The organism is Solimonas terrae (genome assembly GCF_011067135.1).
In the GTDB taxonomy this organism is placed as follows: Bacteria; Pseudomonadota; Gammaproteobacteria; order Nevskiales; family Nevskiaceae; genus Solimonas; species Solimonas terrae.
The window spans coordinates 1-57,671 of the sequence record NZ_JAAMOW010000002.1 but is presented as its reverse complement, the minus strand read 5'-3'; the positions used below and the strand labels follow the sequence as shown (position 1 = coordinate 57,671).

The following is a 57,671-nucleotide window of genomic DNA, read 5'->3' as shown; positions in this document are numbered from 1 at the left end:
CGCCGCTGATCCGGACCAGCTTGCGCTTGAACGAATGTCCGGAGACCAGCAGGAAATAGCTCAGCGCCAGTACCACGACCGCTTCGCCCAGCCCCTTCAGGGTTGCGCCGGTGGCCGACCACAGATGATCCTTGAGGCTCGGCACGGCGCTGCTCGAAGGCACATCGTGCGCCGGCGCGGAACTCGCCGCCCGCTGCAGCGCATCGGCGGCGCTGGTCAGCTTGCGGATCGCACCCGTCTTGTCGAGCGCGGTGCTGTGCAGCAGCCGCCCGAGCCGCTGGGTCGCAGTCGGAATCGTGTCGAGAATCGCCGAAACCCGCGGCTGCAGTTCGACGGCGCCAAAACCGATGATCGAGACCACCAGCACCAGAGCCAGTCCGGCACCGAGCGCTTCCGGAATCCGCAGGCGCCGCCTGAGCGTCGACACCAGCGGCATCAACACATAGCTCAGCGACATCGAGAGCGTGATCGGCACGAGCACGTCGGCAGCCAGTTTCAGTGCCGCCACACAGGCCAGCACCGCAAGCACCGCGAGGGCGGCACTGCGCAGATCGAGCGTGCCGCGCAGGGACGTCGCGGCCGTGGTGGTGACGGGCCCTGCGTTCTCGCCTGCACTGTCGAACACGTCGCTTCCCTGCGTCGCCGACCTCCTTGTCGGCCCGTGTCACAGGAAACGCCAGCACGGCTGTCGCGGGCCTGAACCGGCCCGTCGCAGCCGCCCTAGCCTGCGGTGCGTTGCGGCAGACGCAATTCGGTGACGATCACGCTGATCACGATCAGCAGGCCACCGGCAAAACCGCTGACACCGAGCTGATCGCCGACGAACACACCGACCAGCGCCGCCCACACCGGCTCCAGCGCATAGATCACCGTCGCGCGCGTCGCCGGCACCGTGCGCTGCGCCCAGGTCAGGGCCAGCTGGATGAAGGCGCTGATCAGCGCCATCGCGCCCAGGCAAGCCAGGTATGTACTGCTGAAGACCGGTGCCGGTTCACGGCACAGCAGCGCGGCCAGCGACGACAGCACGGCAACCGTGGCCAACTGCAGCAGCGCCAGACGCCGAAGGTTGCCGCGATTGGCATAGCGGCTGATCAGCAGGATCTCGAACGCCATCGCCAGTGCGCCGACCATCGTCACGATCGCGCCATGCCCGACGATCAGGCTCGCACCGTCCGGCTTCGAGAGCAGCAGCATGCCGACGCAGGCCAGCACGATGCCGATCCAGGCGAGCAGGCGCGGCAGCGTGCGGAACAGCACGATCTGCAGCAGCGGCACCATCGGCACGTACATCGCGGTGTAGAACGCCGACGCGCTGCTGGAGATTTCACGCAGGCCGACGGTCTGCAAGCCATAGCCGAAGAACACGGCCGTGCCGATCAGGATGCCGCCGCGGATTTCGCTGGCGGTGAAGCCGCGCAAGGCGCGCCAGCTGACCAGACCCAGCAGCACTGCCGCCAGTCCGAAACGCAGCGCAACGAACGTGAACGGTCCGCTCCACTGCAGCGCGGTCTTGACGACGATGAAGGTGCCGCCCCAGACCGCGGTGACCGCAATCAGCAGCAGGTCCGGCGTCAGGCTGCGCGGCGAATTCGATGGAATCACTTCAGCATGCATGCGCGCAGGTCCAGCACGGAAAACCGCAGCCCGGAAACACGATAGCCGCCCGGAGGCGGCTATCGGTCGAATCAGGTGGCTCCGCGAGTTGGACTCGAACCAACGACCCAGTGATTAACAGTCACTTGCTCTACCGACTGAGCTATCGCGGAACGGCAGGGGTGCGAATTCTAGTCAGGCGGTCGCAGCGATGCAATGTTTTTGGCCGCTGCGGTGCAAATGGAAAGGCCTCCGGGCTTGCGGAGGCCTTTTCACCACGGCGGAGACTCAGGCGAGCAGCGCCTTGATCCGCTCGACGCTGCCTTGCAGGACCTTGTCGCTGGTCGCGAACGACAGGCGGATATGACCCGGCGCGCCGAAGGCCGAACCCGGCACGACCGCAACCAGCGCCTTCTGCAGCAGGATTTCCGACAGCTCCAGATCATCCCTGGCGCCGAGCTTCGTCATCAGACCGTCGACATTCGGGAACGCGTAGAACGTGCCGTCCACCGGCAGACACTTCACGCCGGGAATCGTGTTGAGGTCGGCGACCAGCTGATCGTGACGACGCTTGAACGCCGTCACCATCTCCGTGACGCAGCCCTGATCGCCGAGCAGCGCCGCTTCGGCCGCGACCTGCGCGATCGAGTTCGGGTTCGAGGTCTGCTGCGACTGGATGTCCGCCATCGCAGTGATCAGCCTGGCCGGACCCGCCGCCCAGCCCAGACGCCAGCCGGTCATCGAATAGGTTTTCGACACGGCATGGATGATCACCGTGCGGTCATACAGATCCGGACAGGCATTGATGATGTTGCTGTACGGCTCCGCGGTCCACAGGATCTTCTCGTACATGTCGTCGGTGGCGATGACGATCTGCGGATGCTTGCGCAGCACCTCGCCGAGTGCGGTCAACTCGGCCTTCGAATAGGCCATGCCCGACGGGTTCGACGGCGAGTTCAGCCACAGCATGCGGGTGCGCGGCGTGATCGCCCGTTCCAGCTGCTCGGGCGTGATCTTGAAGCGGGTCGCGTCGGTCGTGTACATGAACACCGGCGTGGCGTCGGCGAGCAGCACCATGTCCGGATATGAGACCCAGAACGGCGCCGGAATCAGGACTTCGTCGGTCGCGTTCAGCAGCGCCTGGCAAAGGTTGTAGCAGACCTGCTTGCCGCCGGTGCCGGCGACGATCTGGTTCGGCTTGTAGTCCAGCGCGTTGTCGCGCTGCATCTTGGTGATGATCGCCTTCTTCAGAGCCGGCGTGCCGCCGACCGCCGTGTACTTGGTCACGCCACGCTTGATCGCATCGATGGCCGCATCCTTGATGTGCTGCGGCGTATCGAAATCCGGCTCGCCCGCGGAGAGCGAGTAGACATCCTTGCCCTGCGCCTTGAGTTCGGCGGCCTTGGCGGTGACGGCGAGCGTCGGCGACGGCTTGATGCGGCCGACACGCTGCGCAAGTGACAGTTCCACGGTGATCATGCTCCGGTCTTGAGTGCCGCTGAAACGGCTGAAAACGCGGCGCAGGATGATACTGGAAACCCCCAGCCGCGCCCACCGAAACCGCGATGCATCACGCAAAATCGCTAGAATCGCGGCCCGTTTTCACGGCTTTCCCGCATGACGCTCCTCGCGCTCAAGAACATCAGCCTGCGTTTCGGCGGTCCGCCGCTGCTCGACGGCGTCAATTTCGCGATCGAGCGCGGCGAACGCGTCTGTCTGCTGGGTCGCAACGGCGAAGGCAAATCGACGCTGATGCGGATTGTCACCGGCCAGCAGCAGGCCGACGACGGCGACGTCATGCGCAGCCAGGGGCTGCGCATCGCGGAAATGCCGCAGGACGTGCCCAAGGGCCTGTCCGGCACGGTGCGCGAGGTGATCGCCAGCGGCGGCGGCAAGGTCGGCGCGGCGCTCGCCGAGTACCACCACCTGTTGCACGAGAATCCGGACGACCTCGACCGGCTCGGCAGCCTGCAGCAGATTCTCGACACGCAGAACGGCTGGGCGCTCGACGCCCGCATCGATGCACTGGTCGCCAAGCTGGATCTGCCCGCCGATACCGATTTCAACGCCCTGTCCGGCGGCCTCAAGCGCCGCGCCCTGCTCGGCCGCGCGCTGGCGCTGGAACCGGAACTGTTGCTGCTCGACGAGCCGACCAATCACCTCGATCTGGATTCGATCGCATGGATCGAGAACTTTCTCGCCGACTGGGACGGCGCGTTGCTGTTCATCACGCATGACCGCTCGTTCCTGCGGCGCCTGGCAACGCGCATCGCAGAACTCGATCGCGGCCAGCTGACGAGCTGGCCCGGTGACTACGACAACTACCTGCGCCGTCGCGAGGAACGCCTGCACGCTGAGGCGCAGGAAGTCGCACTGTTCGACAAGAAGCTCGCGCAGGAAGAAGCCTGGATTCGCAAGGGCATCGAGGCGCGCCGCACGCGCGACATGGGCCGCGTCAAGCGCCTCTACGAAATGCGCGAGCAGTACGCGCAGCGCCGCAATCTGCAGGGAACGGCGCAGTTCACAGTGCAGGACGCGGAACGCTCCGGCAAGCTGGTCGCTGAGGCGAAGAACCTGAGTTATGCAGCCGGCGGCAAGACCATCGCGCGGAATTTTTCGACCACGGTGCTGCGCGGCGACAAGATCGGCATCATCGGTCCGAACGGCGTCGGCAAGACCACGTTGCTGCGTCTGCTGCTCGGCCAGTTGCACGCGGACAGCGGCGAGGTGCGCACCGGCAGCAATCTCGAAATCGCCTGGTTCGATCAGCTGCGCTCGACGCTCGACGAAAGGAAGACCGTCTGGGAAAACATTGCCGGCGGCAAGGAATACGTGGAGCTCGGCGGCGCGCGCAAGCACGTCATGAGCTACCTGCAGGAATTCCTGTTCACACCGGACCGCGCGCGCAGCCCCACGCATGTGCTGTCCGGCGGGGAGCGCTCGCGCCTGCTGCTCGCGCAGCTGTTCTCGCAGCCGGCGAATCTACTGGTGCTCGACGAACCGACCAACGATCTGGATGTCGAGACGCTCGATCTGCTCGAAGAACTGATCGTCGATTTTGCCGGCACCGTGCTGGTGGTGTCGCACGATCGTGCATTCCTCAACAACGTCGTCATGCGCACACTGGCCTTCGAGGGCGACGGCCGCATCGGCGAATACATCGGTGGCTACGACGACTGGCTGCGCCAGCGCCCCGTGGCCACGGCCAGACCGGCAGCGGGCACCAAGCCGAAACCGGCGGCCGTGCCCGTCGTCGCCACGGCACCGGCGTCGAAGTCGCCGCTCGACAGCAAGCAGAAGCGCGAGCTGGCCGAGCTGCCCGGCAAGATCGAGAAGCTGGAAGCCGAGCAGGAAGCGCTGGGACTGAAGCTGGCCACGCTGTATGCGAGCGATCCGGGCAAGGCGGTCGAAACGCAGAAAGCCCTCAGCGCGATCGAGCAGACCCTGGCCACCGCCTACGCGCGCTGGGAGTCGCTGGAAAGCCTGCGCGACGCCTGATCGCCACGTTCAGGGCGCGGCTTTCGGCAGCGCCGCTGCCGGCGATGGCAGGCCGGCGCCGATGATGGCCGTGCCGCCGTCTGCGGTCGCTGCGACCACGCCGTTTTCCGGTACGGCAACGCCCTGCGCGGCGGCATCGCCCGCGTCGTCCGTTTCCTTGCCGTCGGTGTCGCGATTCATGACCACGATGCTGATGCGGCGGTTGGTCGGATCGTCCGGGTGCGCCTTGTCGAACAGCACCGTCGAAGCCAGGCCGACGATGCGATCGATCTTGTCTTCGGACATGCCGCCGGCGATCAGCGCACGTCGCGCCGCATTGGCACGATCGGTCGACAGCTCCCAGTTCGTGTAGCCGGCGGCGTTGCCGTATTGCGTGACATCGGTGTGCCCGGAAATGCTGATGTGGTTCGGCACCGTGTCGATGAACTTGGCCAGCTCGGCGAGGATCACCGTCGTGTAGGGCTTGAGCGTGGCGCCGCCGAGATCGAACATCGGCCGATTCTGCTGGTCGACGATCTGGATGCGCAGACCTTCCTTCGTCAGATCGAGCAGCAGCTGGTCCTTGAACGGCTGCAGCGTCTGGCTGTTGCGGATCGCCTCCAGCAGATCCTGGCGCAGGGCTTCGAGGCGTTGGCGGTCGATCGCGCGCGCGGCCTTCTCGATGTCCTTCGGCATCGCCGGCGTGCGCGGTTCGCGCGCCTCGTCCGGTTTCGGCCGATTCATCGTGCCGTTGAGGTCGATCACCGAATCGGCGGAGCCGCCCGGCCCGTTCGCGCCCGGCGCCGGTTTCTGCGCCTCGCCGACCGTCGCACTGGGATTGTTGAAGTAGTCCGAGATCGCCGCGCGTTGCTGCTTGTCGCTGATGCCGACGATCCACATGACCATGAAAAACGCCATCATCGCCGTCACGAAATCGGCATACGCCACCTTCCAGGCGCCGCCGTGATGGCCGGCGGCGGCGACCTTCTTGATGCGGCGGATGATGATTTCGGCGCTGTCACCGGCCACGGCGGATCACCGGCTGCCTTTCAAGTGACTCTCGAGTTCGGCAAACGGCGGCCGCATGCGCGCGTTCAGCGACTTGCGTGCGAACTCGATCGCGACGATCGGGTTGTAGCCGCGCAGGCTGGCCAGCAGTCCCGCCTTCACGCATTCGAACGCGCGGCTGTCTTCGATCACCCGCCCCTCGATCGCTGCCGCCAGCGGCCCGATGAAGCCGTATGCCAGCAGGATGCCGAGAAAGGTGCCGACCAGCGCCGCCGCCACATGGTGACCGATCTCGTTGACCGGACCGTCGAGCGAGCCCATGGTGATGACGATGCCGAGAACCGCGGCGACGATGCCGAAGCCCGGCAGGCCGTCGGCGGCCTTCTGCAAGGCGTGCGCCGGCGCCAGCGCCTCGTGATGATGGGTTTCCAGTTCGAGTTCCAGCAGCGGCTCGAGCTCGTGCGGGTTGATGTTGCCGCCGATCATCAGGCGCAGGCAGTCGGTCATGAACTCCAGCAGGTGATGGTCGGCCAGCATTTCCGGGTATTTCGCGAACAGTTCGCTGCCTGACGGATTATCGACGTCGTCCTCAAGCGACATCACGCCGGACTTGCGGATCTTGCTGAGCACGTCGTAGAGCAGCGACAGGATCGCCAGATACTGCGGCTTGCCGTATTTGGGGCCCTTGAGGATCGAGAGACAGCTCCTGAAGGTTTCCTTGACGACGCCCATCGAATTCGACGCGAGGTAGGCGCCGAGCGCCGACCCGCCGATGATGAGCAGTTCGAACGGCTGCCACAGTGCGCCGAGATGGCCCTTCGAGGCCATGAAGCCGCCGATCACGCTGAGCAGGACGAGTAGGGAGCCGATGATCGGCAGCATGTCGAAATCCGTCTGGAAGGCACTGCGACGCCAGGCGGCCGCATCTCCCCTTTATTGGCCGACGAGCGAAAAACTTGACCCCTCCGACCCCGACAGGGGTGACGTTCGTCGGCCGACAGCGATGATCCCGACCCTGCAGTACTCTATGCCGCCCCCTTTGATACCGGACCCACCGGCCCCAGATTCTTGCCATGCAGGAAGCCCCCCGCGACGCGCTGAAAGACCGCCGGCTCAAGGAGCGCGACGCCGGTCTGTTCCAGATGAAGGCCGAATGGTCGCCGGCCGGTGATCAGCCGACGGCGATCGCCACGCTCGCCGAAAACCTGCGCGACGGCCTTGCCCACCAGACGCTGCTCGGCGTCACCGGCTCCGGCAAGACCTTCACGATCGCCAACGTCATCCAGCAGCTGCAGCGGCCGGCGCTGATCATGGCGCCGAACAAGACGCTGGCGGCGCAGCTGTACGGCGAGTTCCGCGAGTTCTTTCCGAACAATGCGGTCGAGTACTTCGTCTCGTACTACGACTACTACCAGCCGGAAGCCTATGTGCCGAGCACGGACACCTTCATCGAGAAGGACAGCTCGATCAACGAGCACATCGAGCAGATGCGCCTGTCGGCAACCAAGGCGCTGATGACGCGTCGCGACGCGATCATCGTCGCGTCGGTGTCGGCGATCTACGGCCTCGGCGATCCGGAGCAGTACTTCCAGATGGTGCTGCATCTGATCAAGGGCGAGCGCCTGCCGCAACGCGAGCTGATCCGCCAGCTGACGTCGATGCAGTACGTGCGCAACGAGGTCACGCTCGAACGCGGCACCTACCGCGTGCGCGGTGATGTCATCGATATCCATCCGGCGGAGAACGACGCGGCGGCCATCCGTGTCGAACTGTTCGACGACGAGATCGATTCGATTTCCGAGTTCGATCCGCTGACCGGCGAGCTCAAGCGCAAGCTGCCGCGCGTGACGATCTTCCCGAAGTCGCACTACGTCACGCCGCGCGAGAAGATCGTCGGCATGTTCGACGCGATCCGCGACGAACTGCACGAGCGCATCAAGCTGCTGCGCCTGCAGAACAAGCTGCTGGAAGCACAGCGCATCGAACAGCGCACGCAGTTCGATCTGGAGATGATTCGCGAGATCGGCTACTGCAACGGCATCGAGAACTACTCGCGCTATCTTTCGGGCCGCAATCCGGGCGAGCCGCCACCGTGTCTGTTCGATTACCTGCCGCCGGACGCGATCGTCGTGCTCGACGAATCGCACGTCACCGTTCCGCAGATCGGCGCGATGTACAAGGGCGACCGCTCACGCAAGGAAACGCTCGTCGAATACGGTTTCCGACTGCCGAGTGCGCTCGACAACCGGCCGCTGCGCTTCGACGAGTTCGAGCGCATCTGCCCGCAGACGATCTACGTCTCGGCCACGCCGGGACCGTACGAGCTTGATCATTCGAGCGGCGCGATCGCCGAACAGGTGGTGCGGCCAACCGGCCTGATCGACCCACCGACCGAGATCCGCCCGGCGTCGAGTCAGGTCGACGACCTGCTCGGCGAGATCCGCCTGCGTGCCGAGCAGAAGGAGCGCGTGCTGGTGACCGTGCTGACCAAGCGCATGGCCGAGGACCTGACCGATTATCTGCACGAGAACGGCGCCAGGGTCCGTTACATGCACTCGGACGTCGATACCGTCGAACGTGCCGAGATCATCCGCGACCTGCGCCTCGGTCTGTTCGACGTGCTGATCGGCATCAATCTGCTGCGCGAGGGCCTCGACATTCCGGAGGTTTCGCTGGTCGCGATCCTCGATGCCGACAAAGAGGGCTTCCTGCGCTCCGAACGCTCGTTGATCCAGACCATCGGTCGCGCGGCGCGCAATCTCAACGGCAAGGCGATTCTCTACGCCGATCGCGAGACCGACTCGATGAAGCGCGCACTCGGCGAAACCGATCGCCGACGCAGCAAGCAGATCGCGTACAACGCCGCACACGGCATCACGCCGAAGGGCGTGCAGAAGCGCATCGCCGACGTCATGCGCTACGGCTACGAGGATTATCAGGTCGGCGCCGCGCTGAAGGCCGCCGAGGTGAAAGCCCGCTACGACGTACTGTCACCGGCGGAGATGCAGAAGAAGATCAACAAGCTCGAAAAAGACATGAAGCAGCACGCGATGAACCTGGAGTTCGAGGCCGCCGCGAAGCTGCGCGACCAGATTCGCAAGCTGCGCGAGCAGGCGCTCGTCAGCGCCAGCTGAGTCGTCGCACCTACGGGTCGAACGCCGCGGCGACGGTACCCGGCGTCAGCAGCTGCGGCAGCACATGTGCGTCGCCCGTCGGCGGAAAGACCAGATACAGCGGTACGCCGGTGCGGCCAAAGCGCTGCAGCAGCGCGGTGATCGCCGGGTCGGCGCTGGTCCAGTCACCGCGCAGCAGCGCAACGTCGTGCGCGGCATAGGCCTGCCGCGCGGCCGCGCTGTCGAGCGCGACGCGCTCGTTGAGCTTGCAGGTGATGCACCAGTCGGCCGTGAGATCGACAAAGACGGTGCGGCCCTGCTGGCGCAGCGCGTCAAGGTGCGCGGCGCTGTAAGGCTGCCACTGCGCCGCCGCGGACGCAGCATCCGCCGGCATCGCCGGCACCGCCGCCGGCTGTGCCGGCCACGCGATCAGGCCGATCGAAGCGGCCAGCGCCGCCGGCGCGCCGACGCGCCGCAACCATCGCGCACGCGGCAGGCACCAGACACAGAACGCGAGCAGCACCAGGCCCGACAGCGCGGCGACGACCGCCGCCATGCCGGCCTGCCGGCCGAGCACCCACAGCAGCCAGACCACCGTGAAATACAGCGGGAACGCCATCGCCTGCTTGAACGTGTCCATCCAGGCGCCGGGCCGCGGCAGCAGGCGCGCGGCGCGCGGCGACCACGCCAGCAGCAGGAACGGCGAGGCAAGGCCGAGACCGAGCATCGCGAACACGCTCAGCGCCAGCGGCCACGACTGGGTCATCGCGTAGCCCAGCGCCGTGCCCATGAACGGCGCCGTGCAGGGGCTGGCGACGATGACGGCGAGCACACCGGTGAAGAAGGTGCCGACCTCGCCGTCGCGTGCGGCGAGATTCTGTCCGACGCCCATCAGACCGCCGCCGATGTGCAGCGCGCCGCTCAGCGACAGCGCCATCACGAACATCAGATAGGCGAGCAGGCCGACGAAGAATGGCGACTGCAGCTGAAAGCCCCAGCCCAGCGCCTGGCCGCCGGCACGCACCAGCAGCAGCGCGGTCGCGACCGCGACCGCGACGCAGGAGAGCACGACGCCGGCGGTATAGACCAGCGCCTGGCGATGCTGGCGCGCCGGATCGGCGGCGCCCTGCAGCAGCGAGACCGCCTTGATCGACAGCACCGGAAACACGCAGGGCATGAGATTGAGAACCAGGCCGCCACCGAACGCCAGCAGCAAGGCCAGCCAGTAGTGCGTGCCCGTCTCCGACGACGGCACGGCAACCGGCGCCGGGGCGGCATGCACCGCGATGCCGGTGGCGCCGGAAACAACCAGCACGCCATCCAGCATGCCGCCGACCGCCTCGACATCCGGGCGCACGGCCTGCGTCAGCACCAGCGCGTCGCCGTCCCAGTGCGGCTGCGGCGCCTGGCTGCCATCGAGCCACTGCCCTTCGCGGGTGAACAGCCGCAGCTGCGCCTCACGCCAGGCAGCCGGCGCCGGATCGACGCGCAGACGCAGCTGGCCGTCGCCGATCCGGTACTGCATCTGCGCCGTCGTCGCCCGCGGCAGCTGCGCGCGCGCCTGGTCGAAAGCGGCATGCTGCTGCGGATCGAGGACGGCCTCGTTCGCCACCGGACGCTGCAGCGCCAGCGTTGCGTGCTCCGGGATGCAGGCATCGGCGCAGGCGAGCCAGTGCGCTTCGACCTGCAGGTTCGCGTCGCGGCCGGCTGCCGTGGCCGGTACGTCGATGGTTACCAGATGCAGGGTCGGGTGCTCGTAGCCGATGTTGGCAATGTCGCCGCTGACGATCGCCTGCGGCACCGGCCACTCGATCGGTCCGGCAACGAAGCCGGCAGGCAGCCGCCAGTCCAGCGTCGTCGGCTGGCCGGCGTCGCCCGGGTTCTGCCAGTAGGTGTGCCAGCCGGGCATGGGGCTGAGGCGCACCGCAAAATGATTCGGACCCGGCGCCAGCGTCGATGCTTCCGACAGCAACTCCGCCTGCACCCTCGGGCTTTCGGCTGCCGCCGCCACGCGGGCGAAACCGAAGGTCGCGATCAGCAGGCAGAGAACGGCGAGAAAGAAGGGAAAGGGCCGACGGATTTCAGTGCGCATCGCGATAGATCCAGTGTTCAACACCCAACTCCTGAAGATAGGCCTCGGCGCCCGCCCCTTTCAGCAGGGCGATGGTCGAGTGCCCGCCGGCTTCGCTGCAGCTCGCTGCGACGACAGTGACGCTGCGCGCGGCGCCGTCTACCGGGCGGCCACTGCGCGGATCGAGCACATGGCCGTAACGTCTGCCGTCCCTGAGCACGTAGCGATGCGCATCGCCGCTGGTCGCGACCGCGCCGCGAAACAGCTGCAGTGACGGCGTGGCAATGCCATCGAAGCCGGTCGTGACGCCGACCCGCCAGGGCTGGCCGTTCGCCGGCGGCGCGCTCGCGGCGAGATCGCCGCCGCCATTGACGAGCACCGGACAGGCGCTGTCGGCAGCGGCCAGCGCAAGCGCGCGATCGACTGCGTATTCCTTGCCGATGCCGCCGAAGTCGATTTCCATGCCCGCCGGCAGGCGCAGGGTCTCGCCGTTCCAGTCGATCTTGTCCCAGCCCACGAGTGGCAGCAGCGCGGCGATGGTCGCGTCGCTCGGCACCCGATCGGAGCCGTCGAACACCCAGGCGCGGCGCAAGGCTCCGGTCGTGATATCGAACATGCCGTCGCTCGCGTCCCACAGCGCCTGCGCATAGTCGAGCAGGCGCGCGGTCTCGTCGTCGATCGCGATCGCCTTGCCGGCAGCGTGGTTGATGGCGTGCACCAGACCGTCGTCGCGATAGCGGCTGTACTTGTGTTCGATGCGGTGCACCTCGGCGGCGACCTGTACCGTGATGCGGTGCGTCTCGCGTGCACTGGCACCGGCGACATGCACTTCCCAGGGACTCGCCATCGCGCGGAACTGGCCTCGGGGGCAGCCCTCCGCGTCGATGGCGAGTTTAGGAACATCGTTGCTCACAGGGAGAAACGATATCCGACGGTGGCCATCACGGCCTTGGTGTCCGGTACCAGCTTGCCGAATTTCGAAAGGCCGTCGGCCGCGGCGGCCGGCACACCCTTGCCATCCGGCGTCTCCACGTAGTACGAAAGTCGCAGCGTCAGATCCGAGCCGCCCTGGAAGGTGTGCCCGAACTGCAGGCCGCCGGTCCAGGTGTCCATGCCACCGAGCCGGTAGTCGGCCGACGCATCCTGCACCTGCGTCTCCTGCCCGTCGTACAGTGCGACGTGGTAGAAGTCGGCCGCCGTCTGCCGGTAGTAGCGCACTTGCGGTTCGAGATAGTTGGCGGCGCTGAAGCGCCAGCGATAGTCCAGCTCGACCGTATGGCTGTCGATCCCCCAGTCGTCGGTCTGGAAGCGATAGCTGGCCCGCAGCGTGTCGGTACCCAGCGCGCGCATGTATTCGGCATAGACGCCGGTCTTGGTACGCGTGCCCGGGCGCTTTTCGTAGACGTAGCGCAAGGGCTCGCCGTCGCTGCCGACCACCGACAGAATCTTGTAAGGATCGGTCAGGTAGCCGCTCGCATGGCTGTAGATCAGATTGACGCGCAGCAGGCTTTTCGGGTCGAGCACCTGGGTGACGCCAGCGAGCAGATCGAAGGTGCTCTTGCTCTTGCTCGATCCGCCGTGACCGTCGTCATCGCCACCGGAGTTCGACTTCACGCTGAGCGGATCGGGGGCGCCGCCGACCGGGTCGACGGTGTCGGCCGCAAACGAGCCACCGAGAGCCAGCGTCGTGTTGTGCTCGAAGAAGTCGCGCTGCACGCGCAGCGAGCCGCCCAGCGAGCGGTAGTCGTATTCCGTGGAGACATTGAGCCCGTAGGCTGCCTTCCAGTCGTCGAACAGCGGCGCCGAATAGTCGAGCGCCAGTGCGACCCGCGTGTCCTTGAAGGTATCGTCGAGCGGAATCTTGCCCGGCTGCGTCGTGTAGCTGGTGCTGCCGGACGGTCCGGTGACAGTGCGCGGCGTCGAGGATGGTGTCGCGCCGTTGGGCGTCGGCCCCGTCAGGGTATCGAGCGTCAGCTTGGCGCCGAGACTGCGTTCATCCCAGTTGCGATTCGCGGACACCACCGGTTCGAACAGCGAGACGCGGCCGGATTCCGCGTAATACAGCGCAGCCGTATCGATATCCCACTTCGCATCGGCAGCCGTGGCAATGGCCGGCGCACCGAGCAGCGCACAGGCAGCGGCGCCGAGCGCCTTGGTCTTGTTCATTGTCGAATCCTTGCCCATCAGTTGCAGCCGCAGCCGCCACCGCCGAAGCCGCGTCCACCGCTGGCGGCTTCCTTGCTGAAGTAGATGTGATCATCGAGCGCGGCCTGCAGCGGCTGACGATCCGGGCTCATGTCCGGCCGGCTCAGCACCTCGCGCTGCCAGGGTCTCGCTCCCATCTGCGCGCAACCGGCGAGCAGGGCAACGGCAAGCAGCAAAATCATGTTTCTCACGGTGTGGTTCCCCTGGGAGACAGTGCGTCCTGGATGGCGTGTTCGTATTCGTCGGTCTGGCCGGCGCGAAAACCGCTGTGCCGACTGAGGACGTGGCCGTCGGCGTCCAGCAGCACCGCGTACGGCATGCCTTCGATCGCGTACTGCTCGGCCAGCGCGCCGTCCGGATCGCGCACGATCGGAAACTGCGGGGCGTGCGCCCTCAGAAAGCGGTCGGCACTGGCCGACTGCGTATCGACGCCGACACCGACGACGTGCAAACCGCGTGCGCCGTACTTCGCCTGCATGGCATTGAGCCACGGAAACGACTCCGCGCAGGGGCCGCACCAGGACGCCCAGAAGTCGACATAGGTGACGTGGCCGCGGTAGGCATCCAGTGACGGTGCCGTTCCGGCCGCACGTGCCAGGCCACCACAACCGCATAACAGCAACGCGACGAACAGTCGCAATCCGATACGCCCAGCTCGCATACGCTCGACCTTGTTCCGGTAATGAGGGGAGTCCGTCGAACGCTCGGCATCGGGTGCACGACAGACCTTGCGTCTGGTCTTGCAGTCGCAGTGCCAGCGCCACGCGTTTACGGGCCGGCCGTGCAAGAAGATGAAATGAATCGGATTTCTGTCAGCGAATGCGGATCGGGCCCGGCACGGACGGCCTGCAGCTTCCTGCAGTTGCGCAAAATGTTTCTGCAATTCCTTGCGGGCCGCCGCGTCGCAAGCCGCGGATGCACGATCACCACTGGGGTTGCTGCACATCCGCGCGAGGCGCACGCGCAAAGCGCTTGCCCAGCCCCGCCAAACAGGTTATCTTCCGCGCCCTTCGTGAGACCCACAGGCGCGTAGCTCAGCTGGTTAGAGCACTACCTTGACATGGTAGGGGTCGTTGGTTCGAGTCCAATCGCGCCTACCAATTCTCCGTCCGAGGACGGTCAGAACGGTACAGATAACCGCGCTCATGCGCGGTTTTTTGTTGGTTTTGTGTTTTTCGGTGTCCCCTGCCGTCCACCGGCAGCTCTTGCTTGACCGCGATAAGAATCGCACTAACTTACGTGTCGGCCTTCCGACGTCCCCCACGGCTGTCGTAGCCCACAATAAGACCCGCTGCTCAGAATCCGGGCCCTTCTTGCGGCACAATCCCGGCCAAGGGAAATCAAGAGGGGCAATGAACCACCAATCTCTATCCGCCTTCATCTGGTCGGTGGCCGACCTGCTGCGCGGTGATTACAAGCAATCCGAATACGGCCGGGTGATCCTGCCGTTCACGGTGCTGCGGCGCCTGGACTGCGTGCTGGAACCCAGCAAAGCCGCGGTGCTGCTGGAGTTCGAGGCCAAGACCAAGGCCGGCCTGAACCCCGAGCCGTTCCTGGAACGCAAGAGCGGCCAGCGCGGGCTGTACAACACCTCGCCGCTGGACATGAAGACCCTGATGGGCGACCAGGACCACATCCGCGAGAACCTGTACAGCTATCTCCAGGCGTTCTCGCCGGCGGTGCGCGACATCTTCGAGCGCTTCGAATTCCACGCGCAGATCGACCGGCTCGCCAAGGCCAAGCTGTTGTATCAGGTCACCGAGAAGTTCGCCGGCATCGACCTGCATCCCGAGGCCGTCGACAACCACCAGATGGGTCTCGTCTTCGAGGAGCTGATTCGCAAGTTCGCGGAAATCTCGAATGAGACCGCTGGTGAGCACTTCACCCCGCGCGAGGTCATCCGCCTGATGGTGAATCTGATCTTCGTCGAGGACGACGACGTGCTGTCCAAGCCCGGCGTCGTGCGTACGATCTATGACCCGACGGCCGGGACCGGCGGCATGCTCAGCATCGCCGGCGAATACCTCGCCGAGCACAACCCGCAAGCGCGGCTCACCGTCTTCGGCCAGGAGCTGAACCCGGAGTCCTACGCCATCTGCAAGGCGGACATGCTGATCAAGGGTCAGGACATCGCCAGTATCGCCTTCGGCAACACGCTTTCCGAGGACGGCCACCACGGCCAGCATTTCGACTACATGCTGTCCAACCCGCCGTTCGGCGTGGAATGGAAGAAGGTCGAAAAGGATGTCCGCAAGGAACACGAGCAGCAAGGCTACAACGGTCGCTTCGGTCCCGGCCTGCCGCGGGTGTCCGATGGCTCGATGCTGTTCCTGCTGCATCTCATTTCGAAGATGCGCCCGACGAAGGACGGCGGCAGCCGCTTCGGCATCGTTCTCAACGGCTCACCGCTGTTTACCGGCGGTGCCGGCAGCGGCGAAAGCGAGATCCGCCGCTACGTGCTGGAGAACGATCTGCTGGAAGCGATCATCGGCCTGCCGACCGACATGTTCTACAACACCGGCATCGCCACTTATGTGTGGATCGTCTCCAACCGCAAGCCGGCCGCGCGCAAGGGCAAGGTCCAGCTCATCGACGCCTCCGGCTACTGGCAGAAGATGCGCAAGAGCCTCGGCAGCAAGCGCAAGGAGCTCAGCGACGCGCATATCGAGCGCGTCACGCGTCTGTTCGGCGAGTTCGCGGAGGCAAGCGAAGACGGCAGGCCGATCAGCCGCATTTTCAAGAACGAAGACTTCGGCTACCGCACCATCACCGTCGAGCGCCCGCTGAAGGACGAGCACGGCAAGCCGGTGATCGGCAGCAAGGGCAAGCAAAAGGGCAAACCGCAACCGGACAGCAGCCTGCGCGACACCGAGAATGTGCCGCTGTCCGAAGATGTGGACACGTACTTCAAACGCGAAGTGCTGCCGCACGCACCGGACTCGTGGATCGACCACGACAAGACCAAGGTCGGTTATGAAATCCCGTTCAACCGGCACTTCTACGTGTTCAAACCACCGCGACCGCTCGCGGAGATCGATGCCGAGCTGAAGGCCTGCACCGATCGGATCAAGCAGATGATCGAGGGGCTGTCGGCGTGACGAACTTGTCTGGAACAAGTTCGAACAGCCGCGCAGCGGCTGGCCCGAAGGGCGAGGGCATGGATCGCCCGAGTAGCTTTCCGCGATATCCAGAGTACAAGCCATGCGGAGTGGATTGGTTAGGGGAAGTACCGGCGACTTGGGAAGTGAAACGCTTGCGCTTCGCTGCACAGATCAACCCGACCAAGAGCGAAATCGCGCACGAGCCGCGAGATGCCGAGGTTTCATTTCTGCCGATGGAAGCCGTTGGCGATGATGGCTCGTTGAACCTCGAGCGCACACGTCCGATCGGCGAAGTCGAAACCGGTTACACGTACTTCCGCGAAGGTGATGTAACGGTCGCCAAGATCACGCCGTGTTTTGAGAACGGCAAAGGTGCCGTGATGCGAGGTCTCGTCGGCGGATTTGGCTTCGGCACCACCGAACTCACAGTTGCACGACCGCGTGTCGGGCTGACCTCTTCAGAGTATCTTCATTGGCTGTTCAGCTCCTCACCATTTCGCTCGCTTGGCGAGGCATCGATGTATGGTGCCGGGGGGCAGAAGCGCGTACCTGAGGATTTCTTCCGTGACTTTGCAATCGGGCTTCCCGCTCTCGCAGAACAAACCGCCATCGCCGCCTTCCTCGACCGCGAGACCGCCAAGATCGATGCGCTGGTGGCGGAGCAAGAAAAGTTGATCGCGTTGCTCAAGGAAAAGCGTCAGGCCGTCATCTCCCACGCCGTCACCAAGGGCCTCAACCCAGACGCCCCGATGAAACCCTCCGGCATCGAGTGGCTGGGGGCTGTGCCGGCGCATTGGGCGATCATGCGTCTCAAGCGTGACTTGGCGTTCATCACAAGCGGTTCGCGTGGTTGGGCTGAGTACTACGCTGACGACGGCGAGTTGTTCATCAGAATTGGCAACCTGACGCGAGAAACGCTCGAACTTGATCGGTCAGATATTCAAAGAGTCTCCGCACCAGCAGGAGCCGAAGGCGAACGCACCGTCGTGGCACCTGGGGACTTGCTGTTCTCAATTACGGCCTATCTCGGGTCGGTTGCTGTCGCCCCAGAGGGTATGGAGAAGGCTTACGTTAGCCAGCACGTAGCACTTGCCCGTCTGACTGGGGCGAAGCTGCTCCCTCGATGGGTTGGATACATAGTGCTGTCGGCGGTTGGAAAAACGTACCTTGACGAGCAGGCTTACGGCGGAACAAAGATCCAGCTCGGCCTCGACGACGTTGCGAATATGACATGCATCGTCCCGCCGCTTGAAGAGCAGAAACAAATTGCGACTGCCCTGGACAAACTTACGTCAGAAGTGGACTCGCTTTTGGCCGAAGCCGAGTGCGCCATCACCCTCCTCAAGGAACGCCGCGCCGCCCTGATCTCCGCCGCCGTCACCGGCCAGATCGACGTGAGAGGGATCGCGACGTGATCTGCGCCGCCGTCTCCGGCCCGCCGCGCTGCATCGAGGCGGGCGCTGGCCGGCCCATCGCGATCACGACTCGAAATCCGGACGCGCCTGGGCAGATCGACATACGTCATGCAGCAGTATCCGAAACGGAAAGCCATCCATGCAGCCCCTGAATGCCCTTACCGACACCGACCTGGAACGACTTGACGACTTTCTTGCCTCGGACGACATGCCGGAATCGGCCATGGACGTGGCCACGCTGGAAGGCTGGCTGACGGCGCTGGCCATCGGCCCGCGTCTGGTGATGCCCTCGGCCTGGCTGCCCTGGGTCTGGGACTTCGAGGATGGCCGGGAAGAAGCCGTTTTCGCCGATTCGACGCAGGCCAACGAGATGCTGGCTATCATCATGGGCCTGTCCAATCGCATCGCCGAGACCTTCCGGCGGAATCCGCGAGCCTTCGAGCCGGTCTTCTACCGCCGGGCCGAATGGGGCGCTGCGGAGTGGTGTGAAGGCTTTCTCAAAGCCACGCTGACGTTTGACGCCGACGCATGGTCAGCGCTCTGGACCATGGATGCGTTCCAGGACCCGGGCAATACGAACCGCTCCGGTCTGATCACTCCTTTCCTGCGCCTGGGTGACGCCGAGGGTCTGGAGATCACGAAGAAGGAAGGCGACGCCCGGCGCTGGGTCGATGCCATCGTGCCGTCATTGCTGGCCATCGACGCGCATTGGGCCCAGCAGCGTGCGGAGCCGGCGGCCGCACAGGCGCCCGCGCCCATGCGGCGTGCAACGCCCAAGGTGGGCCGCAACGACGCCTGCCCGTGCGGCTCGGGCAGGAAGTTCAAGAAGTGCTGCGGACAATCCCCGACGCTTCACTGAGTACGAACGCCGCATGAACACGCATCCGCAAACGATCCAGATCTTCCTGCCGTCCGGCGATCCGCAGGGCATCCGCATCGCCAGTATCACCACACGCATCGTGCAGGTGATCGAGGTGCCGCGCAGCTTGCTGCCGCACTTCCTGAGGATGCCGGAGGCGGCGCAAGTGGGCTTGTACTTTCTGATCGGCGAGAGCGAGAGCGGTGATCGGCCGCAGGTCTATATCGGCCAGACCGGTACGCTGGCGGAGCGGCTCGCGGCGCACAACCAGAAGAAGGAATTCTGGAATCGCGCATTGGTGGCAATCTCGCTGACCCACAATCTCACCGGCACGCATGCGGGCTTTCTGGAGTGGCTGTCGATCGCGCAGGCCGACAAGGCTGGGCGCTATGCGATGGAGAACGGCAACGCCGGCAGCCGCCCGCATACGCCGGCGCCGCTGCAAGCCGAGTGCACGGAACTGCACGACACGATTCGCGTGCTGCTGGCGACGCTCGGCCATCCGCTGTTCGAACCGCTGGCGCGCATCAGCGCCAAGGCGGATGACGCCGGTCTGTTCTACTGCCGCGCCTCGGAAGCCGACGCGCGCGGCCTGTTCACGGAAGAAGGCTTTGTCGTGCTCAAGGGATCGAGCGGTCGCATGGAAACGGTGCCCTCGTTTCAGGCGCACGGCTATCAACGTGTACGCGATCGCCTGCTCGAGCAGGGCGTGCTGGTCCAGCGGGACGGACGCGTGCACTTCGAGCGCGACCATCTGTTCGCCTCCCCCAGCGCCGCAGCCGCCTGCGTCACCGGCCGCACCGCCAACGGGCTGATCGAGTGGAAGGATGCGCAGGGGCGGACGCTGAGCGAGGTCCGCGGCACACCACCAAGCACCGGCGAAGCTAGCTGACCGAAGTGGTCGGATACCAGAGTTCAATGCGACCAGGTGCCGCAGAATTCTTCTCCGCCTCGTCGGCAGCCGCCCGATAAACCTTGGCAATGTAAGGCGGCCGGTGCCGCCCCACAAAGCTCAGGATGCGCGGCGCGGTGGCGACGAAGGCCTGCGCCAGTTGCGGATACGGCGCGGCGCCGATGACGACGAGCAGTGCGACGCGATGATGCATGACCGCCGCAAGTTCATTGGGCTTGTAGCGAATGCGACCATCGTGTGTGACGGCGATCCAGCCTTTCTTGCCGATGTCTTTCAGCCAGTCCTCGTCCGGGCAATCGTGCGCGAAATGTTCGGCGTGGCGCTCCACCGTGAGGCCGGCTGCGCGCAGGATGTCGGGAAATTTCTTGCCGAGGTTGCGGTCGGTGAAGAAAACCGGACTCACGCTGCGTCTCAGGCAGCACGCTCGTACAGTACGGCTTCCTCGATTTCATCAGCGCTCAGATCGTAGTCTTCGGCGAGGTCGACCATGCTCTCACCCGCATCGATGCGTTCTGCGATCGCGGCCGTGGTGATGCCGCCGCGCGCGAGCACAGGGCGGCCGAAGGCGATATTGGCCGCAATGGCGACGGGGCGCCTGTCGGCAATGGCGACACCGCTCGAAATGTACGGATACAGCCGCACCGGGAATTTCCATCCGTCCCATTCGACGCGCGCCAGATGCTCGTTGAACGTGCGACGCATGGCGATCTGTCCGGAAGCGGAAAGTTCGATCAGTTCGCCATAGTGAGCAAGCAATAGCTTGCCGGCATCAGTGCGAAGCTCCGGACTGAGCAGCAGATGATCGTTGCCGAGTTTCTTCTGGGCGTATTCGATGGCGCGGCGCAGGGCGTCCATCGAAACGCCATGATCGGTGCGCAACGAGCGCAGCACGTGAGCCTCGATCAAGTTCCAGAACGACAGCGTGGGTGGCGGCGTCTTGGCAGGCTTAATCAATGGCCGGAAATGGCCTTGGCCGTTGCCGACCGGATACGAGCGACCGACAAACCACGCGCGCAGCGTCGCCGGCGCCACCTTGAGGTAGCGTGCGGCTTCGGCCAGGGTGTAGGCCGGCTGGCTGCGGATATCGGACTTTGCCATGTCGAAGGCGGGCTCCGGTGAAATTGGCGGCATTGTAATGGAACAGGGCTGTTCCGCCGCCGTGGCACACGGGGATGAAGCAGCGCTTTTTGATCAGCCAGCGGTACAGGCCGGTGCCCTTTTCCGCATTCTCAAAGACAAGAGCTTTGCAATCAGCGGGTTATGATCTGGTACTGATTGTCAGTTTATTTGATGGCGATTGATCAGAGCGACGCAGCCAGCGCAGACGGGGGGAATACGTGAGCCTGCACAAGGAAATCGAGTTCGAGAACGATGTCTGCGCACATCTCGCAGCACACGGCTGGTTCTACGCCGAAGGCGATGCCGCCGGCTACGACCGCGCCCGTGCGCTGTTTCCGGCCGATGTCGTCGCCTGGGTGCAGTCCTCGCAGCCGAAAGCCTGGGAGGCCTTGAGCAAGACGCACGGCGGCACTGCGCAGTCCGTATTGCTCGATCGCATCCGCAAGCAAATGGACGATCGCGGCGCGCTGGACGTATTGCGCCACGGTGTCGAGATCATCGGTTTGAAGCAGCCGCTGACATTGGCGCAGTTCAAGCCGGCGCTGGGCATGAACCCGGAGATCATGGCCCGCTATGAAGCCAACCGGTTGCGGGTGGTGCGGCAGGTGAAGTATTCGCTGCACAACGAGAACTGCATCGACCTCGTGCTGTTTCTGAATGGCGTTCCGGTGGCCACGGTCGAGCTGAAGACGGACTTCACGCAGAGCGTCGAAGATGCCGTCGATCAGTATCGCTTCGACCGGCAACCCCGCCAGAAGGGTCAGACGGCAGCCGAACCGCTGCTGGAGTTTCCACGCGGTGCGCTGGTGCATTTCGCCGTCAGCAACAGTGAAGTGCGGATGTGCACCAAGCTCGCTGGGCCGATCACAACCTTCCTGCCATTCAATAAGGGCGATCATGGCGGTGCCGGCAACCCGGTGAACCCGAACGGCCATCGCACGGCTTATCTGTGGGAGCAGGTCTGGGCGCGCGAGAGCTGGCTGGAGATTCTAGGCCGCTATCTCGTCACCCCGCGCGACGACAAGAAGAAGATCGAGGCCATCATCTTTCCGCGCTACCACCAGCTCGATGCCACGCGAAAGTTAGTTGAGGCGGTGCGCGCAGAAGGCCCTGGCCAGAAGTACCTGATCCAGCATTCGGCCGGCTCCGGCAAGACCAATTCCATTGCCTGGACGGCGCATTTTCTCGCCGACCTTCACGACGGCGGGCACCAAAAGCTGTTCGATACCGTGCTGGTGGTGAGTGATCGCACGGTACTGGACTCGCAGCTTCAGGAAGCGATCTTCGACTTCCAGCGCACCACCGGCGTGGTCGCGACGATCACGAACGAGCACGGTTCCAAGAGCGCACAGCTCGCGGAAGCGCTGTCTGGCAACAAGAAGATCGTGGTCTGCACGATCCAGACGTTTCCGTTCGCACTGGCCGCCGTGCAGGAGCTGGCGGCCACGCAGGGCAAGCGCTTCGCGGTCATCGCCGATGAGGCGCACAGCTCGCAAACTGGCGAGGCGGCGTCCAAGCTGAAGCAGGTGCTGTCGGCCGAGGAACTGAAAGAGCTGGCCGACGGCGGCGAGATCAGTAACGAGGACATTCTCGCTGCGCAGATGTCGGCGCGCGCAGCCGAGAGCGGCATCACGTACGTGGCCTTCACAGCCACACCCAAGGCCAAGACGCTGGAGCTGTTCGGGCGTCGTCCCCTGCCGGACCAGCCAGCCAGCGCCACCAACCTGCCGGCGCCGTTTCACGTGTACTCGATGCGCCAGGCCATCGAGGAGGGTTTCATCCTCGACGTTCTCAAGAACTACACGCCGTACAAGCTTGCCTTCAAGCTGGCGACCGGCGAGCAGGAACTGGACGACAAAGCCATTGAGCGCAGTCAGGCGATGAAAGGCTTGATGCGCTGGGTCAAGCTGCACCCCTACAACATCGCGCAGAAGGTGCAGGTCGTCATCGAGCACTTCCGCGAAAACGTCGCGCCGCTGCTCGACGGCTACGCGAAGGCGATGGTGGTTGTGGGTAGCCGCCAGGAAGCGGTGCGCTGGAAGCTCGCGATCGATCGCTACATTGCATCACAGAAGTATCGACTGGGAACGCTCGTCGCATTTTCAGGAGAAGTGACAGACCCGGATTCCGGACCCGATCCGTTCACTGAGAACTCGGCCACGCTCAATCCGAATCTGAAGGGCCGCGACATCCGTCAGGCCTTCGCCAGTGACGAGTACCAGATTCTGCTGGTCGCCAACAAATTCCAGACCGGGTTCGATCAGCCGCTGCTGTGCGGCATGTACGTCGACAAGCGACTGGCAGGCATTCAGGCGGTGCAGACACTCTCACGCCTCAATCGCGCCTATCCGCGCAAGGACACAACGTACATTCTCGACTTCGTCAACGATCCGCTCGAGATTCTCGCCGCGTTCAAGACCTATCACGAGACGGCCGAGCTGGAGAACGTGACTGATCCGAATCTCGTCTACGATCTGCGCGCCAAGCTCGACGCGCAGGGGTACTACGATGATCAGGAGGTCGAGCGCGTCGTCACCGCCGAGTTGAATGCGCGATCGCAGGCCGAGCTTTCCGCTGCCATCGAACCAGTCGCCGACCGGTTACTCAAGCGGCACAAGGCGGCCCGGGAAGCGCTCGCAGCGGCCCAGACCGCAAAGAACGCCGACGCCGAACAATCGGCACGTAACGAGATCGAGGCGCTGGAGCTGTTCCGGCGCGATATTGGCGGCTTCGGCCGCGTCTACGCCTTCCTGTCGCAGATCTTCGACTACGGCAACACGGCATTAGAGAAGCGCGCGATCTTCTTCAAACGCCTGTTGCCATTGCTGGAGTTCGGCCGGGAACGCAGCGGAGTCGATCTGTCGAAAGTCGTGCTGACCCACCATAAGCTCAAATCGCAAGGCGCACAGACACTGAGCCTGTACAAGGGCGAGACGGAAAAGCTGGGGCCGATGACCGACACGGGTGGCGGCGAGGTACGCGAGCCGGAGAAGGTATTTCTCAGCCAGATCATCGCCAAGCTCAACGACCTGTTCGAGGGCGAGCTGACGGATGAAGACAAGCTCGTTTATGTGAACAATGTCATCAAGGGAAAGCTGCTCGAATCGGGACTGCTCGTCGCGCAGGCCAAGGGCAACACCAAGGAGCAATTCGCGAACTCTCCGGACCTCAATGCCGAGCTGATGAACGCGATCATGGACGCGCTGTCCGCACACACTGCCATGAGCAAGCAGGCACTCGATTCGGAGAAAGTGCGGCAGGGGCTCAAGGACATCTTGCTCGGGCCGGCTCGACTATACGAAGCGCTGCGGGAACGAGCCGAGACGGCGCGGGCCGCACAAGGCTAGCCCCTTGTCCTGCACCCTGACCGCGCAAAAGCCGACAGCATCCTGCGCACACAGCGACCGTTCGTCGGACAAATCGGGAAAGAATACTCAGGTGCCCAGCACCAGCAATGCTTGGCTTTTCTGAAAATGGCTGGATACTCTGCACCGAACGCACAACTATCGCACCAACTCTCAATTCGGCGCGACGATATTATCTTTTAATTCAAATACATTACCGGTACTTCAGGTAGCAATCGCGCCTACCAACACCGGAAGAACCCTCGGCCATTCGCCGAGGTTTTTTGCGTTGTGGCGGCCTCGAACCCACGACACGGTTGTGGTGCCATTCATGGCGTGGCTCGTTTCCCGATTTACCCGGCCCGGCCCTCCGTGGCCGGGCGTTCACGGTGCGCTCTGGACGCTACCAACCCATGCGTCGCAGCAACGGTTCCCGGTCGACGAACTGGTGCTTCAGCGCGCCGGCGACGTGCAAGCCAACGGCGGCGTAGAGCAGATAGCCGAATACGGTATGCCATTGCCCGAACAGTGTGTGCAAAGAGTCCTTGAGCGTCGGCTCAAGCGCCGTGATGATGCCGATGCGCGGCCAGGGCACGATGCCGAACAGGCGCATCGGATGTGTAGCGGCGGCGTTCCACGCCGAATCGTGCGCCCAGCCGGATAGCGGCAGTACAAAGATCAGTGTGTAAAGCAAACCGTGCACGAACATCGACAGGCGCCGCTCCCATGTCCGGTAGCGTGCCGGGTACTGCGGCGGCGTGTGTGCGAAGCGCCACAACAGGCGCAGCATGCCAAGCCCCAGCACGGTAATGCCGACCGATTTGTGCGTGTCGATCGTCAGCCGGACCCATTTGTCCGGCAGGCACTGCGCCAGGAGACCGAGGCTGACGTTGACGACCATCAAGGCCGCGATCAGCCAATGCAGTACGACAGCCGTGCGGGTGTAACGCAATGGCGGCACCGATGAAGATTTGGACATGAAAGCACGCCGAATGAATCTGGATGCAACACTAGCGCGTAACTGAGATCATTGCCGCGGCGGCATGTCCATTGCACTTGATTGGAAACCTGCTATCCAGATCTGTCATGGACACCCTCACACTCGCGCTGATGGAATCCTCGCCGCGCCTGCGGCCGCCCGCCACGCCGCTGCGCAGTCTGTTGATCCACGGTTGCGTGCTCATGCTGTGGCTGCTGCTGATTCTGGCCGCTTTCAGGCTCGGCGGCGTGTTTGCCTGGTCCGTCGGCATTGCCTACATCGTCTATGACACGGTGCTGCTGATGTTCGTCAGCTGGCAGCTGCGACACCTTGCCCGCACCTCAGCGCAGTCACCGGCGCAGGCAGCAGATACGCTGCCAGTGAGCCTCGGCGTCATCGTCGCAGCCTACAACGAGGCGGCGGCGCTGCCGCTGACGATTGCTGCACTGCTGCAGCAGGTCGATGCGCCGGATCGGATTGTCATCGCGGACGACGGTTCGACCGATGGCACTGCCGAGCTGCTCATCCAGCGCTACGGTCTCGAAATGCCGGCAGCGAATGCCCTGAGCGAGCCGGCGGCGGCGCATCCATCGCTGCGTTGGCTACGCGTTGCGCACGGCGGCAAGGCGCGCGCGCTGAACGCGGCGGCGCTGCATCTGGACACCGACGTCGTACTCACGGTGGACGCCGACACGCTGCTGGACGCGGACGCGGTCGCCGCTTTTCGTCACGCATTCAGCACCGAACCCGAACTCGTCGCCGCCACCGGCGTGCTGACGCCCATCTGCGGCCGTTCGTTCGGCGCGTCGATCCTGCAGTGGTTCCAGACCTACGAATACATTCGCAACTTCCTTTCGCGCTATGCCTGGATGCGCGCCGAGAGTCTGCTGCTGATCTCCGGAGCCTTCGCCGGGTTCCGCCGCAGGGAAATGCTGGCCGTCGGCGGCTTCGACCCCGATTGCCTGGTCGAGGACTACGAACTCGTGCATCGCTTGCGTCGTCACGCCGGCGTACACGCCACGGATTGGCGATTCCGGGTGCTCGGCGACGCACAGGCCCGCACCGACGCGCCGAACAACGTGCCTGCTTTTCTGCGCCAGCGCCAACGCTGGTTCGGCGGTTTCCTGCAGACGCAGTACTGGTATCGCGCGATGGTCGGCAGCAACACTTACGGCAAGCTCGGCACGCTGATGCTGCCCATCAAGGCTGTCGATACGCTGCAGCCGTTCTATGGCCTGAGCGCTTTCGTGCTGCTGCTTGCCTATCTTGTTGGCGGCCAGTTCAAGATCCTGCTGCCGGTATCCGCCGTGATCGGCACGAAGATCGCCATCGATCTGGCCTTTCACATGGCGTCGGTGCGCTGGTACCGCTTGTGGGTACAAGACACCCGGCGCATCGGCCTGGGCGCTGCGCTGCTCGCTGCGCTCGCCGAGCCGTTCTCGTTTCAGCTGCTGCGTCACAGCGGCGCGGTGATGGGTTGGTGGTCGTTCCTGAGCGGACGTCGCCAATGGGCACGGCAGAACCGTGAGGGCGTGCTCGCCAACACTGCCGCGCACGACGGATAAGCCAGGCGGCACCTGCCAAGCACCATCATCGGAATCGGCCCTTGCACGAACATGAAATTTTCCCTGCTCTCCGACATCCACGGCAATCTGCCGGTTCTCATTGCGGCGCCGGACGACTTCGAGCCGATGGCGCGGCTGGCTGAACAAAACGGCCGCGGCGACCGGGCGATGGCGCTGCGAACCGGCACGCTCGGGAATGCCGCATGCCCTCGGTGATCGACGGCATCCATCACGTCGCGCTGATCGTCGGCGACTACGCGCGCGCGAAACGTTTCTATGTCGACGTGCTGGGCCTGCACATCATCGCCGAACACTATCGCGACGCACGGCGCTCCTGGAAGCTCGATCTGCGCGGCCCCGGCGGCTTGCAACTGGAACTGTTCACGTTTCCCGACGCGCCACCGCGGCCGTCACGGCCCGAGGCGATCGGCCTGCGTCATCTGGCATTGCGCGTCGCCGACCTCGACGTGGCGCTCGCGCAGCTTCGTGAACACGGCGTCGCACATGAAGACATCCGCGTCGACGAATACACCGGCCGGCGCTTCTGCTTCTTCGCCGATCCCGATGGACTGCCGCTGGAATTCTATGAAGATGCCTGAGCGATCAGCATGCGCACCACTGTCGGCAGTTCGCCTGCCGCGAAGCATTCGAAATCCGGCGCCGCGGCACGAATCTCGTCGGGTTCGCCGTAACCCCAGCGTGCGCTGCAGGTGCGCACGCCATTGGCGCGCGCGCCGAGGATGTCGTGCTTGCGATCGCCGACCATCAGGCAGTGCTCCGGATCGAGCCGTTCGGTTTCAAGCAGATGCCCGATCAGTTCGGTCTTGTCGGCACGCGTGCCGTCGAATTCGGCGCCGTGGAGTCCCGCAAAGTGTGCCGTCAGGCCATAGTGCGCGACGATGCGACGCGCATAAACGATCGGTTTCGAGGTCGCGAGAAACAGCGTGCAGTCGAGCATCCGCAGCGCTTCGAGCATTTCCGCCACGCCCGGGTACAGCCGGTTCTCGAACAGTCCGACGCGCGCATAGCGCTCGCGGTACAGTCGGACGGCTTCGTCGATCGAGCCCATGTCGTCAGTGCCGAGCAACCGCCGGAATGTCTCATGCGTCGGCGGACCGATCAGGCGGCGCAGCGCAGCGTCGTCCGGCACCGGCCTCTGCATTGTCAGCAGCGCATGGCGCATGCTGCGCACGATGCCTTCTTCGGAATCGGTCAGCGTGCCGTCGAGATCGAGCAGCACGTGGCGCACGGCCCGGCTCATCGCGGCGCGGTGACGCCGGCGGTCTCGAGAATGATCTGCGCGAGATGATCGTAGTTGCCGTCGAAGTGATGGCCACCGGGCAGTTTCACGAGCCGGATCTTTGCCGGGTCGAGTGAGGGACACAGCGAGTCGTCCTCCTCGGTGCCGTAAACGCACAGCGGGTGGCCGCCGGCCAGTGCGTGCACTTCCGGTGCGATCGGCAGGCCGCCACTGCTGCCGACCCAGTTCGTCACATGGAACTCGAAGTCGGCGCGCGCCTCCAGGCCCATCATCGCGGTGACGGCGATCATGTCGCGTGTTGCCTGCGGCAGCCGGTTGTACGCGAACGGCAGCACGTTGGCGCCCTGCGAGTAGCCGATCAACAGGACGCGGCCGCGGTGCCAGTGCGCGGCGTAATAGCGAATGATGCGATCGACATCCCTGGCCAGCACGTCGGGGCTGCGCTTGCCCCAGAAGTAGCGCAGCGAATCGACGCCGACCACCGGAATGCCGTGCGCCTTCAGCGCCTCGCCGACATCCTTGTCGAGTCCGGCCCAGCCACCGTCGCCGGACAACAGCACGGCGAAGCTGTCCCCCGGCGCATTGTCGGGAATCTCGATCAGCGGCAGATCGGCGAGCGAAGCCGGCGGTGCCGAGATCAGATGCTGCAGCGAGGCTGCGAGCGCGTCGTACTGTTTCAGATAGAGACGGTCGCGATTGCTGGCGGCCGACACGATGCGGCGCGCCTGCTTGAGATTCGGGAAGCCGGCATCGATCGCGACCCCGCAGGCCGGCGCACCGGCGTCGATCCAGGTCCACGGCGCCGACAGCGTCGACGACGGCGCAAGAATCCCGGGTGTCGAGGGCAGGATCAGGTGCTGATCGGGCTTCGGCGGCTGTACCGGTCCGCCGACATAGCGCAGGCCATCGGCCGCACAAAACGGGCGGCGCAGGCCGCTCTGCGGGCAGAAGCCCAGCGAGATCGCGCCGGTGAAAGTACCGACCGGCCCCTGGGCGTCGAGCATGTACGCGAGCGTGGCGCCGCGCCCTTCGCCAACCAGGATCGGCGGCAGGTAGCCGGGCACGTTTTCATAGGCCTCGATGAAACGACCGAGATTCTCGAAGTCGCCGTCCAGGAACAGGCAGTCGTCGTCGGCCGCTTCCAGCGCCGCGTACAGCCGCTTCGTGTCGATGCCGGCAACCAGCGCGCCGCGCGCACTGAGTTGCTGTGCGATTTCGATTTCCCGCGCCTGCCAGCCGTCGGCACCGGACAGCACGAACGCGAAGCTGGCGAGTTTGCCTTGCGGCGGATAGATCGCCACACCGTCGAAGCGGCCGTGCGAGATCATTTCGCGCGCGCCGGGTGCCAGCGGAACCGGCGGTGGCGGCCGCGGCTCGCCGACGTGCCGGGCATGCGAAGACCGCTGCCTGTGGGACGACGGATGTGCGGCTGCCGACACCGCGAACGCAGCGAGCGCCAGGGCGCAGACCAGACGACGCATCATTTGCCGATCACACCCTTGAAGCCGCCGGCGACCAGCGCGGCGATATCAGTCAGCGCAAAGAACGGCCCGAGGCCTCCGGGCGCCACCAGATAGCGCGGCTCCCACTCCGGCGCGAACTTTTCCTTGAACGCGCGCAGACCCTGGAAGTTGTAGAACTGCTCGCCGTGCGCGAACAGCAGGCGGCCGAAACGATGCCAGCGCGACGCCAGCGGGTGATCGATCATGCCGGACATCGGCGCCATGCCGAGGCCGAAACTCTGATAGCCGAGCGACTGCAGTTTCGCGAGCGTCTGCGCGAACAGATAGTCCATCGTGCCTTTCGGCGCGTCCGGAACGTAGCGCATCAGATCGACGACCGAGTCGATGCGTTGATCGGTGATCTGGATGCTGACGAACGCGACGATGCGCTCGCCGTGCCGGGCCACGCCGACGCCGCCGCTGCACAGGTAGCGGTCGTCGAAGCGGCCCAGCGAAAAGCTCTTCTCGCGCGCTTCGTGCTCTTTCATCCAGGCACCGGAAACCTCGCGCAGCGCCGGCAGCCATTCGGCCACAGCCTCGCCTTCCCGCCATTCGAAGCTCAGACCTTCGCGTTCGCCACGGCTGGCGCCATGCCGCAGGTTGGCACGCGCGCTGCCCTTGAGCGTGAACTCCGGCACCGACACCGCGGCGTATTCACCCAGTTTCAGCGCGTGCAGGCCGGCGTCGAGGTAGACCGGCAGTGATTGCGGACGGACCTGATAGAACGCGGCACGGCCGCCATGCGCCGACGCCATTTCGATGAAGCGCCAGATCAGCTCGGGCCATTCCTTGCTCGGCCCGACCGGGTCGAACAGCGAGACCCAGGAACGACCGTGCTTGCCGTACATCAGGAAGGCATTGCCGGAGGCCGAGAACAGCAGCCCCTTGTCGGCGGTCATCGCCAGCAAGGCCTCGGCGCGCGGCTGACGGCGGATGATGGCCTGTGCCCGGGCCAGCTCCTCGGCGTTCGGACGCAGCATGCTGCCGGAGGTCGGCCGCAGCAATTGCCAGAAGGCGTAGCTGAGCATGACCACCGCAATGCCGGTGATCGCCCGCAACGAGCGCGGCGCATGTGCGTCGAACGCGAACTGCCACCACAGCTCACTGCCGTAGGGCACGTCGCGATAGGCGAAGAACAGTACCCAGAACACGCCCGCCACGAGACAGCCGACGGCGATGAACCAGGCCAGCGAAAAACTTTGCGAGAGCAGCGACGCGCGCCGGTAGAACTCGCGGCGCGACGCCGACAGGGTGATGAACAGGAATGCCAGCAGCACCATCTCGCCGATCGCGATGCCCTTCGGCAGGGCCAGCACGAAACTGACGATGGTCAGCACCAGCGCCGCCCACCAGGCCGCATCGAGCCGGTGCAGCATGCCGCGCGCGAGAAACAGGTAGGCGACGCCGGTAATGCTGCCGATGAAGTGCGAGGCTTCGACCAGCGGCAGCGGCACTTTCAAGGCCAGCAGATCGGAGGCTGCGTCGCTGGCAGGCGTGACGCCGGACACCAGCAGCATGCAGCCGATCACCAGCGAGAACGCCGACAGGAACATCGGCGACAGGCGCGCCGCGGCGCGCGTCACCGGCGCGGCGACGCCGACGCGCATTTCGAAGATCGCCAGCGTCGCCACCGCCACCAGCAGCGGCAGCAGATAGTAGATGCCGCGATAAAGGACCAGTGCACCGGCGAGACGGTCGATCGGCAGATCGCCGCGATACGCAAGCAGCATGGTCGCTTCGAACACCCCCAGACCGCCGGGAACGTGGCTGATGATGCCGAGCGTGATGGCGATCGCGTAGAACGCGAGAAAGCCGGGGAAGCCGATCGCCGCATGTGGCAGCAGGAACCACAGCGCCGCCGCCGAGAACACCAGTTCGACCACCGAGATCGCCAGCTGCTGCAGCGCCAGCTTCGCCGCCGGCAGACGCAGCGTCATTTTCGGACCGAGCGGCAATTCCGGCCTTGCCGCGCACAGAGTGAGGAAGGCGGCCACTGCCATCAGCAGCAGCACGGCGACACTGCGCAACAGGTTCGGCGACAGGCCGGCGATGCCGGCGACCTGCTTGCCACCCCACAACAGGCCCAGTGCACCCAGCGTCGAGATGCCGACACCGAACGCGAGCGCGTTGAAGGCGATCGCGCGACCAACCTGGGGCGCTTCGACCCCGGCGGCGTTGTACATGCGCATGCGCACCGCGCCGCCGGTCAGCACGCCGAGGCCGACGGTGTTGCCGAGCGCGTAGGCAATGAACGACGTCAGCACCACGACGCGCGGCTTCACCGCGGCGCCGATATAGCGCAGGCTCGAAAAATCGTAGCCGCTGAGGGTCAGGAAGCTGGCCGCGGTCGCGGCAATCGCCAGCAGGATGCGCGTCGCCGAGGTGCGGTGGATCGCCGCCAGCAGATCGCTGTAGCGGATTTCCTTCGTGAGGTGCTGCAGCGCGTAGAGGATCAGCGCCGTCAACACGACGGCGGCGACGATCGTCATGCCGGTGCGGAGCCGGGTCCAGCTCAACTCACGCGGGACTTCCGGCGGCAGCGGCTGCCGTACTCCGGTACTGAGAGAAGACGAATCCGACATCGCGAAACGACGACCCCGGCAACGGACTTGAAACAGTGGTTGAGCGCCGGCGTCACGACGACGACGGCGGGAAAATTCTAGCGGAGTGCCAGCCGGTTCTGGTGCCGATCAGAAGATCGCCGGCACCGGCGGGCGCGAGCAGGCCGGCGTCGTCTCAGCCCTGGCGCGGCTGGCCGTTGAAAACCGAGCCGGGCGGTGCGTCAAGCCGCTGTTCGAGCGCGTCCGGCGGCAGATAGCCGTTGACGATGCTGCCGTCGTCGAGCACCAGCAGCGGCGTGCCGCGCAGGCCGAAGTCGTTGCCGAGGTCCCATTCGCGATGGACGATGTCCGCGCACTTCTCGCCGCCGCTGACCGGCGCGCCGAGCTTGGCCTCGGTCAATGCCGTCTTGCGATCGGCCGAGCACCACACCGCCTCGGCCTTGCGGAAAGACTCCGAATCCGGCCCGGTGCGCGGGTACGAGACATAGCGAATCTCGATGCCTTCGGCGTTGTACTGTGCCATCTGGCTATGCAGGCGACGGCAGTATCCGCAATCGACGTCGGTGAACACGGTGACCACGTGCTTGGTCTGCCCTTCCGGCGCGAAGACGATCATGTTGTCCTCGCCAAGCTCGGCAAGCTTGGTCAGACGGTCGGTCTTGCGACGGTTCTCGGTCAGGCTCTCGCCGGTCTTCAGGTTCAGCAGATCGCCTTCGATCATGTACTTGCCGTCGGCGGTCACGTACCCGAAGTTGGAGCCGTCCTGCACTTCGTAAAGACCGGGCACGCTGGACGGACGCACGGCATCGGCCTTCAGGCCCGGCAGGACTTCCTGAAGGCTCGCCCGCACCGTATCGATCTGGGAACCCTGCTTCGGCGCGCAGGCGGTCAGGGCCGCGAGCGCGGCAAAGGCAATCGAGGTACGCAACGAGGGTTTCATCGACGGGTCCGAAAAGAAGGCGGCAGACAGGCCGGCATTATGACAGCAGCGCCCGCCTGCAGTTCAGCGCCGCCAGTGGGGGAATCAGGCCCGAGGATGGTGGCGGGCGTGCAGTTCCAGCAGGCGCGCACGGGCGATATGGGTGTAGATCTGCGTGGTCGACAGGTCGGCGTGGCCGAGCAGCGCCTGCACCGATCGCAGGTCGGCGCCATGTTCGAGCAGATGCGTGGCGAAGGCGTGACGCAGGGTATGCGGTGACAGGGCGCTGCGGATACCGGCGTTGAGGGCGTGGCGCTTGATGCGCATCCAGAAATTCTGGCGTGTCATCGCCTCGCCCCGCGCCGTCAGGAACAGGGCGTCGACGCCGGCACCGGCGTGCTCGCCGCGGGCCTCGGCCACGTAGCGCTGGACCCAGTGCATGGCCTCCTCGCCGGTCGGCACCAGGCGCTCCTTGCCGCCCTTGCCGACGATCTGCACAACGCCCTGGCGCAGATCGATGCCGGCACGCTTGAGCGTCACCAGCTCGCTGACGCGCAGGCCACTGGCGTACATCAGCTCGAGCATGGCGCGATCACGCATGCCCAGCGGATCGTCCGTGACCGGCGCATCCAGCAATCGCTGCACGTCCAGTTCGCTCAGGGTCCTGGGCAGGCGCAGACCGAGTTTCGGCGACTCCAGGCGGGCACTCGGATCGTCCTCGCGCTGTCGATCGGCGTTGAGGTAGCGGTAGAACTGGCGCAGCGCCGACAGCAGTCGCGCCTGCGTGCGCGGGCTGCGGCGGGCGGCGGCGAAGTAGTCGCGCAGATCCGCTTCGACGGCAGCCGTCAACGGCGTGCCGCGCAGCACGAGCCAGCGAGCCAACAGCGACAGGTCGGAGCGATAGCTGGCCTGGGTATTGCGCGACAGGCCGCGCTCCAGCCAGAGACGGTCGAGAAAACGCTCGATCGCCGCGCCATCCTCATCGGTCGGCCGATCGGCGAGCTTGGGACGGGGAGTTTCGGCGCGCATCGTTTCTATAATAGCGGTCCATGCGCCGCCTTCTCGATCTGATCTATGCCCCGCTGGCGGCGCTTGCCCTGGCGCTGCTGATTCCGCCCGTCTGCATCGCCGTGATCATCGGCCCGACGCTGACGATCCGTCGCGAAACCGGCCGCTTCTGCGTGCGTCTGATGATGGCCTGCATCGGCGTCCCGCTGCGGGTACGCGGCATCGGGAACCTGCCGGCCGGGGCCGCGATCGTCGTCTGCAACCATGCCAGCTACGTCGACGGCATCGTGCTCACCGCCGCGCTGCCGCGCCGTTACAGCTTCGTCGTCCAGGACGGCGCGGCCGGCTGGCCGCTTGTCGGCCAATGCCTGACGCGCATGGGCGTGATCTATGTCAATCGCCGCGACGCGCGCGCTGGTGCGCGGACGACGCGGGCCCTGATGCACAAGCTCGGCGCAAATGAACCGCTGGCGATCTTCGCCGAAGGCACGTTCAAGCCGGAGCCCGGGCTGCTGCCGTTCAAGGTCGGCGCGTTCATGATGGCGGCGCGCTGCGATGTCCCGGTAGTGCCGGCGGCGATCCGCGGCTCTCGCCGCCTGTACGGCGGCGGCCGGCGGCTGCCGCGCTGGAGCAGGCTGGAGATCGAAATCGGCAGACCACTGCACCCGATCGGCAAGGATCGCGATGCGGCACTCGTATTGCGTGCCGAAGCGCGCGATGCTGTGCTGCAATTGTCCGGCGAACCGGAACGCCTTGATATTGCCGACGCCGACCGCGAAGACTGAATTCAATTGCAGATGCATTCCCCCCGACCCCGTCCGATGAAGCGTCTCGATCATCCGCATTCCTGGAGCAACTGGTCCGGCGCCGTGCGCTGCGAACCGGCGTATTGCTCCGAACCGGTCACGCTGGAAGAAATCCAGGCCGACGTCGTGCGCGCCGCCGATGAAGGCCAGCGCCTGCGCGTGATCGGCAGCGGCGCGTCGTTCTCGCCCTTGTGTGCAAGCGACGACAACCACATGTCGTTGCGGCACTTCCGCGGCATCGAATCGGTGGACGTGCAGCGCTCGCGCGTCTGGGTGCGCGCCGGCACGACCCTGCGCCGCCTCGGCGACGAGATCGCCAACCTCGAACTGGCGCTGGAAAATGCACCGTCCTGGGACAAGGTCACGATTGCCGGCGCACTCGCCACCGGCACGCACGGCAGCGGCCTGCCCTTCGGCAACCTCGCCAGTCTGGTGACCGGCCTGCGCCTGGTGCTTGCCGACGGTTCGGTGCGCAGCTGCTCGCGCGAACAGAACCGCGAGCTGTTCGATGCCGCGCGCATTTCGCTGGGCGCGCTCGGCGTCATCACGCATGTCGAGCTGCAGTGCGTCGATCACTACCGGCTGTGCGTGCGCTCGAAGCGTGCCTCGTTCGGCGAGACGGTGACGCGACTGACCGACCTGCGCCGCGAGCATCGCAACTTCGAACTGCACTGGTTCCCCTACGCGAACATCGTGCGGCAACGCTATACGGACGAGGTGCGCAGCGCGCCGAGCAGCGCGCTGACGCCGCATGCCGCGCGCGTGCTGTTTCACGAGCAGGTCGTGCTGCGCAGCCTGCGCACGCTGGCGCGACGCTCCTCGCAGGCTGCCGAATACGCCGGCAAGCTGCTGGCGACCGGCATTCCGGCCGACAGCAGCGTGCGCAATGCCGAGGACGCCTATCGCATCCCGCGCCGGACGCGCCTGCAACATCTCGAGTACGCCCTGCCGCTCGACAGCGCCAATGAAGTCCTGCGCCAGCTGGAACGCGTGCTGCACGCACTCGACACGCGCGTGCACGTCCCGATCGAGATCCGCTTCGTGCGCGGCGACGACGCCTGGCTGTCGCCGCACTATCAGCGCGACAGCGTCTGCATCTCGCTGCCGGCCTATCGCGACGTCGCGCATGCCGACTACTACGCGGCGGCGACCGAGCTGTTCGATCGCGTCGACGGCCGCCCGCACTGGGGCTCGGCACACGACAAGACCGCCGCCGTACTGCGCGCACTCTATCCGCGCTTCGACGAGTTCTGCCGCTTGCGCGCCGAACTCGATCCGCACGGTCTGTTCCTGAACCCTCATCTCGGTCGCATCTTCGGCGTCACCCTGCGCTGATGACACACGAATTCCCGCTGGCGCCGCGCTCGCGCTACGAACACGACCTCGCGCGCAGCGATTTCAGCCGCGACGCCGCACAAGCCCAGGCCGTGGATGCGTTGCAGGCGGTCTACGACGAATTGCTGGCGACCCCGCCGCGGCGCTGGTTCCGGCGCCAGCAATGGACGAAGGTCACGGGTCTGTACATGTGGGGCGGCGTCGGTCGCGGCAAGACCTATCTGATGGACACGTTCTTCGAAGCACTGCCGTTCGCACGCAAGCTGCGTACGCATTTCCATCGCTTCATGCTCGATGTCCACGAACGTCGCAAGCGCTATCCCGAGGAGCGCGATCCGCTGAAACTGGTGGCCGAAGAATATGCCGCCGAAGTGCGCGTGCTGTGCTTCGACGAATTCTTCGTTTCCGACATCGCCGACGCGATGATTCTCGGCCGCCTGTTCGAAAACCTGTTCAGCCTCGGCGTGACGCTGATCGCGACCAGCAACATCCCCGCCGAACGGCTTTACGAAAACGGTTTGCAGCGCGCCAACTTCCTGCCGTTCATCGACATCCTCAAACGCAATGTGCGCGTACTCAATGTCGACGGCGGCATCGACTACCGGCTGCGCACGCTGACCCATGCCGACATCTACCGGCATCCTTGCGACGAAGCAGCCGAAGCCGATCTGCAGCGCTGGTTCGCCGCGATCGCGCACAGCGACGGCGGCGGCGCTCAGGATCTGCGCATCCATGACCGCATCATCCGCGCGCGACGCGAACTCGACGGCGTGGTCTGGTTCGATTTCGACGAACTCTGCGAAGGCCCGCGTGGCGCGGCCGACTACATCGAGATCGGCCGCACGCATCACACGGTGCTGATCTCGCGCGTCCCGCAGCTCAACGCCTTCCGCGAAGACGCCGCTCGGCGCTTCGTCAATCTGGTCGACGAGTTCTACGATCGCGGCGTCAAGCTGCTGCTCGCGGCCGACGTGGCGATGGATCAGCTCTACGTCGGCGAAAAATCACGCTTCGAGTTCCAGCGCACGCTGTCGCGGCTGACGGAAATGCAGTCCGAGGAATATCTCGCACGTCCGCATCTCGCCTGATCGTCCGGCGGCTCGCCACACCGACGGCCCATCCTGCGCAGGGCGATCCGCAATTGCTCGAATTCAGCGGACGGCACGCCCGCTGACCCACTCGTCAACCTGCGCGGTGCTGTCGATCAGCTGTTCGAGTTCGCCGAGCGCCGCCGGCGGCGCTGCACAACCGCTGTCGTGTCGCAGCGTCCGCACACCTTCGGCCGTGCGCAATTCAAGCGTGATCTGCGGATGATCGGTCGCGTAGTGCCTGCAGCCGGCAGCGCCAGGCACGACATCGGCGAGTGTCGCAAACACGTCGGCGGCCTTGCGGCGCAGCTCGGCAACCGCCGCCATGTCGGCCCTTCCTCGGAAGGAGCCCAATGCATTGACGAAGCGATCGCCGACGAACTCGACGCCGCCGGCACCGTCGATCGTCACGCGATACTGCGGACAGCGCCCGAAACAGGCACCGCGCCGCATGGAAATCGAGAACTCGCTCATCTGCATGCCTTCGCGCGGCAGCGGGCTCTGATCGACCGCGGCAGGCGCGTCGACCGTCGCGGTCGGGGGCGGCGCCGGGGCCTGTCGCGATCCCGCGGTCGCACAGGACACAAGGCCAAGCAACAGCGCCAGACCGGTCAGCGAGGAAATATGCATGAAAAGGCTCGCACGCGGGAAAGGGCTCCCGCGTGCGAGCATATCGCCCGTTGCTTAACGCAGCCGGCGGCGCCGACGCAGCAGGGCCAGTGGCGCAAACAGCAGGATGCCGAGGCCGAAGCTGCCACCGCCGCCGTTCGATTTCGGCGACGGCGTGACGTTGACGGTCACGTCGTCCGACGTCGAGTGCGTGCCGTCCGATACCGTCAGCCGGAACGCGAGCGCCTTGGCGGCGCTGGCATAGGGCACGCGGATCGTCGGCGTCAGGGTCTGGGCGTCGGTCAGCGCCACCGAATCACCGGACACCTGCGTCCACTGATACGTCAGCCCGTCGGTGCTGGCGACGTCGGTGACCGTACCGTTCAGCATCAGCGTCGGCTTGTCGTTCTTCTTCGCGCCGGCCACCGTCTGGTCCGCTCCGGCATCGGCTTGCGGTAGCGGCGATTCGCCGACCGTGACGGTCACATCGTCGCTCGTCGTCTGGCTGCCGTCGTCCACGCTCAGCCGGAAGACCAGATCCGTGTCCGCATCGACACGCGGCACGCGGAAGCTCGGCGTCAGCGTGTCGGCACCCGAGATCGTCACCGTCGGACCCGACACCTGGGTCCAGGCGTAGGTCAGTCCGCTCGTGCCGTCGAGATCGTTGACGGTGCCGCTGAGCGACAGATCGCGCGTCTCGCCGTACTTGGCGCCGGGCGTGCTCGTGTCGGCACCCGCGTCGACATGCGTCGGCCGGTTGGTGCAGTCCATGGCGTTGTCGGCGATCGCCGAGAACGGCTTGTTGGTGATGCCCGTGAAATGCACGTTGTCGACCACCCAGCCGAACTCGCCGCTGGCTTCGTCGCTGCCTTCGTGGAAGCGCAGGCGGACGTGGTGTCCGGCCAGCGCGGTGCCGTAACTCAAGGTCACCGGCTCGAAGCCATTGGTGTTGTAGTCCACGAATGCGTCACGATAATTCACCGGATCGAAGACGATCGCGCTGCCGTTGTAGCCCGTCCCCTGGGTGACGACGGCCGGAAAGTCGACCGACTCCAGTGCATCCTGCCAGGCACCGCCGTCGACGCTCATTTCGATGATGCCGCCGTCCCAGCCGACCGGCGTGCCGTCCGGGTAGTACCCGGCCAGTTCCATCTGGAAATAGTGCGTGAACCCGAACGTGAACGTGCCGCTGCCGACCACCAGATCGGGCGTCGTCAGGACCACGTCCGAGGTCGCATCGTTGTCCGGGGCATACCAGACATGGCCGGAATCGAAGAACGAGCCGTCGCCGTCGAGGTCGGCGCCATCGACGATGCTCCACGACGGCAGCCCGGATGCCGCCAGATCGCCGACCGTCCAGTCGTGTTGCGAGGTCACCGGGTTTTCCATGCCGTCCGACTTTGTCGCCGGCACGAGATCGTAGTTGACGATCAGGTCGATTTCCGCGACATCGGGCTCGACGACGCTGTCATCGCCGTCAACCGGCAGGAATTCGATCTGCAGCGGCAGGCTCTGGGCGGTGCTGGCCCGATCGAGGCGGACGAGTACGGTGCCGGTCATCGTGTCGCCGATCAGGCCGAGCGAGTTGAAGGTGATGGTGTCGCCTTCCGGGAACGAGACGCCGGCCGGCCGCGACAGACGCGCCGTGATCGGCCCGCTGATCGGCTTCGTGCCGGTGCTGCGGATCGTCAGCGTCAGCTGCGCGGTCTCGCCGGCATCCAGCACGCCGTCCAGATCGCAGTAACCCTGCAGGCCGTTGTCGAACGCGAAGTCCATCGATACATCGTCGACCGCAAACGAACTGCCGAAAGGCGTGAAGCTTTCGACAACCCCGGCGTGGGTGTCGTCGCCACGATCCGGTGCCACCGCGCCAAAGCCCATGCCGCGCTTGGCGAAGGCCTTGGCCATCAATTCGAAATCGCCTTCGTCCTTGACCGCGGCGACCGCCAGCAACGCATCGCGCGCTTCCAGGAAGGTCGGCGCATTCGGCGTCATCTTCAAGCCGGCGATGACGTAATCCTTCATGCGGTCCTGCGCCTGATCGAAGCTGTAGCGCGGATCGTTGAGCAGGGCGGCGTAGATCTCCCACAGGACGTTGGCCCAGATCTCGCCGGAGTTGTGGACCTCGGCGTTGTCGACGCCGCCCTGACCGAAGGCGATCGGCGCGGAGGTCGGCAGCGGTACGCCGTCCTCGATGTCCTTGAACGTCAGCGGATTGACCGCCATGTCGGTCGAGTACGGCGCACGTCGGATGCCGAAATACTGGTTGTCGTCGACGTAGGTGCCAGTCGAATAGACGCCCTGCCAGTGGTCGTTGCCGGTCACCAGACGATCCTCGGGACGCACGATCAGCATCATCGTCGAGAAATCGCTCCAGCCCTCGCCCATCGACCGGCCCTGATTGTTGTACAGGCCGTTCGCATTGCCGACCAGACGATTGCTGACGTAGTGGAACCACTCGTGCGCGATGATGCCGTTGTCCATCGTGCCGTCGCGATTGGTCTTCGTCAGCTCGTGCATGGTCACGTTGACCGGCCCGTCGACGAGCGCAGCGCGCAGCGCGTCGCCATCCTCCAGCGAAATGCCGAGCGACGGAATCGTGATCGTCGCATCCGTGCCGGCAAAGCCGATCGGACCGCCGCCAGCGGCATTGTTGCTGATGATCACACCAGCAGCGCCCGCCACCTGCCCGGCCTTGACCTTGCTGGTGAATGCGCAGGCGCCGCGGGCGATCAGCACGATCTTGCCGGACACCGCCGCCGTATTGGTCAACGGCGTGCAGCCATCGTCCGGAACGGCGGCCACCACATCCTGGGTCAGATCGAAGGTCTGCGGACCGAACTGGGCGGTGCCGTGGTCGAGCACGCCGGCCACCGACGCCGGGCTGTTGACGGTCAGCTTGCTCTCGACGACGTTGAAGATGTACATCTGCATGCGCGGCGAGCCGCCATCGGAAGGCGTCGCCATGTTGGCGTTGTTGGTGCCGGAACCGTCCTGACCTTCGGCGTGGATCGGGTCGCCGTCGACGCCACCTCGGCCATAGTTGTCGAGCTGGGCATTGCCGGCCGCTTCGTCGAAGCCGTTGTGGTACCACCAGTCGTGCAGCCAGTTGTTCATGTAGAACAGGTTGACCGCCGCCGCCTCGCGCTGCTGGTGGGTCGCCGGATCGGCATCCGGCGTGTACGGGTAGACGAACTGCCCGCCCGGCAGTGCCGCGCCGCGGAAGTCCTGTCCGTTCTCCGGCGTATAGCCGTCGAAGGGACCGTGAGTCTGGCCGTCCGAAAGCAGGTAGTCGTCGAGGTCCAGGTAGGCGTCGACGTTGTTGCCGGTGGTCTCGGTCGCGCCGGCGCCGAGCCAGGGATCGTTGCTCGCGATCGGACCGCTGGTCAGCGTCAGGTAATTGGGTATCGCGGGCGTACGGACAAACGGTCCGGTCGGCCCCGCGGTCACTGGCTCCAGATCGTTGCCCAGCGGACCGTCGTAGGGCTTGTGAATGCCGTCCGCGTCGGCGTAGACGCCGTAGGTATAGGCCTCGTAGGCGACCTGACTGTTGCGGAACAAGACCTTGCCGCTGTCGGCATCGATGACGAACGCGTACTGGTCCTTCGGGCCCTGGTCGAAGGGGCCACCGGAAATCTCGACGTAGTAGGCGGGAATCAGGCGGTCCTTGCTCGCATACAGCACCTGCTTCACGCGCGGAGCGGCCGCAAGGCGGTAGTCACCGGACATCGCAGGAATGTTGTACAGCGAGTAGTCGCCGACGGTCTTGCGGATCTGCAAGGCGGCCGGCGACAGCTGGCCGCCGAGCTGGGCGAAAGCGATCGCCACGGCGTCGGCGCCGCTGCGCGAGAAGCTTCCCGGATTTTTCTTGGCAGCGAGCTGCTGCGCCTCCGGCGCGAAGTAGCCGGAAATCGCCTTCGGCGACAGATCGTGGTCCATCAGCACCGCCATCTGGCGGTTGAAGACCTCGAGGCCGTTGACACGCTGCTGGTAGCGGGCAACGACGATGCCCTTGCCGTCGTCCTGCACGTCGACCAGCTTGGCACTGTCGATGGCCGTGCGTCCGGCGACCAGCGCCGATGCATTGGCCTTGATCGCCGCGCGGCCGACATTGTCCGCCAGCGCCGAACGTTTCACCGGCGCCGTCGCAGACTTCGCGGCGACCGCGCTGCCGTTCTTGATCCAGAGGAAGGTATTGCCGCCGAGGCGGGCATCGAAATTGGATCTGAGACCGCGCGGGCCGACATCCGCGCTCTTCAGCTTTGCGGTCAGATGTCGCGCCAGCTTGCCCTGCTGCTCGAAGCTGCGCTTCGCCGAGCTGCCAGCCCCGACGGCATTCGCCGACGCGAGAAACTGATCGTATTGCGGCACACGTGCAACGGATGCAGCGGCGCCACCGGAACCGGCCGCAAGCGCGCAGGCCGCGGCTGCAATTGCAGTCTTCTTGATCATGAAAGCTCCCTGAAGTTCGAAGTGCGCGCCGCACGCCCCGTTTGTTGGTACGGCACGGGTCGAGGGTGCACCGCAGGGAGGATTCGGACCAGCGGGGGAATCACCCAGGTCGAGAGAGCCCTACAGGCCGCTGAGCTTGCGCAATTCGCGGACGGCGACCGCGAGTGTCATGAAGTCGGGAACGCCGCTGGCCTGCAGATCGTGCAAGCGCTGGATGCCGAACCTGAGCTTGGCGGGATTGCCCAGCAGCCAGGCATCGACGCGGGCCTGCGCCGACGCACCCGGCATCTGCAGCACGCGCGCGGCGATGCGTCGATGCAGTCGGTAGCTGTCCTCGCGCAGATTGGACCGCGCCAGCGCCTGCCACTTGCTCTGCACCGGAAACGCGATGATCGTCGACAGCAGCCACAACATGTTGAGCCGATCACCGACCAGAAAGTAGGCCTGCGCGGCTTCGTCCAGCGGCAGTTTCGCGTCGCCCGCGATCTCGATGATGTCGAGGGCACTGCCGAGCACCATGGTATTGGCCAGCTGATTGGCGATGCCGACCGGCACGCCGTCGGCAAGCATTGCCGCGACGGCCTTCTCCCAATCGCCGCGATAGCTGCCGGGCAGCACGTCGGGCAGCATCGCCGTCAGGTTGTCGATGCCCTTGCCGAATCCGGCCACCGCTTCATCGATCGGCCTATCGGTCCAGCGATAGTTCAGCAGCCAGGTCGTGACATGCTTCATCAGCCCGATCGCGCGACCGAACAGGCGCAACTGCGTTGCCGCCGGCAGCGCATTGTCGAGCTGCTGGATCGGCAACCAGTAACGGTCGCCATCATAGATTTCGTGTGCGATCGCATACGCCTTGACGACCTCGGCGCGCGGTACGCCGTGATCGTCTGCAAATCGGTGCGTGAACGAAAAGCCCATGCGGTTGACGACGGCATTGGCCAGAATCGTCGCGATGATCTCGCGACGCAGGCGATGCCGCAGCAGCAGGTCGCGCTGCTGCTTGACGAGTTCGTGCGGAAAGTAGTCGAGCAGATCGCGATCGAAGAACGGTTCGTCCGGAACGCCGGACTGCAGCAGCGAATCGAACAGCGAGATCTTGCTGTACGACAGCAGCACGGCAAGCTCGGGACGCGTCAGGCCACGATTGCGCGCGCGGCGCTCCTTGAGCGCTTCATCGTCAGGCAGGTACTCGACGCTGCGGTTGAGCTGGTTGTCGCGCTCCAGCGTGCGCATCACTTCGTTGTGTTCGCCAAGCTGACTCGCCGCGTCCCGTTCGATCAGACTGATCGCCAGACTCTGTACATAGTTGTCGGCCAGCACCGCCTCGCCGATGTCGCCGGTCATCTTCGCGAGCAGCGGATCACGCACTTCGCGCGTCAGCTCGCCTTCGAGCATCAGGCGATTGAGCGGAATCTTGATATTCACTTCGCGATCGGACGTGTGCACGCCGCCGGCATTGTCGATGAAGTCGGTATTGATTCGGCCGCCGGCGCCGCCGCTGCCATCGAGCGCGTACTCGATGCGCCCGAGCTGCGTGCAACCGAGATTGCCGCCTTCGCCGACCACGCGGCAGCGCAACTGGCGGCCGTCGACACGGATCGCATCGTTGGCGCGATCACCGCACTCCTCGTGCGATTGCAGATGGCTCTTCACATACGTGCCGATGCCGCCGTTCCAGAGCAGATCGACCGGCGCCAGCAGGATCGCCCGCATCAGCTCCTGCGGCGTGACATTGGCGCGGCTAATGCCGAGCGCGTTCTGTGCCGCCTCGGACAGCTTGATCAGCTTGCTGTTGCGCGACCACACGCCGCCGCCTTCGGAAATCAGCGTCTTGTCGTAGTCGTCCCACGACGAGCGCGGCATCGCGAACAATCGCTCGCGCTCGGCAAAGCTCGCTGCCACGTCGGGCGCGGGATCGATGAAGATGTGCCGATGATCGAAGGCGGCGATCAGCTGCGTCTGCGGCGACAGCAGCATGCCGTTGCCGAACACGTCGCCGCTCATGTCGCCGACACCGACGGCCGTGAACGCTTCGCTCTGGATATCCTTGCCCACTTCGCGGAAGTGGCGCTTGACGCTTTCCCAGGCGCCGCGCGCGGTGATGCCCATCTTCTTGTGGTCGTAGCCGGCGCTGCCGCCGGACGCGAACGCATCGCCCAGCCAGAAGTTGTACTCGGCCGCGAGACCATTGGCGATGTCGGAGAACGTGGCGGTGCCCTTGTCGGCGGCCACGACCAGATACGGATCGTCGTCATCGAGCCGCACCACATCGGTCGGCGCAACGATGCCGTCGCCGACGCGGTTGTCGGTGATGTCGAGCAGACCACGCAGGAACGTCTTGTAGCACTCGATGCCCTGCCTGGCCCAGGCCTCGCGATCGGCAGGATCGCCCTGCTTGACGACGAATCCGCCCTTGGCGCCGACCGGCACGATGATCGCGTTCTTGACCATCTGCGCCTTCATCAGGCCGAGTACCTCCGTGCGGAAGTCCTGACGACGATCGGACCAGCGCAAGCCGCCGCGCGCAACGCGACCGCCACGCAGATGGATGCCCTCGACATCCGGCGCATAGACGAATACTTCGAACATCGGCAACGGTGCCGGCAGCTCCGGCACCTTGCGCGGATCGAGCTTGATCGACACGTAGCGCTTGTTGCCGCCGCCTATATCCTTCTGGAAATAGTTGGTACGCAGTGCCGCGCGCACCACCGCGGTATAGGCGCGCAGCACACGATCGCCGTCGAGCGTGACCACCTTGTCGAGCGCCGCATCAAGCGCCTGCGCGATCTTGATTTCCCCGTCGCGGCGCTGGTCGGCCGACAGCTGCGGATCGAACCGGGCTTCGAACAACTGCACCAGCAGGCGCGCGATCGGCGCGTACTCGGCGAGCAATCGCTCCTTGTAGTCCTGGCTGTATGGCAGGCCGGTCTGGATCAGGTACTTGGTCAAGGTACGCAGGCAGACGACCTGGCGCGCCTCGAGTCCGGCGGTCAGTACCAGGCGATTGAGTCCGTCGTTCTCGGTTTCATTGCGCCAGGTCTGCAGGAACGCCGATTCGAAATAGGTGCGCTGCTGTTCCGGCGTCAGCACGCAGTCGCCGACCAGCTGCACCGTGAACTGCTGGATCCAGACCGGATCGCCGTCCTTGGGGTGCAGTTCGTGCGGGTCCTGCGAGATCACGCGCAGGCCGAAGTTTTCCAGCGTCGGCAGCACGTCCGACAGCGGCACCGGCTTGCCGCGACAGTACAGCTTCAAGGCGGTCGGCCGCCCGGCTGCGGCGCCCGCCGTGTCCACGATCAGGCGCGGCAGCAGGTCACGACCGGTCGACAGCTGCAGCAGGCTCTGCAGATCGGTGGCGGCCTCGTCGGCCGTCGTCAGTTCCTGATACGAGGTCGGGAACGCGTCGAAGAACCGCGCCGCGAGCACGGTGTCGCCGCGCTGGCGTCGTGCATAGGCTTCGCGCAGCTGTTCGCGCCAGGATCGTGTCGCCGCCAGCAGGCGCTGCTCGATCTGTGCGGTGCTCTGCGTCAGTTCCGTGCCGGCCGGTGTGCGGACGATGTAGTGAATGCGCGCCATGCCATGCCGCAGGAAATCCATGCTGCGATCCATGCCACTGCCGCCGCAGGCGGCCAGCAGCTCGCTGCCGATGCGGTCGCGCAATTCGCGCGAGTAGCGTTCGCGCGGCAGAAACACGAGGCAGGAAAAGAAGCGACCGTAGCGGTCGCGCCGCATGAACAGCTTGAGCTGTGCGCGTTCACGCAGCGCGCGCACGCCCATGCACAGTTCGAACAGCTCGTCCTCGTTGGACTGGAACAGCTCGTCACGCGGCAGCTGGTAGAGGATCTCGCGCAGATACTTCCCGGAATGCGAATGCTCCGGCAGGCGCGAGCGCAGCATGACCTGCTCGGCCTTGCGGCGCATCAGGGGAATGCTGCGCGGCCGGTCGATGTAGGCGTCCGCCGAGAACAGGCCGATGAAGCGGCAGGTGCCCCCGATGCTGCCGTCGTCACGGACCCGCTTGACCGACACCACGTCGACGAATTCGGCATGGTGGATGTGCGAGCGCTGGTTGCCCTTGGTGATGACCACCAGACGCGACGATTCGCTGTACTTGTCGAGCTCCTCGCGGGGAGCGATCAGGGCGTCGGCATCGGCGTAGCGCTTGCCGGGTCGAGCCAGACCGAGCGCGGTCTCCGGTCGGGTCTCGAAACGCGGACGGCCGTCGTTGCCGCTGACCACGTCGGTTTCGGTGCAGCCCAGGAAGGTGAAGTGTCCGTCGTCGAGCCAGCGCAGGAATTCGGCGGCCTCGTTGCCGTCGTCGCTGGTCGCCTGCGGATCGATCGCGGCCAGATGCCGGGCCAGCTCCACGGACCTGGTGCGCATCGCCGAGAAGTCGTCGACGACCACGCGAATGTCGGCAAGCAGCGCGGCGACCGTCGCCTCCAGCGCCACATAGCCGCTGGCCTGCGCAAAGGCCTCGAATTCGATGTGGACCAGCGATTCGGCGTCGCCGTCGGCAGCGAGTTCGTCCCATTGCTGCGCCTCGCGCGCGACATTCAGGATCGGATGCACGAGCCAGTCGATCGGGGCGCCGGTGTCGCGGATCGCCATGCTCAGCGAATCGACCAGAAACGGCATGTCGTCGACCACGGTTTCGAGCCGCGCCAGACCGCGGCCGCCACGCGCCGCCAGATCGGCCGGCGGCAGCACGCGAATCAGCATTTCGCCGGGAGCACGTCGCTGCGCAAACAGAAAGTGCCGCAAGGCAGCGTCGGTCAGTTCTTCGAGGCTGCGCATGCGCAGCGTATCGACCGACGCCATTTCGTAGTACGCACGGACGAAGCTCACGAAGCCATCGCGCACTTCGCGGGGCGCGCGCTGTCGCGCCAGGTCTTGCAAACGCTCCAGCAACTGAGCCTGTTCTTCGACGGCTTCCGATCGCATGCCCGATCCTCAACGGCAGAGTGCGGCGAGTATATGCCCGCGTTCGCGGCGCGCCGCGGTGGAAATCCCTCTTGCGATCATGGCCGCGGCAGGCGCAGATCGCCCTGTCCGGTCGCCGCACAATGGTCGGCCTGTCATCGACCGGTTCCGACCCTTTTTACAGGGCAAGCAAGTCACTCCGGAGAAGGCCGCGCCGTGCGGATTGCCGCCCTCATGCCGATTCGACCAGCGAGGTGACGATGCGGATTTCCGACTTCAGGGTCTGATGCACCGGACAGCGGTCGGCGATCGCCAGCAGCCGCTGGCGTTGCGCGGCATCGAGCGCACCTTCCAGCGTGATGTGACGCTCGATCTCGTCGATCTTGACCGAGCGTTCCGGATGCTCGGCGCAATCGGCGCAGTCCTGCACGTGAACCTTGCGGTGCTTCAGCTGCACGACCACGCGTGTCAGCGGCAGCTTTTTCAGATTGGCGTACATGCGCAGGGTAATGCCGGTACAGCTGCCGAGCGCGGCCAGCAGGTATTCGTAGGGATTGGGGCCGGCGTCCTGACCGCCGAGGTCGGCCGGCTCGTCGGCCATCCCGTGGTGTGGCCCCAAGCGCAGGTCGCAGCTGTAATTGCCGGTGCCGGCTTCGGCGACCAGCGCCTCGCCATGCGGGAGCGTCGCCGGCAGCCGGCGCGTGTTTTCGGGATCGGTCATGGCGTTTTCTCGGCTTGCGGATGGCATTCGATCGTCGCATGTGGAGCATCGGCCGCGGTCGGCCACCCTCGATGATCGTGGCCGCAGACACAGAGCGGGCCCGCGAACTGGCGCGAAATGCCTGATTCGACTTGAGAGACGTCGCGGCTGCCCGTAGAATGCGCGCCCTTGTCCTCAATCCGGACGGGCAATTTTTGCCCACCGCTGGGGTTCCGGTCCGCCGCGGGGCGGGCTCTTCAGGAGATGACCCAATCGCTTTTGAACGTGAAGATCGGCGCAACAATCAGATCACGGCGCCGCGGGTCCGCGTGATCGCGGACGATGGTGGACAGCTCGGCATCATGCTGACGCGCGATGCTGTCGCCAGGGCCGAAGAAGAAGGCCTCGATCTGGTCGAAGTGTCGCCGAACGCAGAGCCTCCGGTCTGCAAGATCATGGATTACGGCAAGTACCTTTACCAAAAGGACAAGGCCTCGCACGCTGCGAAGAAAAAGCAGAAGCAGATCCAGATCAAGGAAATCAAATTCCGTCCGACCACGGAAGATGGCGATTACCAGACCAAGTTCCGCTCGATCACGCGTTTTCTCGAGGAAGGTGACAAGGTCAAGATCGTGGTTCGCTTCCGCGGTCGCGAAATGGCGCACCAGGAACTGGGCATGCAGATCATGGATCGCCTGAAGACGGAACTCGTCGACATGGCGATCGTCGAGCAGCATCCGCGCATGGAAGGCCGCCAGTCCGTCATGGTGATGGCAGCCAAGAAGAAGTAGGACCACGCCGTTCGCGACGCGGTCCACGACCCACGGAGTCGGCACGATCCGGGGGCAGCCGGGAAGGGGCGAAAATCCCGACTCCGAAGACAAGTCCTTCCCCGCCGGGGAAGGCCCGATCAGCGCCCGTGGCAGGGTTGTGATATCGGCAACGATGAAGATGCAGGAGTGTTTCAATGCCAAAGCTGAAAACCGTAAAAAGCGCGGCCAAGCGCTTTGCCAAGACCGGCAAAGGTGGCTTCAAGCGTTCCCATTCGCATAAGCGCCACATCCTGACCAAGAAGTCGGGCAAGCGCATCCGTCAGCTCCGTGGCGAGGCGCAGATTCACGCGTCCGACGTCCGCGAAGTGAAGCAGATGCTGCCGTACGCTTAATACTTAAGGAGAACGATATATGGCACGCGTCAAACGTGGCGTCACCGCTCGCGCCAAGCACAAGAAAGTCCTCAAGAAGGCCAAGGGTTATTACGGCGCCAAATCGCGCCAGTTCCGCTCCGCCAAGGAGCAGGTCATCAAGTCGGGGCAGTACGCCTACCGCGACCGTCGCGTGAAGAAGCGCGAATTCCGTTCGCTGTGGATCGTGCGCATCGGCGCGGCGAGCAAGGAACTCGGCCTGTCGTACAACCGATTTATCAACGGGCTCACCAAGGCCGGCGTGGCACTCGATCGCAAGGTCCTCGCGGACATGGCGATCCACGACAAGCCCGCATTCGGCGTACTGGTGTCCCAGGCAAAAGCCCAGCTCGGCCTCGCCGCCTAAGCAAGCTCGCGTCGTATAGCTGTTTGCGAAGGGGAGCGGCGCCTGCCGCTCCCCTTTTCTGTTTCTGAACGCCACGAAGGTTGCCGTTTCCAGACCGATGAGCAACGACCTCGAACAACTGGTTCAAGGCGCACAGGCCGACATTGCCGCCTGCGCCGATTCCCGCGCGCTGGAAACCCTGCGCGTCGAACTGCTGGGCAAGAAAGGCCGCGTGACCGAGCTGCTCAAGCAGCTCGGCGGCATGGCACCGGACGCGCGCAAGGCCTTCGGCGAGCAGGTCAATCGCGCCAAGGAAGCCTTGAGCGCAGCGCTGGAAAGCCGGGGTGACGATCTGGCGAAAGTGGCGCTCGACGCGCGCCTCGCCTCGGAACGCGTCGACGTGACGCTGGCCGGACGTGGCGAGACGATCGGCGGCCTGCATCCGATCACGCGCACGATCAAGCGCATCGCCGACATCTTCGGCGAGATGGGCTTCGAGGTCGTCGAAGGTCCGGAGATCGAGGACGACTTCCACAACTTCGGCGCGCTCAACATTCCCGAGGCGCATCCGGCGCGGGCGATGCAGGACACGTTCTATGTGCTGAACGGCGAACGCCTGCTGCGCACGCATACCTCGCCGGTGCAGATACGCACGATGCAGCAGCGCCAGCCGCCGATCCGCATCATCTGCCCGGGCCGCGTCTACCGCGTCGATTCGGATCGCACGCACAGTCCGATGTTCCACCAGATGGAAGGTCTGTACGTCGCCGAGAAGGTGTCGGTCGCCGACCTCAAGTACGACCTGCAGATCTTCCTGTCGCGCTTCTTCGAGCGCGATATCGAGGCGCTGTTCCGGCCGTCGTACTTCCCGTTCGTCGAACCGGGCGCCGATGTGCACATCCGCTGGCAGCAACCGGACGGCAGCTCGCGCTGGCTCGAAGTGCTGGGCTGCGGCGTCGTGCACCCGAAGGTGCTCGAAGCGGTCGGCATCGATTCGGAGAAGTATTCGGGCTATGCCTTCGGCATGGGCATGGAGCGGATGGCGATGCTGCGTTACGGCGTCGACGATCTGCGCCTGTTCTTCAACAACGATCTGCGCTTTCTCGAGCAGTTTCGCTAAGCCGCACGAAGAACAAGGAACAACAACATGAAGCTGAGTGAAAACTGGCTGCGCGAGTGGGTGAACCCGAGCGTCGGCATTGAACAGGTGGCCGAGCGCCTCGTCATGGGTGGCCTCGAGCTGGAAATCGAACCGGCACTCGCCGAACACATCGACCAGGTCGTGGTCGGCCTGATCGTCAAGGCCGAACGCCATCCGCAGGCGGACCGCCTGCAGGTCTGCGAAGTCGATGCCGGACAGACCGCGCCGCTGCAGATCGTCTGCGGAGCACCGAACGCGCGCGTCGGCATCAAGGTGCCGTGCGCGCTGGTCGGCGCGACCCTGCCGGGCGGCATGGCCATCACCGAAGCCAGACTGCGCGGTGTCGACAGCTTCGGCATGCTGTGCTCGGCCAAGGAACTGACGCTGTCGGACAAGTCGGACGGCCTGCTGGAGCTCGATGCCGACGCCAAGGTCGGCCAGCCGATCGGCACGTATCTGAATCTGGCCGACAACATCCTCAACCTGGAAATCACGCCGAACCGTGGCGACTGCCTGTCGGTGCTCGGCCTGGCGCGCGATGTCGCGGCGCTGTTCGGCGTACCGGTCAAGCGCCCGACCCAGGCGCAGGCCGTGGTCGAAGGCCATCAGCAGCTCAAGGTCGAGATCGAGAGTCTCGACGATTGCCCGAGCTATGCCGGCCGCGTGATCTCCAGGCTCAATCCGAAAGCGCGCACGCCGGACTGGATGCGCGAACGCCTGCGCCGTTCCGGCATCCGCAGCATTCAGGCGATCGTCGATATCACCAATTACGTGATGCTCGAACTCGGCCAGCCGATGCACGCCTTCGATGCCGACAAGCTCGCCGGCAACCTCAAGGTGCGCCGCGCAGCGGCCGGCGAACGCCTGCAGCTGCTGAACGAGCAGTCGGTGGTCTGCGAACACCGTGAACTGCTGATCTGCGACGACAAGGGGCCGGTTGCACTGGCCGGCGTGATGGGCGGTCTCGGCAGCGCCGTGCACAGCGGATCGACGCGCGTGTTCTTCGAGTCGGCCTGCTTCGCCCCGACGGCGGTGGCCGGCAGCGGACGACGTCACAAGCTGTTCTCCGACGCGTCCTACCGCTTCGAGCGCGGCGTCGATCCCGGGCTGCAGCGTCAGGCGCTGGAACGCGCGACGCAGCTCGTGCTGCAGATCTGCGGTGGCGAGACGCACCCGGTCACGCAGGCCGGCCGCAGTCAGCCCGAAGCCGTCACGATCCGCCTGCGTCGCTCGCGCGTCAGCCAGGTGCTCGGTCTCGAGATTCCGGCCAAGGAGATCGAAGCCTCGCTGAGCCGACTCGGCATCGGCCTGCGCGCCGAAGTCGGCGATGCCTGGATGGCACGCGTGCCCAGCCATCGCTATGACCTGCGCATCGAGGCCGACCTGATCGAGGAAGTCGGCCGTCTGTACGGCTATGACCGGATTCCAGCCCGTCCCTACGCGGCACAGCTGGCGCCGTCGCGCCCGCAGGAAAGCGTGCGGCCGCTGATCCGCGTCAAGGAACAGCTGGCGGCGCGCGGCTGGCAGGAAATCATCAGTCTGGCCTTCGTCGAGCCGGGCCTGCAGCAGGCGCTCGATCTGCAGGCACCGTCGATCCCGCTCGACAATCCGATCGCCGACAACCTGTCGGTGATGCGCACGACACTGTGGGCCGGGCTGATACCGGCGTGGCTGTACAACCGCGCGCGCCAGCAGGACCGCCTGCGCCTGTTCGAAGCCGGGGTCTGCTTCCGGCTCGACGGCGAAACCGTCGTCGAGACCTCACGCCTCGCCGGCCTGTTCGCCGGTCGCGCGCTGCCCGAGCAGTGGGGCAGCGCCACGCGTCCGGCCGATTTCCACGATCTGAAAGCCGAAGTCGTCGCCCTGCTCGGCAATGCCGCGCGCGACTATCGTTACGTCGCCGAAAGCCACCCGGCCCTGCATCCGGGGCGCTCGGCGCGCGTTTATCGCGGCACCCAGGCTTGCGGCTGGCTGGGTGAACTGCATCCGCAACTGGTCGCCTCGCTGGACCTGCCGGAAGCGCCGCTGCTGTTCGAACTCGACTGGGAAGCGATTCGCGGCGTCGGCGTGCCCAGAGCGGCGGCACTATCCGAATTCCCGTCATCACGCCGCGATCTGGCGATCGTCGTCGCCGAATCGGTGCGTGCCGAGCAGATTCTGGACTGTGTCCGCGCCGCCGGCGGCGAGCTGCTGACGCAGGCCCTGATTTTCGACATTTATCGTGGAAAAGGTCTCGCTGAAGGCGACAAAAGCGTGGCATTGGGCTTGCTTTTCAATGACGCCTCGCGCACGCTAACTTTGCCAGAGATCGACACGGCAACTTCGGCTGTCACGCAAGCACTGGCGCGTGAGCTGAAAGCCGCGATTCGGCAGTGACGACAAGGGGAACCGTCCGGTGGCATTGACCAAGGCCGAACTGGCTGAAGCATTGTTCGAAGATCTCGGGCTGAACAAGCGCGAGGCGAAGGAATTCGTCGACCTTTTCTTCGAAGAAATCCGCGGTCGCCTGGAAGCCGGCAAAGAGGTCAAGCTTTCCGGTTTCGGCAACTTCGAGCTGCGCTCGAAAAACCAGCGCCCCGGCCGCAATCCGAAAACCGGCGAAGAGATTCCGATCTCCGCGCGCCGCGTCGTCACCTTCCGTCCCGGACAGAAGCTGCGCCTGCGTGTGGAAGCCGATGCGGCCCGCTGATCGCCCGCTTGCCGTGCTGCCGGACATTCCGCGCAAGCGCTACTTCGCGATCGGTGAAGTCAGCGAGCTGTGCGACGTCAAGCCGCATGTATTGCGCTACTGGGAACAGGAGTTCCCGCAGCTCAAGCCGGTCAAGCGCCGCGGCAACCGCCGCTACTACCAGCAGGACGATGTGCAGATGGTGCGACGCATCCGCAGCCTGCTGTACGAACAGGGCTTCACGATCGGCGGTGCGCGGCAGCGCCTGAAGGAAAGCCCGCGCGGCGGCAATGGTCACGACATCGTGCGGACAACAGGCACCGTGCTGGCAGTCGGCAAACCGCGGCCGGCACCGACCACGCGCAGCGCGCAGATCGAGCATCTGCGCGACGAGCTGGAATCGCTGCTGCGCCTGTTCCCCGAGTAGGCCTCGCCTTCTCATCAAGGGCGCCGTTCGCTACACTGCGCGCCCCCGCTTTTCCGCAGTTCTCAAGCCTCGTGTCGGGGCGTAGCGCAGCCTGGTAGCGCACTTCCTTGGGGTGGAAGTGGTCGCAAGTTCGAATCTTGTCGCCCCGACCAATCTTTTCCGCCCGTCGCAGCTTGAGCGCGCTTCGTGCCCCCTTGCAGGGGGGCGTCCTTGCGAAACCCGTCAATTGACGAAAGCACGCTCCAGCATCGCCGCGAACGGCGTCTGCGAATCCAGGGTGCCGTAGTTGATGCCGTGCTCGCCTCCGAGCCGGCTGCTGCACCAGGCGTGCGCGATCGCATCATGGCCCGCGCGCAGCAGCACCGAAGCCTGCAGTGCCAATGCCATGCGTTCGACGATCGTCCGTGAGCGCAATTCCAGCGTCGCACGATCATCGAATGCCTGTGTCAGCCAGTGAATTTCGCGATCGAGATCGGCGTGCGCGCCACGCGCTGCGAGCAGCTCGGCGAAGAAGGCTTCGCGTGTCTCCGGTTCCTTCGACAGCGCGCGCAGCACATCGAGACACTGGACGTTGCCGCTGCCTTCCCAGATCGAATTGAGCGGCGCCTGGCGATACAGCCGCGGCATGATGCCGTCCTCGACATAGCCGGCGCCGCCGAGGCATTCCTGCGCTTCGTTGACGAGCGGCGGGCAGCGCTTGCAGATCCAGTACTTGCCGATCGCCGTTGCGATCCGCGCAAACGCCGCCTCGGCTGCGTTGCGCGCGGAGGCGTCGACCGCGCGTGCCACCCGCATCGTCAGCGCCGTTGATGCCTCCGTCTCCAGCGCCAGATCGGCCAGCACGTTCTGCATCAGCGCCTGTTCGGCAAGCAACTTGCCGAACACCTTGCGATGCCGCGCGTGATGGATGGCCTGTACCGTCGCCTGCCGCATCAGGCTCGACGAACCGATCATGCAGTCGAGCCGCGTCAGCGCGACCATTTCGAGGATCGTCGAGACACCGCGACCCTCGTCGCCGACGCGTTCGGCCCATGCGCCGAGAAACTCGACTTCGCTGGACGCGTTGCTCCAGTCGCCGAGCTTGTCCTTGAGACGCTGGATGCGGATCGCATTGCGCGAGCCGTCCGGCCGCAGCTTCGGCATCAGGAAGCAGCTCAGGCCGGCATCGACGTAAGCGAGCACCAGCCAGGCATCGCACATCGGTGCCGAGAAGAACCACTTGTGGCCGACGATCTCGTAGCTGCCGTCGGCCTGCAGATAGGCCTTGGTGGTGTTGGCGCGCACGTCCGAGCCGCCCTGCTTCTCGGTCATGCCCATGCCGATCGTGCAGGCGGTCTTCTGCAGACCCGGCAGCACGCGTGCGTCGTATTCACAGGAATGCATCTTCGGCAGCCACTGCGCCGCGAGCTGCGGTGCATGCAACAGGGCCGGCGCCGCCGAGTGCGTCATCGTCAGCGGACAGCTGGTGCCGGACTCCGCCTGATTGTGCAGATAGGAAATCGCCGCGCGTGCGACGTGCGCACCCGGCTTGTCGGCGTTGCGCCAGGCGTACGCGTGAACACCGTACTGCATGCCGAGCTGCATGACACGATGATAGGACGGGTGAAATTCAACCTCGTCGATGCGATGACCGTAGCGGTCGAAAGTCTTGAGCTTCGGCTTGTTCTCGTTGGCCGCGTAACCCAGCGCCACCATCTCGCCCCCGACGACGGCACCGTATGCCGTCAGATGCGCCTCGGCCCAGGCACCGCCTTCGCGGGCGACGGTTTCACGCAGGGCCGCATCGCTCAGATAAGCGTTGTAGTTCTGCAGCGGTGGCGCCTGATTCTCGACGTCGTGCGTCAGATAGCGATCGGCAATACTCATGTTGATGTCTCCGTAATGGCCGGAGGATACGGCCGCACGCCGAGTCGGCGCCCCACCCCGACGGCGCGCCGGTCGCCGTCAATCGCATCCTTCGACCACCGACGCCCGGCGATCGGCGCCGCGTCGGTTTTCGATGGAAGCTCGCGCGGCGCGACTGAAGGCGCTCAGCCGAGCGCGTCTTCGTTGCGAACGACTGGCCGGCTCTCGCGTGTCGCGCGCAGGGTCTTGCCCGGCTCGCTGGCATCGACGATCTCGATGTAGTCGGCATGCACTGCCGTGATGGTCGCGGCGAACGGAAAGCCCGCCAGGCTTGGCACGCGGTAGCTGACGGTGTCGCCGACCTTGAACGTGTCCGGCGCAAAATTGAATTCAAAGGGGCATTTTTCTTCCACTGCCGCACTCTCCTCGTCGATCCGAGGCGCAATGCTACACCGCGCCATGAAGCGCAGCGACCGCACGCTCGCGCACAATGTCGCTGCCCTTGCCGCCACGCTGCTCAGCCGCTTCCGGAGCAGGCATCATCGGCCGGATACCGGCGACACGCGCCGTTTGCGGAGGAACTCGGATGCAGCCTGAAGTGGACGACAGCGGCCTGACGCAGATCCTGCGCGAAACCCGGCGCATTGCCGTACTCGGCATCAAGACCGAGGCGCACGCCGCACAGGCCGCGTTCTACGTGCCGCAGTACATGGACGCCGCCGGCTACGAGATCGTGCCGGTGCCGGTCTACTACCCGGACGTGCAATCGATACTCGGCCGTCCGGTTTACCGGACGCTGGCTGCGATTCCCGGTGCGATCGACATCGTCAATGTCTTCCGGCGACCGCAGGACTTGCCGGTGCATGTTGCCGACATCCTCGGCAAACGACCGCGCTGTGTCTGGTTGCAGCTCGGCATCCGCAACGACGACGTGGCGACGGCACTACGTGCGGCCGGCATCATCGTCGTCCAGGATCGCTGCCTGATGGTCGAACACCGGCGGCTGCTCGGCTGAGCGCCGCCGAAACCGCGGATCGGAGCGTGCAGCCGCGGACGGCGCTCAATCACCTTCCGGTGAAAAACGCCGCGCCTGCAGATCCGCCTCGAACTGCGTCAGCCACGACGGCTCCTGCCCCCCGACATAAGTCGCGATCTTCACGCCGCGACGCTTGGTCGTCACTTCAACGTCGTAGGCATGGACGCAATGACCGTCGCTGCACTGCACGACCGGCCGGTCTTTCTTGTGAAAGCAGAAGTCGCCGTGGCGCTCGTGGCGCTGATCCAGCAGATGCCGCGCGGCTTCGACCTCGCTGTCGAATTCGTTCATTGCGTCCTCCTCGGCTGGGTTCATGCTGCCCGGCCTTGGCAACGCAATCAAGCGTGCCCCCGACGAGACGCGGGAAACGACCGATCAGCTGCCGCGCTTGCGCAGCCGTCGCTGCGTGATCGGTCGCGCCGACAGCAGGCGCTCGCGCATCAGGTCTTCTTCGGTACGCGGCCTGGCGACGCTCGCCGGCGGTCGTCGCGCCGCCATGAAGTACGCAGCGACCGTCGCGGTCACTTCCGGCAAGCCATCGCCGTTTCGTCGCAGCCAGCCGGCGCGCGTCAGGCGCTCTTCGTCTTCATGAAACAGCGTCGCGACCGGCTCGCCGCGGAACAACTTCCTGAGATAGAGAAAATGATGGTCACCACATCCGTGTGGAAACGCCATTGCGCACTCCGAAGACCGCGGGCATGCACCGGCGATCGGCGCACGCGTGCATTCTGGCGATGATCGCTGCACCCACACTGAACGTGGAATGCAGGTGTCGAGCAGGCTTCACGGCAGCCGCCGAAAACGGCTCGCGAACCATCACCGCCGCAGGTCCACACGCAGCGATGCTGGTCGTGTCGTGTCGTGTCGCGGCGCGATGCCAGGCCGATGTTCCGCGACGCCCTTCCATCGGCATCCGTGCCGTGACGTCCGGAATGACGGAGCGGGGCTTGCAGCGTTGCGCGCAAGCCCCGGACCGCTCTACATCGCCTCGTTGCCGACGAGTCCGATGTTGGTGACACCGAGACGCTGGGCGCTGGCCAGCACGGCGGCGACGTACTTGTATTCGACCAGCTTGTTCGGCCGGATGTGAAACTCCGGC

At 65.2% G+C, this 57,671-nt stretch carries 49 protein-coding genes and 3 tRNA genes (1 of these 52 running past the window's edge); 24 read left to right on the top strand and 28 right to left on the bottom strand.

What is annotated here, in order from left to right:
• The 4 genes from G7Y85_RS03845 to G7Y85_RS03830 form a co-directional block, all read right to left on the bottom strand.
• Window positions 1-625, bottom strand: the 5' portion of a protein-coding gene (locus G7Y85_RS03845; protein ID WP_166252062.1) for an AI-2E family transporter. The gene continues 527 nt to the left of window position 1, outside the view; the window shows 625 of its 1,152 coding nt (coding positions 1-625); it begins with the start codon at window positions 623-625; the stop codon falls past the left edge of the window.
• 95 nt (window positions 626-720) lie between these two features.
• Entirely contained in the window at window positions 721-1,614 is an 894-nt protein-coding gene (locus G7Y85_RS03840; RefSeq protein ID WP_166252060.1) for a DMT family transporter, read from the bottom strand.
• Between the two features lie 76 nt (window positions 1,615-1,690).
• Window positions 1,691-1,766, bottom strand: a tRNA-Asn gene (locus G7Y85_RS03835).
• 115 nt (window positions 1,767-1,881) lie between these two features.
• A complete protein-coding gene (locus tag G7Y85_RS03830) occupies window positions 1,882-3,063 on the bottom strand; it encodes a pyridoxal phosphate-dependent aminotransferase (RefSeq protein WP_166253293.1) in 1,182 nt (393 codons plus the stop codon).
• Window positions 3,064-3,210: 147 nt separating this feature from the next.
• Here G7Y85_RS03830 and G7Y85_RS03825 point away from each other — a divergent pair, with 147 nt between their 5' ends.
• A complete protein-coding gene (locus tag G7Y85_RS03825) occupies window positions 3,211-5,091 on the top strand; it encodes an ATP-binding cassette domain-containing protein (protein WP_166252057.1) in 1,881 nt (626 codons plus the stop codon).
• Window positions 5,092-5,100: 9 nt separating this feature from the next.
• Here G7Y85_RS03825 and motB read toward each other — a convergent pair whose 3' ends face one another.
• On the bottom strand, window positions 5,101-6,099 hold the full coding sequence (gene motB / locus G7Y85_RS03820; protein WP_166252054.1) for a flagellar motor protein MotB: 999 nt from the start codon (window positions 6,097-6,099) through the stop codon (window positions 5,101-5,103).
• Between the two features lie 6 nt (window positions 6,100-6,105).
• Window positions 6,106-6,960 carry a flagellar motor stator protein MotA gene (gene motA, locus G7Y85_RS03815; protein ID WP_166252051.1) on the bottom strand — a complete coding sequence of 285 codons (855 nt, stop codon included), beginning with the start codon at window positions 6,958-6,960 and terminating at the stop codon, window positions 6,106-6,108.
• A gap of 260 nt (window positions 6,961-7,220) precedes the next feature.
• Between motA and uvrB the strand changes: the two genes are divergently transcribed.
• On the top strand, window positions 7,221-9,212 hold the full coding sequence (gene uvrB, locus G7Y85_RS03810) for an excinuclease ABC subunit UvrB (protein ID WP_166253290.1): 1,992 nt from the start codon (window positions 7,221-7,223) through the stop codon (window positions 9,210-9,212).
• A 10-nt stretch (window positions 9,213-9,222) separates the two neighbouring features.
• Here uvrB and G7Y85_RS03805 read toward each other — a convergent pair whose 3' ends face one another.
• The 5 genes from G7Y85_RS03805 to G7Y85_RS03785 all read right to left on the bottom strand — a co-directional run bounded on the left by G7Y85_RS03805 (window position 9,223) and on the right by G7Y85_RS03785 (window position 14,107).
• Window positions 9,223-11,283, bottom strand: coding sequence for a protein-disulfide reductase DsbD family protein (locus tag G7Y85_RS03805; protein ID WP_166252048.1), 2,061 nt, complete (start codon window positions 11,281-11,283; stop codon window positions 9,223-9,225).
• Window positions 11,273-12,109 carry an FAD:protein FMN transferase gene (locus G7Y85_RS03800; RefSeq protein WP_166252045.1) on the bottom strand — a complete coding sequence of 279 codons (837 nt, stop codon included), beginning with the start codon at window positions 12,107-12,109 and terminating at the stop codon, window positions 11,273-11,275. Before G7Y85_RS03800 ends, G7Y85_RS03805 begins: the two co-directional genes overlap by 11 nt.
• A gap of 62 nt (window positions 12,110-12,171) precedes the next feature.
• Window positions 12,172-13,428 carry a DUF3570 domain-containing protein gene (locus tag G7Y85_RS03795; RefSeq protein ID WP_166252042.1) on the bottom strand — a complete coding sequence of 419 codons (1,257 nt, stop codon included), beginning with the start codon at window positions 13,426-13,428 and terminating at the stop codon, window positions 12,172-12,174.
• 17 nt (window positions 13,429-13,445) lie between these two features.
• The gene (locus G7Y85_RS03790; protein ID WP_166253287.1) at window positions 13,446-13,649 is read right to left on the bottom strand and encodes a DUF4266 domain-containing protein; all 204 of its coding nucleotides are present in this window, start codon (window positions 13,647-13,649) and stop codon (window positions 13,446-13,448) included.
• 5 nt (window positions 13,650-13,654) lie between these two features.
• Entirely contained in the window at window positions 13,655-14,107 is a 453-nt protein-coding gene (locus G7Y85_RS03785; RefSeq protein WP_206675483.1) for a TlpA family protein disulfide reductase, read from the bottom strand.
• 383 nt (window positions 14,108-14,490) lie between these two features.
• Between G7Y85_RS03785 and G7Y85_RS03780 the strand changes: the two genes are divergently transcribed.
• The 5 genes from G7Y85_RS03780 (at window position 14,491) to G7Y85_RS03760 (ending at window position 19,734) form a co-directional block, all read left to right on the top strand.
• Window positions 14,491-14,567 (top strand) — tRNA-Val (locus G7Y85_RS03780).
• A gap of 252 nt (window positions 14,568-14,819) precedes the next feature.
• Window positions 14,820-16,565, top strand: coding sequence for a type I restriction-modification system subunit M (locus tag G7Y85_RS03775; RefSeq protein ID WP_166253284.1), 1,746 nt, complete (start codon window positions 14,820-14,822; stop codon window positions 16,563-16,565).
• Between the two features lie 146 nt (window positions 16,566-16,711).
• Window positions 16,712-17,983 (top strand): restriction endonuclease subunit S, encoded by a 1,272-nt coding sequence (locus G7Y85_RS03770; RefSeq protein ID WP_166252035.1) that lies wholly within the window; start codon window positions 16,712-16,714, stop codon window positions 17,981-17,983.
• 139 nt (window positions 17,984-18,122) lie between these two features.
• A complete protein-coding gene (locus G7Y85_RS03765; protein WP_166253281.1) occupies window positions 18,123-18,842 on the top strand; it encodes a UPF0149 family protein in 720 nt (239 codons plus the stop codon).
• 13 nt (window positions 18,843-18,855) lie between these two features.
• A complete protein-coding gene (locus G7Y85_RS03760; RefSeq protein WP_166252032.1) occupies window positions 18,856-19,734 on the top strand; it encodes a GIY-YIG nuclease family protein in 879 nt (292 codons plus the stop codon).
• On the opposite strand, the gene G7Y85_RS03755 is transcribed toward G7Y85_RS03760, so the two are convergent.
• Window positions 19,727-20,158, bottom strand: a complete 432-nt coding sequence (locus tag G7Y85_RS03755) for a PIN-like domain-containing protein (protein WP_166252029.1) — start codon at window positions 20,156-20,158, stop codon at window positions 19,727-19,729. The two genes, G7Y85_RS03760 and G7Y85_RS03755, sit on opposite strands and share 8 nt — an antisense overlap.
• Window positions 20,159-20,166: 8 nt before the next feature.
• Entirely contained in the window at window positions 20,167-20,853 is a 687-nt protein-coding gene (locus tag G7Y85_RS03750) for a DUF433 domain-containing protein (protein ID WP_166252026.1), read from the bottom strand.
• On the opposite strand from G7Y85_RS03750, the gene G7Y85_RS03745 reads away from it, so the two are divergent.
• A complete protein-coding gene (locus tag G7Y85_RS03745; RefSeq protein ID WP_166252023.1) occupies window positions 20,852-21,019 on the top strand; it encodes a hypothetical protein in 168 nt (55 codons plus the stop codon). The two genes, G7Y85_RS03750 and G7Y85_RS03745, sit on opposite strands and share 2 nt — an antisense overlap.
• Window positions 21,020-21,092: 73 nt before the next feature.
• A complete protein-coding gene (locus tag G7Y85_RS03740; RefSeq protein WP_166252021.1) occupies window positions 21,093-24,221 on the top strand; it encodes a type I restriction endonuclease subunit R in 3,129 nt (1,042 codons plus the stop codon).
• A 400-nt stretch (window positions 24,222-24,621) separates the two neighbouring features.
• On the opposite strand, the gene G7Y85_RS03735 is transcribed toward G7Y85_RS03740, so the two are convergent.
• Window positions 24,622-25,197: a cytochrome b gene (locus tag G7Y85_RS03735; RefSeq protein ID WP_166252018.1), complete on the bottom strand. Its 576-nt coding sequence runs from the start codon at window positions 25,195-25,197 to the stop codon at window positions 24,622-24,624.
• Between the two features lie 107 nt (window positions 25,198-25,304).
• Between G7Y85_RS03735 and G7Y85_RS03730 the strand changes: the two genes are divergently transcribed.
• Genes G7Y85_RS03730 through gloA2 form a run of 3 tightly spaced genes read left to right on the top strand, consistent with a single transcriptional unit; the run spans window position 25,305 to window position 27,361 of the window.
• On the top strand, window positions 25,305-26,762 hold the full coding sequence (locus G7Y85_RS03730; RefSeq protein WP_166252015.1) for a glycosyltransferase family 2 protein: 1,458 nt from the start codon (window positions 25,305-25,307) through the stop codon (window positions 26,760-26,762).
• Window positions 26,763-26,813: 51 nt separating this feature from the next.
• The gene (locus G7Y85_RS03725; RefSeq protein ID WP_166252012.1) at window positions 26,814-26,978 is read left to right on the top strand and encodes a hypothetical protein; all 165 of its coding nucleotides are present in this window, start codon (window positions 26,814-26,816) and stop codon (window positions 26,976-26,978) included.
• Complete coding sequence (gloA2, locus tag G7Y85_RS03720) at window positions 26,966-27,361, top strand: SMU1112c/YaeR family gloxylase I-like metalloprotein (RefSeq protein ID WP_166252007.1); 396 nt, start codon at window positions 26,966-26,968, stop codon at window positions 27,359-27,361. The genes G7Y85_RS03725 and gloA2 overlap by 13 nt, the downstream gene beginning before the upstream one ends.
• Here the strand turns inward: gloA2 and G7Y85_RS03715 are convergent.
• From G7Y85_RS03715 to xerD, 5 genes are all read right to left on the bottom strand, one after another.
• Window positions 27,346-28,023 (bottom strand): HAD hydrolase-like protein, encoded by a 678-nt coding sequence (locus G7Y85_RS03715; RefSeq protein ID WP_166252003.1) that lies wholly within the window; start codon window positions 28,021-28,023, stop codon window positions 27,346-27,348. The genes gloA2 and G7Y85_RS03715 overlap by 16 nt on opposite strands.
• Window positions 28,020-29,507 (bottom strand): virulence factor family protein, encoded by a 1,488-nt coding sequence (locus G7Y85_RS03710; RefSeq protein ID WP_166252000.1) that lies wholly within the window; start codon window positions 29,505-29,507, stop codon window positions 28,020-28,022. Before G7Y85_RS03710 ends, G7Y85_RS03715 begins: the two co-directional genes overlap by 4 nt.
• Complete coding sequence (gene mprF, locus G7Y85_RS03705; RefSeq protein WP_206675482.1) at window positions 29,504-32,014, bottom strand: bifunctional lysylphosphatidylglycerol flippase/synthetase MprF; 2,511 nt, start codon at window positions 32,012-32,014, stop codon at window positions 29,504-29,506. The genes G7Y85_RS03710 and mprF overlap by 4 nt, the downstream gene beginning before the upstream one ends.
• Window positions 32,015-32,261: 247 nt before the next feature.
• Entirely contained in the window at window positions 32,262-33,026 is a 765-nt protein-coding gene (locus G7Y85_RS03700; protein ID WP_166251994.1) for a DsbC family protein, read from the bottom strand.
• Between the two features lie 84 nt (window positions 33,027-33,110).
• Window positions 33,111-34,034, bottom strand: coding sequence for a site-specific tyrosine recombinase XerD (gene xerD, locus G7Y85_RS03695; RefSeq protein WP_166251991.1), 924 nt, complete (start codon window positions 34,032-34,034; stop codon window positions 33,111-33,113).
• A 20-nt stretch (window positions 34,035-34,054) separates the two neighbouring features.
• Between xerD and G7Y85_RS03690 the strand changes: the two genes are divergently transcribed.
• Genes G7Y85_RS03690 through zapE form a run of 3 tightly spaced genes read left to right on the top strand, consistent with a single transcriptional unit; the run spans window position 34,055 to window position 37,242 of the window.
• A complete protein-coding gene (locus G7Y85_RS03690; protein ID WP_166251988.1) occupies window positions 34,055-34,798 on the top strand; it encodes a lysophospholipid acyltransferase family protein in 744 nt (247 codons plus the stop codon).
• 36 nt (window positions 34,799-34,834) lie between these two features.
• Window positions 34,835-36,154: a D-arabinono-1,4-lactone oxidase gene (locus tag G7Y85_RS03685; RefSeq protein WP_166251985.1), complete on the top strand. Its 1,320-nt coding sequence runs from the start codon at window positions 34,835-34,837 to the stop codon at window positions 36,152-36,154.
• 17 nt (window positions 36,155-36,171) lie between these two features.
• On the top strand, window positions 36,172-37,242 hold the full coding sequence (zapE, locus tag G7Y85_RS03680; protein ID WP_166253278.1) for a cell division protein ZapE: 1,071 nt from the start codon (window positions 36,172-36,174) through the stop codon (window positions 37,240-37,242).
• A gap of 63 nt (window positions 37,243-37,305) precedes the next feature.
• Here the strand turns inward: zapE and G7Y85_RS03675 are convergent, their stop codons facing one another.
• From G7Y85_RS03675 to G7Y85_RS03660, 4 genes are all read right to left on the bottom strand, one after another.
• Window positions 37,306-37,872 (bottom strand): DUF6438 domain-containing protein, encoded by a 567-nt coding sequence (locus G7Y85_RS03675; RefSeq protein ID WP_166251982.1) that lies wholly within the window; start codon window positions 37,870-37,872, stop codon window positions 37,306-37,308.
• A gap of 54 nt (window positions 37,873-37,926) precedes the next feature.
• The gene (locus G7Y85_RS03670; protein ID WP_166251979.1) at window positions 37,927-42,303 is read right to left on the bottom strand and encodes a M36 family metallopeptidase; all 4,377 of its coding nucleotides are present in this window, start codon (window positions 42,301-42,303) and stop codon (window positions 37,927-37,929) included.
• 120 nt (window positions 42,304-42,423) lie between these two features.
• Window positions 42,424-47,247: an NAD-glutamate dehydrogenase gene (locus tag G7Y85_RS03665; protein WP_166251976.1), complete on the bottom strand. Its 4,824-nt coding sequence runs from the start codon at window positions 47,245-47,247 to the stop codon at window positions 42,424-42,426.
• A 211-nt stretch (window positions 47,248-47,458) separates the two neighbouring features.
• Window positions 47,459-47,947 (bottom strand): OsmC family protein, encoded by a 489-nt coding sequence (locus G7Y85_RS03660; RefSeq protein WP_166251973.1) that lies wholly within the window; start codon window positions 47,945-47,947, stop codon window positions 47,459-47,461.
• 131 nt (window positions 47,948-48,078) lie between these two features.
• On the opposite strand from G7Y85_RS03660, the gene infC reads away from it, so the two are divergent.
• The 8 genes from infC to G7Y85_RS03620 all read left to right on the top strand — a co-directional run bounded on the left by infC (window position 48,079) and on the right by G7Y85_RS03620 (window position 53,843).
• Window positions 48,079-48,717, top strand: coding sequence for a translation initiation factor IF-3 (gene infC, locus G7Y85_RS03655; protein ID WP_241696000.1), 639 nt, complete (start codon window positions 48,079-48,081; stop codon window positions 48,715-48,717).
• A 176-nt stretch (window positions 48,718-48,893) separates the two neighbouring features.
• Window positions 48,894-49,091, top strand: coding sequence for a 50S ribosomal protein L35 (gene rpmI / locus G7Y85_RS03650; protein ID WP_093289577.1), 198 nt, complete (start codon window positions 48,894-48,896; stop codon window positions 49,089-49,091).
• 19 nt (window positions 49,092-49,110) lie between these two features.
• Window positions 49,111-49,476, top strand: coding sequence for a 50S ribosomal protein L20 (gene rplT, locus G7Y85_RS03645; protein ID WP_166251970.1), 366 nt, complete (start codon window positions 49,111-49,113; stop codon window positions 49,474-49,476).
• 97 nt (window positions 49,477-49,573) lie between these two features.
• Window positions 49,574-50,575 carry a phenylalanine--tRNA ligase subunit alpha gene (gene pheS, locus G7Y85_RS03640; RefSeq protein WP_166251966.1) on the top strand — a complete coding sequence of 334 codons (1,002 nt, stop codon included), beginning with the start codon at window positions 49,574-49,576 and terminating at the stop codon, window positions 50,573-50,575.
• 27 nt (window positions 50,576-50,602) lie between these two features.
• Entirely contained in the window at window positions 50,603-52,972 is a 2,370-nt protein-coding gene (gene pheT / locus G7Y85_RS03635) for a phenylalanine--tRNA ligase subunit beta (RefSeq protein WP_166251963.1), read from the top strand.
• A gap of 19 nt (window positions 52,973-52,991) precedes the next feature.
• On the top strand, window positions 52,992-53,285 hold the full coding sequence (locus G7Y85_RS03630; protein WP_166251960.1) for an integration host factor subunit alpha: 294 nt from the start codon (window positions 52,992-52,994) through the stop codon (window positions 53,283-53,285).
• Window positions 53,272-53,691: a MerR family transcriptional regulator gene (locus G7Y85_RS03625; protein WP_166251957.1), complete on the top strand. Its 420-nt coding sequence runs from the start codon at window positions 53,272-53,274 to the stop codon at window positions 53,689-53,691. Before G7Y85_RS03630 ends, G7Y85_RS03625 begins: the two co-directional genes overlap by 14 nt.
• Before the next feature lie 75 nt (window positions 53,692-53,766).
• Window positions 53,767-53,843: transfer RNA gene (locus tag G7Y85_RS03620), tRNA-Pro, on the top strand.
• Between the two features lie 70 nt (window positions 53,844-53,913).
• On the opposite strand, the gene G7Y85_RS03615 is transcribed toward G7Y85_RS03620, so the two are convergent.
• Both G7Y85_RS03615 and G7Y85_RS03610 read right to left on the bottom strand, forming a co-directional pair.
• On the bottom strand, window positions 53,914-55,557 hold the full coding sequence (locus tag G7Y85_RS03615) for an isovaleryl-CoA dehydrogenase (RefSeq protein ID WP_166251954.1): 1,644 nt from the start codon (window positions 55,555-55,557) through the stop codon (window positions 53,914-53,916).
• A 164-nt stretch (window positions 55,558-55,721) separates the two neighbouring features.
• The gene (locus tag G7Y85_RS03610; protein ID WP_166253272.1) at window positions 55,722-55,997 is read right to left on the bottom strand and encodes a hypothetical protein; all 276 of its coding nucleotides are present in this window, start codon (window positions 55,995-55,997) and stop codon (window positions 55,722-55,724) included.
• A gap of 125 nt (window positions 55,998-56,122) precedes the next feature.
• Here G7Y85_RS03610 and G7Y85_RS03605 point away from each other — a divergent pair, with 125 nt between their 5' ends.
• A complete protein-coding gene (locus tag G7Y85_RS03605) occupies window positions 56,123-56,551 on the top strand; it encodes a CoA-binding protein (RefSeq protein WP_166251951.1) in 429 nt (142 codons plus the stop codon).
• A 45-nt stretch (window positions 56,552-56,596) separates the two neighbouring features.
• On the opposite strand, the gene G7Y85_RS03600 is transcribed toward G7Y85_RS03605, so the two are convergent.
• The 3 genes from G7Y85_RS03600 to G7Y85_RS20580 form a co-directional block, all read right to left on the bottom strand.
• A complete protein-coding gene (locus G7Y85_RS03600; protein ID WP_166251948.1) occupies window positions 56,597-56,863 on the bottom strand; it encodes a hypothetical protein in 267 nt (88 codons plus the stop codon).
• A gap of 84 nt (window positions 56,864-56,947) precedes the next feature.
• Complete coding sequence (locus tag G7Y85_RS03595; RefSeq protein ID WP_166251945.1) at window positions 56,948-57,247, bottom strand: hypothetical protein; 300 nt, start codon at window positions 57,245-57,247, stop codon at window positions 56,948-56,950.
• 303 nt (window positions 57,248-57,550) lie between these two features.
• Window positions 57,551-57,671, bottom strand: a 121-nt coding sequence (locus tag G7Y85_RS20580; protein WP_436286631.1) for an ExbD/TolR family protein, incomplete at its 5' end; no start/stop codon positions are given.

Bases quoted from the DNA above. Each gene is read 5' to 3' on its own strand.
- G7Y85_RS03840 (WP_166252060.1), bottom strand. From the start codon at position 1,614: ATGCATGCTGAAGTGATTCCATCGAATTCGCCGCGCAGCCTGACGCCG.
- G7Y85_RS03825 (WP_166252057.1), top strand. From the start codon at position 3,211: ATGACGCTCCTCGCGCTCAAGAACATCAGCCTGCGTTTCGGCGGTCCG.
- motA (WP_166252051.1), bottom strand. From the start codon at position 6,960: ATGCTGCCGATCATCGGCTCCCTACTCGTCCTGCTCAGCGTGATCGGC.
- uvrB (WP_166253290.1), top strand. From the start codon at position 7,221: ATGAAGGCCGAATGGTCGCCGGCCGGTGATCAGCCGACGGCGATCGCC.
- G7Y85_RS03805 (WP_166252048.1), bottom strand. From the start codon at position 11,283: ATGCGCACTGAAATCCGTCGGCCCTTTCCCTTCTTTCTCGCCGTTCTC.
- G7Y85_RS03800 (WP_166252045.1), bottom strand. From the start codon at position 12,109: ATGGCGAGTCCCTGGGAAGTGCATGTCGCCGGTGCCAGTGCACGCGAG.
- G7Y85_RS03795 (WP_166252042.1), bottom strand. From the start codon at position 13,428: ATGAACAAGACCAAGGCGCTCGGCGCCGCTGCCTGTGCGCTGCTCGGT.
- G7Y85_RS03790 (WP_166253287.1), bottom strand. From the start codon at position 13,649: ATGATTTTGCTGCTTGCCGTTGCCCTGCTCGCCGGTTGCGCGCAGATG.
- G7Y85_RS03775 (WP_166253284.1), top strand. From the start codon at position 14,820: ATGAACCACCAATCTCTATCCGCCTTCATCTGGTCGGTGGCCGACCTG.
- G7Y85_RS03765 (WP_166253281.1), top strand. From the start codon at position 18,123: ATGCAGCCCCTGAATGCCCTTACCGACACCGACCTGGAACGACTTGAC.
- G7Y85_RS03760 (WP_166252032.1), top strand. From the start codon at position 18,856: ATGAACACGCATCCGCAAACGATCCAGATCTTCCTGCCGTCCGGCGAT.
- G7Y85_RS03745 (WP_166252023.1), top strand. From the start codon at position 20,852: ATGTCGAAGGCGGGCTCCGGTGAAATTGGCGGCATTGTAATGGAACAG.
- G7Y85_RS03750 (WP_166252026.1), bottom strand. From the start codon at position 20,853: ATGGCAAAGTCCGATATCCGCAGCCAGCCGGCCTACACCCTGGCCGAA.
- G7Y85_RS03735 (WP_166252018.1), bottom strand. From the start codon at position 25,197: ATGTCCAAATCTTCATCGGTGCCGCCATTGCGTTACACCCGCACGGCT.
- G7Y85_RS03730 (WP_166252015.1), top strand. From the start codon at position 25,305: ATGGACACCCTCACACTCGCGCTGATGGAATCCTCGCCGCGCCTGCGG.
- G7Y85_RS03725 (WP_166252012.1), top strand. From the start codon at position 26,814: ATGAAATTTTCCCTGCTCTCCGACATCCACGGCAATCTGCCGGTTCTC.
- gloA2 (WP_166252007.1), top strand. From the start codon at position 26,966: ATGCCCTCGGTGATCGACGGCATCCATCACGTCGCGCTGATCGTCGGC.
- G7Y85_RS03715 (WP_166252003.1), bottom strand. From the start codon at position 28,023: ATGAGCCGGGCCGTGCGCCACGTGCTGCTCGATCTCGACGGCACGCTG.
- G7Y85_RS03710 (WP_166252000.1), bottom strand. From the start codon at position 29,507: ATGATGCGTCGTCTGGTCTGCGCCCTGGCGCTCGCTGCGTTCGCGGTG.
- mprF (WP_206675482.1), bottom strand. From the start codon at position 32,014: ATGACGATCGTCGCCGCCGTCGTGTTGACGGCGCTGATCCTCTACGCG.
- G7Y85_RS03700 (WP_166251994.1), bottom strand. From the start codon at position 33,026: ATGAAACCCTCGTTGCGTACCTCGATTGCCTTTGCCGCGCTCGCGGCC.
- xerD (WP_166251991.1), bottom strand. From the start codon at position 34,034: ATGCGCGCCGAAACTCCCCGTCCCAAGCTCGCCGATCGGCCGACCGAT.
- G7Y85_RS03690 (WP_166251988.1), top strand. From the start codon at position 34,055: ATGCGCCGCCTTCTCGATCTGATCTATGCCCCGCTGGCGGCGCTTGCC.
- G7Y85_RS03685 (WP_166251985.1), top strand. From the start codon at position 34,835: ATGAAGCGTCTCGATCATCCGCATTCCTGGAGCAACTGGTCCGGCGCC.
- G7Y85_RS03675 (WP_166251982.1), bottom strand. From the start codon at position 37,872: ATGCATATTTCCTCGCTGACCGGTCTGGCGCTGTTGCTTGGCCTTGTG.
- G7Y85_RS03670 (WP_166251979.1), bottom strand. From the start codon at position 42,303: ATGATCAAGAAGACTGCAATTGCAGCCGCGGCCTGCGCGCTTGCGGCC.
- G7Y85_RS03665 (WP_166251976.1), bottom strand. From the start codon at position 47,247: ATGCGATCGGAAGCCGTCGAAGAACAGGCTCAGTTGCTGGAGCGTTTG.
- G7Y85_RS03660 (WP_166251973.1), bottom strand. From the start codon at position 47,947: ATGACCGATCCCGAAAACACGCGCCGGCTGCCGGCGACGCTCCCGCAT.
- rpmI (WP_093289577.1), top strand. From the start codon at position 48,894: ATGCCAAAGCTGAAAACCGTAAAAAGCGCGGCCAAGCGCTTTGCCAAG.
- rplT (WP_166251970.1), top strand. From the start codon at position 49,111: ATGGCACGCGTCAAACGTGGCGTCACCGCTCGCGCCAAGCACAAGAAA.
- pheS (WP_166251966.1), top strand. From the start codon at position 49,574: ATGAGCAACGACCTCGAACAACTGGTTCAAGGCGCACAGGCCGACATT.
- pheT (WP_166251963.1), top strand. From the start codon at position 50,603: ATGAAGCTGAGTGAAAACTGGCTGCGCGAGTGGGTGAACCCGAGCGTC.
- G7Y85_RS03625 (WP_166251957.1), top strand. From the start codon at position 53,272: ATGCGGCCCGCTGATCGCCCGCTTGCCGTGCTGCCGGACATTCCGCGC.
- G7Y85_RS03615 (WP_166251954.1), bottom strand. From the start codon at position 55,557: ATGAGTATTGCCGATCGCTATCTGACGCACGACGTCGAGAATCAGGCG.
- G7Y85_RS03610 (WP_166253272.1), bottom strand. From the start codon at position 55,997: ATGGCGCGGTGTAGCATTGCGCCTCGGATCGACGAGGAGAGTGCGGCA.
- G7Y85_RS03605 (WP_166251951.1), top strand. From the start codon at position 56,123: ATGCAGCCTGAAGTGGACGACAGCGGCCTGACGCAGATCCTGCGCGAA.
- G7Y85_RS03600 (WP_166251948.1), bottom strand. From the start codon at position 56,863: ATGAACGAATTCGACAGCGAGGTCGAAGCCGCGCGGCATCTGCTGGAT.
- G7Y85_RS03595 (WP_166251945.1), bottom strand. From the start codon at position 57,247: ATGGCGTTTCCACACGGATGTGGTGACCATCATTTTCTCTATCTCAGG.